Origin of the sequence: Microbispora sp. H11081 (assembly GCF_012999535.1) — a bacterium.
Classification (GTDB): Bacteria; Actinomycetota; Actinomycetes; order Streptosporangiales; family Streptosporangiaceae; genus Microbispora.
In genome coordinates, this window is sequence record NZ_JABBWV010000016.1 from 1 (window position 1) to 57,671 (window position 57,671).

Annotated in this window: 44 protein-coding genes, 1 tRNA gene and 1 pseudogene (1 of these 46 running past the window's edge); 20 read left to right on the top strand and 26 right to left on the bottom strand. The window is 71.3% G+C overall.

Translation table 11 applies throughout. The features are described from left to right. The coding region (locus HHX31_RS36050) for a Clp protease N-terminal domain-containing protein (protein WP_018793523.1) at positions 1–114 on the bottom strand (114 nt) is incomplete at its 3' end. Positions 115–222: 108 nt separating this feature from the next. On the opposite strand from HHX31_RS36050, the gene HHX31_RS28765 reads away from it, so the two are divergent. Both HHX31_RS28765 and pdhA read left to right on the top strand, forming a co-directional pair. Next, a complete protein-coding gene (locus HHX31_RS28765) occupies positions 223–834 on the top strand; it encodes a TetR/AcrR family transcriptional regulator (RefSeq protein WP_169952058.1) in 612 nt (203 codons plus the stop codon). A 166-nt stretch (positions 835–1,000) separates the two neighbouring features. Next, the gene (gene pdhA, locus HHX31_RS28770; protein ID WP_169952060.1) at positions 1,001–2,086 is read left to right on the top strand and encodes a pyruvate dehydrogenase (acetyl-transferring) E1 component subunit alpha; all 1,086 of its coding nucleotides are present in this window, start codon (positions 1,001–1,003) and stop codon (positions 2,084–2,086) included. Here pdhA and HHX31_RS28775 read toward each other — a convergent pair. After that, positions 2,053–2,889: a YqjF family protein gene (locus HHX31_RS28775; protein WP_211590471.1), complete on the bottom strand. Its 837-nt coding sequence runs from the start codon at positions 2,887–2,889 to the stop codon at positions 2,053–2,055. The two genes, pdhA and HHX31_RS28775, sit on opposite strands and share 34 nt — an antisense overlap. A 212-nt stretch (positions 2,890–3,101) precedes the next feature. Here HHX31_RS28775 and HHX31_RS35845 point away from each other — a divergent pair, with 212 nt between their 5' ends. From HHX31_RS35845 to HHX31_RS28790, 3 genes are all read left to right on the top strand, one after another. After that, complete coding sequence (locus tag HHX31_RS35845) at positions 3,102–7,847, top strand: ThuA domain-containing protein (RefSeq protein WP_169952062.1); 4,746 nt, start codon at positions 3,102–3,104, stop codon at positions 7,845–7,847. Positions 7,848–8,139: 292 nt separating this feature from the next. Continuing rightward, positions 8,140–9,297 (top strand): sensor histidine kinase, encoded by a 1,158-nt coding sequence (locus tag HHX31_RS28785; protein ID WP_169952064.1) that lies wholly within the window; start codon positions 8,140–8,142, stop codon positions 9,295–9,297. Further along, the gene (locus HHX31_RS28790) at positions 9,294–9,950 is read left to right on the top strand and encodes a response regulator transcription factor (protein ID WP_169952066.1); all 657 of its coding nucleotides are present in this window, start codon (positions 9,294–9,296) and stop codon (positions 9,948–9,950) included. The genes HHX31_RS28785 and HHX31_RS28790 overlap by 4 nt, the downstream gene beginning before the upstream one ends. A 42-nt stretch (positions 9,951–9,992) precedes the next feature. Here HHX31_RS28790 and HHX31_RS28795 read toward each other — a convergent pair whose 3' ends face one another. The 7 genes from HHX31_RS28795 to HHX31_RS28825 form a co-directional block, all read right to left on the bottom strand. Next, positions 9,993–10,922, bottom strand: a complete 930-nt coding sequence (locus HHX31_RS28795) for an MBL fold metallo-hydrolase (protein ID WP_169952068.1) — start codon at positions 10,920–10,922, stop codon at positions 9,993–9,995. A 74-nt stretch (positions 10,923–10,996) separates the two neighbouring features. After that, positions 10,997–11,887, bottom strand: a complete 891-nt coding sequence (locus HHX31_RS28800; RefSeq protein WP_169952070.1) for a MurR/RpiR family transcriptional regulator — start codon at positions 11,885–11,887, stop codon at positions 10,997–10,999. Between the two features lie 150 nt (positions 11,888–12,037). Continuing rightward, the gene (locus HHX31_RS28805) at positions 12,038–13,498 is read right to left on the bottom strand and encodes a M14 family zinc carboxypeptidase (RefSeq protein WP_169952072.1); all 1,461 of its coding nucleotides are present in this window, start codon (positions 13,496–13,498) and stop codon (positions 12,038–12,040) included. Between the two features lie 634 nt (positions 13,499–14,132). Then, positions 14,133–15,383 carry a PQQ-binding-like beta-propeller repeat protein gene (locus HHX31_RS28810; protein WP_169952074.1) on the bottom strand — a complete coding sequence of 417 codons (1,251 nt, stop codon included), beginning with the start codon at positions 15,381–15,383 and terminating at the stop codon, positions 14,133–14,135. Positions 15,384–16,095: 712 nt separating this feature from the next. After that, positions 16,096–17,439 carry a hypothetical protein gene (locus HHX31_RS28815; RefSeq protein WP_169952076.1) on the bottom strand — a complete coding sequence of 448 codons (1,344 nt, stop codon included), beginning with the start codon at positions 17,437–17,439 and terminating at the stop codon, positions 16,096–16,098. Positions 17,440–17,877: 438 nt separating this feature from the next. Beyond that, a complete protein-coding gene (locus HHX31_RS33875; RefSeq protein WP_211590472.1) occupies positions 17,878–19,482 on the bottom strand; it encodes a serine/threonine-protein kinase in 1,605 nt (534 codons plus the stop codon). Between the two features lie 307 nt (positions 19,483–19,789). Continuing rightward, positions 19,790–20,971 (bottom strand): glycosyl hydrolase, encoded by a 1,182-nt coding sequence (locus HHX31_RS28825; protein WP_169952078.1) that lies wholly within the window; start codon positions 20,969–20,971, stop codon positions 19,790–19,792. Between the two features lie 317 nt (positions 20,972–21,288). Here HHX31_RS28825 and HHX31_RS28830 point away from each other — a divergent pair, with 317 nt between their 5' ends. The 3 genes from HHX31_RS28830 (at position 21,289) to HHX31_RS35850 (ending at position 28,493) form a co-directional block, all read left to right on the top strand. Beyond that, the gene (locus HHX31_RS28830; RefSeq protein ID WP_169952080.1) at positions 21,289–23,832 is read left to right on the top strand and encodes a helix-turn-helix domain-containing protein; all 2,544 of its coding nucleotides are present in this window, start codon (positions 21,289–21,291) and stop codon (positions 23,830–23,832) included. Positions 23,833–23,973: 141 nt separating this feature from the next. Further along, positions 23,974–25,194: a glycosyltransferase 87 family protein gene (locus HHX31_RS28835; protein ID WP_169952082.1), complete on the top strand. Its 1,221-nt coding sequence runs from the start codon at positions 23,974–23,976 to the stop codon at positions 25,192–25,194. Positions 25,195–25,796: 602 nt separating this feature from the next. Continuing rightward, positions 25,797–28,493 carry a ricin-type beta-trefoil lectin domain protein gene (locus HHX31_RS35850; protein ID WP_169952085.1) on the top strand — a complete coding sequence of 899 codons (2,697 nt, stop codon included), beginning with the start codon at positions 25,797–25,799 and terminating at the stop codon, positions 28,491–28,493. Positions 28,494–28,576: 83 nt separating this feature from the next. Here HHX31_RS35850 and HHX31_RS28845 read toward each other — a convergent pair whose 3' ends face one another. Next, positions 28,577–29,203 carry an isoprenylcysteine carboxylmethyltransferase family protein gene (locus HHX31_RS28845; RefSeq protein ID WP_169952087.1) on the bottom strand — a complete coding sequence of 209 codons (627 nt, stop codon included), beginning with the start codon at positions 29,201–29,203 and terminating at the stop codon, positions 28,577–28,579. 205 nt (positions 29,204–29,408) lie between these two features. On the opposite strand from HHX31_RS28845, the gene HHX31_RS28850 reads away from it, so the two are divergent. Further along, positions 29,409–29,744: a helix-turn-helix transcriptional regulator gene (locus HHX31_RS28850; protein ID WP_169952089.1), complete on the top strand. Its 336-nt coding sequence runs from the start codon at positions 29,409–29,411 to the stop codon at positions 29,742–29,744. Positions 29,745–29,932: 188 nt separating this feature from the next. Here HHX31_RS28850 and HHX31_RS28855 read toward each other — a convergent pair whose 3' ends face one another. Continuing rightward, positions 29,933–31,453: a phosphoesterase gene (locus tag HHX31_RS28855; RefSeq protein WP_169952091.1), complete on the bottom strand. Its 1,521-nt coding sequence runs from the start codon at positions 31,451–31,453 to the stop codon at positions 29,933–29,935. A gap of 464 nt (positions 31,454–31,917) precedes the next feature. Between HHX31_RS28855 and HHX31_RS28860 the strand changes: the two genes are divergently transcribed. Next, on the top strand, positions 31,918–32,553 hold the full coding sequence (locus HHX31_RS28860; protein WP_211590473.1) for a hypothetical protein: 636 nt from the start codon (positions 31,918–31,920) through the stop codon (positions 32,551–32,553). Positions 32,554–32,596: 43 nt separating this feature from the next. Continuing rightward, positions 32,597–33,547 (top strand): hypothetical protein, encoded by a 951-nt coding sequence (locus HHX31_RS28865; RefSeq protein WP_169952095.1) that lies wholly within the window; start codon positions 32,597–32,599, stop codon positions 33,545–33,547. A gap of 17 nt (positions 33,548–33,564) precedes the next feature. Here HHX31_RS28865 and HHX31_RS28870 read toward each other — a convergent pair whose 3' ends face one another. The 4 genes from HHX31_RS28870 to HHX31_RS28885 form a co-directional block, all read right to left on the bottom strand. Further along, positions 33,565–34,017, bottom strand: coding sequence for a hypothetical protein (locus tag HHX31_RS28870; protein WP_169952097.1), 453 nt, complete (start codon positions 34,015–34,017; stop codon positions 33,565–33,567). Beyond that, positions 34,014–34,169: a hypothetical protein gene (locus HHX31_RS28875; RefSeq protein ID WP_169952099.1), complete on the bottom strand. Its 156-nt coding sequence runs from the start codon at positions 34,167–34,169 to the stop codon at positions 34,014–34,016. Before HHX31_RS28875 ends, HHX31_RS28870 begins: the two co-directional genes overlap by 4 nt. Positions 34,170–34,424: 255 nt before the next feature. Next, positions 34,425–35,807, bottom strand: coding sequence for a nitronate monooxygenase (locus HHX31_RS28880; RefSeq protein ID WP_249346911.1), 1,383 nt, complete (start codon positions 35,805–35,807; stop codon positions 34,425–34,427). Positions 35,808–36,232: 425 nt separating this feature from the next. Further along, a tRNA-Arg gene (locus HHX31_RS28885) sits at positions 36,233–36,304 on the bottom strand. A 148-nt stretch (positions 36,305–36,452) separates the two neighbouring features. Between HHX31_RS28885 and HHX31_RS28890 the strand changes: the two genes are divergently transcribed. Together HHX31_RS28890 and HHX31_RS28895 are read left to right on the top strand one after the other, a co-directional pair. Then, positions 36,453–36,821 (top strand): response regulator, encoded by a 369-nt coding sequence (locus HHX31_RS28890; RefSeq protein WP_169952263.1) that lies wholly within the window; start codon positions 36,453–36,455, stop codon positions 36,819–36,821. A gap of 73 nt (positions 36,822–36,894) precedes the next feature. Further along, positions 36,895–37,515, top strand: a complete 621-nt coding sequence (locus HHX31_RS28895; protein ID WP_169952103.1) for a LysE family translocator — start codon at positions 36,895–36,897, stop codon at positions 37,513–37,515. 14 nt (positions 37,516–37,529) lie between these two features. Here HHX31_RS28895 and HHX31_RS28900 read toward each other — a convergent pair whose 3' ends face one another. Then, the gene (locus HHX31_RS28900; protein WP_249346914.1) at positions 37,530–38,237 is read right to left on the bottom strand and encodes an alpha/beta fold hydrolase; all 708 of its coding nucleotides are present in this window, start codon (positions 38,235–38,237) and stop codon (positions 37,530–37,532) included. Between the two features lie 84 nt (positions 38,238–38,321). Here HHX31_RS28900 and HHX31_RS28905 point away from each other — a divergent pair, with 84 nt between their 5' ends. Together HHX31_RS28905 and HHX31_RS28910 are read left to right on the top strand one after the other, a co-directional pair. Continuing rightward, a complete protein-coding gene (locus HHX31_RS28905; protein WP_169952105.1) occupies positions 38,322–38,915 on the top strand; it encodes a TetR/AcrR family transcriptional regulator in 594 nt (197 codons plus the stop codon). A gap of 280 nt (positions 38,916–39,195) precedes the next feature. Continuing rightward, positions 39,196–39,774 carry a DUF5666 domain-containing protein gene (locus tag HHX31_RS28910; protein ID WP_169952107.1) on the top strand — a complete coding sequence of 193 codons (579 nt, stop codon included), beginning with the start codon at positions 39,196–39,198 and terminating at the stop codon, positions 39,772–39,774. A gap of 83 nt (positions 39,775–39,857) precedes the next feature. Here HHX31_RS28910 and HHX31_RS28915 read toward each other — a convergent pair whose 3' ends face one another. The 3 genes from HHX31_RS28915 to HHX31_RS28925 form a co-directional block, all read right to left on the bottom strand. Further along, the gene (locus HHX31_RS28915) at positions 39,858–41,252 is read right to left on the bottom strand and encodes a glycoside hydrolase family 16 protein (RefSeq protein WP_169952109.1); all 1,395 of its coding nucleotides are present in this window, start codon (positions 41,250–41,252) and stop codon (positions 39,858–39,860) included. A gap of 357 nt (positions 41,253–41,609) precedes the next feature. Beyond that, entirely contained in the window at positions 41,610–42,197 is a 588-nt protein-coding gene (locus HHX31_RS28920; RefSeq protein ID WP_249346916.1) for a hypothetical protein, read from the bottom strand. A 168-nt stretch (positions 42,198–42,365) separates the two neighbouring features. Next, positions 42,366–42,872 (bottom strand): DUF1772 domain-containing protein, encoded by a 507-nt coding sequence (locus HHX31_RS28925; RefSeq protein WP_169952111.1) that lies wholly within the window; start codon positions 42,870–42,872, stop codon positions 42,366–42,368. Between the two features lie 137 nt (positions 42,873–43,009). Between HHX31_RS28925 and HHX31_RS28930 the strand changes: the two genes are divergently transcribed. Continuing rightward, entirely contained in the window at positions 43,010–43,957 is a 948-nt protein-coding gene (locus tag HHX31_RS28930) for an AraC family transcriptional regulator (protein WP_169952113.1), read from the top strand. A gap of 65 nt (positions 43,958–44,022) precedes the next feature. Here the strand turns inward: HHX31_RS28930 and HHX31_RS36055 are convergent, their stop codons facing one another. Further along, the gene (locus HHX31_RS36055) at positions 44,023–44,436 is read right to left on the bottom strand and encodes a carbohydrate-binding protein (protein WP_396712049.1); all 414 of its coding nucleotides are present in this window, start codon (positions 44,434–44,436) and stop codon (positions 44,023–44,025) included. Here HHX31_RS36055 and HHX31_RS36060 point away from each other — a divergent pair. Continuing rightward, the gene (locus tag HHX31_RS36060; RefSeq protein ID WP_396712052.1) at positions 44,417–44,776 is read left to right on the top strand and encodes a hypothetical protein; all 360 of its coding nucleotides are present in this window, start codon (positions 44,417–44,419) and stop codon (positions 44,774–44,776) included. The genes HHX31_RS36055 and HHX31_RS36060 overlap by 20 nt on opposite strands. 35 nt (positions 44,777–44,811) lie before the next feature. On the opposite strand, the pseudogene HHX31_RS28935 reads toward HHX31_RS36060, so the two are convergent. Continuing rightward, positions 44,812–46,845, bottom strand: a pseudogene (locus tag HHX31_RS28935) (glycosyl hydrolase); the annotation flags it as partial. Between the two features lie 213 nt (positions 46,846–47,058). On the opposite strand from HHX31_RS28935, the gene HHX31_RS28940 reads away from it, so the two are divergent. Beyond that, positions 47,059–48,444: a GH1 family beta-glucosidase gene (locus HHX31_RS28940; protein ID WP_169952117.1), complete on the top strand. Its 1,386-nt coding sequence runs from the start codon at positions 47,059–47,061 to the stop codon at positions 48,442–48,444. Positions 48,445–48,467: 23 nt separating this feature from the next. After that, the gene (locus HHX31_RS28945; protein WP_169952119.1) at positions 48,468–49,463 is read left to right on the top strand and encodes a LacI family DNA-binding transcriptional regulator; all 996 of its coding nucleotides are present in this window, start codon (positions 48,468–48,470) and stop codon (positions 49,461–49,463) included. 105 nt (positions 49,464–49,568) lie between these two features. On the opposite strand, the gene HHX31_RS28950 is transcribed toward HHX31_RS28945, so the two are convergent. The 3 genes from HHX31_RS28950 to HHX31_RS28960 are packed head-to-tail and all read right to left on the bottom strand — an operon-like array spanning position 49,569 to position 52,234. After that, a complete protein-coding gene (locus HHX31_RS28950; protein ID WP_169952121.1) occupies positions 49,569–50,765 on the bottom strand; it encodes a hypothetical protein in 1,197 nt (398 codons plus the stop codon). Positions 50,766–50,767: 2 nt separating this feature from the next. After that, positions 50,768–50,923, bottom strand: coding sequence for a hypothetical protein (locus HHX31_RS28955; RefSeq protein WP_169952123.1), 156 nt, complete (start codon positions 50,921–50,923; stop codon positions 50,768–50,770). Positions 50,924–50,941: 18 nt separating this feature from the next. Next, positions 50,942–52,234: an alanine racemase gene (locus HHX31_RS28960; RefSeq protein ID WP_169952125.1), complete on the bottom strand. Its 1,293-nt coding sequence runs from the start codon at positions 52,232–52,234 to the stop codon at positions 50,942–50,944. Positions 52,235–52,562: 328 nt separating this feature from the next. Between HHX31_RS28960 and HHX31_RS28965 the strand changes: the two genes are divergently transcribed. Further along, complete coding sequence (locus HHX31_RS28965) at positions 52,563–53,435, top strand: alpha/beta fold hydrolase (protein WP_169952127.1); 873 nt, start codon at positions 52,563–52,565, stop codon at positions 53,433–53,435. Between the two features lie 198 nt (positions 53,436–53,633). On the opposite strand, the gene HHX31_RS28970 is transcribed toward HHX31_RS28965, so the two are convergent. Both HHX31_RS28970 and HHX31_RS28975 read right to left on the bottom strand, forming a co-directional pair. Further along, positions 53,634–57,338, bottom strand: a complete 3,705-nt coding sequence (locus tag HHX31_RS28970) for a DUF4153 domain-containing protein (protein WP_169952129.1) — start codon at positions 57,336–57,338, stop codon at positions 53,634–53,636. Positions 57,339–57,366: 28 nt separating this feature from the next. Next, positions 57,367–57,671 carry the 3' portion of a response regulator transcription factor gene (locus HHX31_RS28975; protein WP_169952131.1) on the bottom strand. The gene runs 385 nt beyond the window's last position, so only the last 305 of its 690 coding nucleotides appear in the window; its start codon lies beyond the right edge, outside the window; it ends in the stop codon at positions 57,367–57,369.

Sequence of the window (57,671 nt, forward strand, 5' to 3'; positions counted from 1 at the left end):
GATCAGACCAAGAAGAATGTGCTCAGTACCGATGTAGTTGTGGTTGAGCATCCTGGCCTCTTCCTGAGCCAGAACGACAACCCGCCGCGCACGGTCGGTGAACCTCTCGAACATCTCGTCGCTCCTCGCTGCGGCGTGACCCTACAATCGGAGTCTCCACTTCGGTTCTAGGCTATGAAGCGGCGAATCCGGATGTCAATCGAGGCGTGGGAGAGCCGAGGGATGCCGAACCACCAGAGCGTTCCCGGACCGGACACCTCCGCAGGACCGGTGCGAGCGCTACGCGCCGACGCCCAGCGCAACCGGGCGCGCATCCTGGAGGCCGCCGAGGCCGTGTTCGCCGCCAAGGGCCCCTCCGCCTCCACCGAGGAGATCGCGCAGAAGGCCGGGGTCGGGATCGGGACCGTCTTCCGGCACTTCCCCACCAAGGAGTCCCTGCTCAAGGCGATCATGCACGAGGTCGCCGTACGGCTGGCCGAGGAGACCCGTACGCTCGCGGCGGAAGGCGACCCCGCCACCGCGTTCTTCACCTTCTTCAGCCGCACCGTCGAGCAGGCCGCGGAACAGAAGACCGTCGTCGACCTGCTCGCCCAGGCCGGCATCCCGGTCACCGTCGCCAAGCCCGTACTCGCCCTGCGCGAGGCCGTCGAGGTGCTCGTCGGCAAGGCCCAGCAGGCCGGCGCCGTACGGTCCGACGTGCGCGTGCCGGAGGTCATGGCCCTGCTGATCGGCCTGTGCCAGGCGTCCCTGCACACCCGGTGGGGGCCCGATCTGCGCGCCCGTACGCTCGCGATCGTCTTCGCGGGCCTGCGCCCCGCCGCCTCGGCAAGCTGACCCCCGCCTCCAGACGCTCACACGAAACCGCAGGTCACCGGCGTGGCGGGCACGCGGTGTGATCTAACGGGCCGCACAGCCGCAATGATTGGCTTCCGGACGGCGCCGATGACCTCGCGGTGATGGAGGCGCCGGCACCGGTCACCGTTGTCAGAGAGGAGACGACGTGCGGCGCCAGGACGAGGCCGAAGATCTGGTCCAGTTGCTCACGCCCGAAGGCGAGCGTGTGGCGCATCCCGAGTACGACCTGGATCTGTCGAAGAGCCAGTATCGGGGGCTGTATCGCGACATGACGCTGGTGCGCCGGGTCGACCGGGAGGCCTTCGCCCTCCAGCGTCTCGGCGAACTGGGGATGTGGATCCCCAGTCTGGGGCAGGAGGCGGCCCAGATCGGTTCCGGCCGGGCGCTCGCGCCGGACGACCACGTCTTCCCCTCCTACCGGGAGCACGGCGTGGCCTGGTGCCGCGGCATCGCCCCCCTCACGCTCATGGGGATGCTGCGGGGCACGACGAACGGCGGCTGGGACCCCAGGGAGACGCGCTTCCACCTCTACACGATCGTGCTCGGCGCGCAGACGCTGCACGCCGTGGGGTACGCCATGGGGGTACGCAGGGACGGCGACGACTCGGCCGTCGTGGCCTACTTCGGCGACGGCGCGGCGAGCGAGGGGGACGTCAACGAGGCGTTCAACTTCGCGGCCGTGTTCGACGCGCCGGTGGTGTTCTTCTGCCAGAACAACCAGTGGGCCATCTCCCACCCCGCAGGGCGGCAGAGCCGGGCGCCCATCTTCGAGCGCGCGCGGGGCTTCGGCTTCCCCGGCGTACGGGTGGACGGCAACGACGTGCTGGCCTGCCTCGCCGTGACGAAGGCGGCGCTGCGGCACGCCCGCTCCGGAGGCGGGCCGTTCCTCATCGAGGCGTACACCTACCGGATGGGCCCGCACACCACCTCCGACGACCCGGGGCGCTACCGGCCCGCCGGTGAGGTGGACGCGTGGCGGGAGAAGGACCCGATCGCGCGCCTGCGGGCGTACCTGCTGCGGGAGGGCATGGCCGACGACGCGTTCTTCGCCGAGGTCGAGGAGGAGGGCGACCGGATCGCCCTCGAACTGCGCGACGGCGTCATCGCCATGCCCGATCCGCCGGTGGACGCCATGTTCGACCACGTCTACGCCGACCGGCACGCGCTCGTGGAGGAGGAGCGGGCCTGGTACGCCGCCTATCTCGACCGCTTCGAGGACCACGGCGCGTGACCTGGCGGGCCTGACGTCGCGACGGACACCCCGGTACGGCCGACCATGCGCCACATGCCGACCCGTACGGGCACGCCGGGAGACGCGTGCACGAGCGGGTCGTGGGCGGGCGCGGGCAGGCCGGCCGCTTCGAGCAGCCCCTGGTCCAGCCCGGACAGCCGGGCATGGTGCAGTGGCCAGCGCGGGTGTGCCACCTCGGCGGTCGCCAGACGGCCCGCGACCAGCGTGAAGAGCCGGTACCGCTCGACCAGGAAGTCCGCGAGGCCGTCCCGCTCGGCCTCGCCGAGCGCGGGGCCGAGGTCGACGTCGACGTCGCACCGCGCCCCGGAGGGGCCCGGCCACCGGCGCACGCAGCGGTAGCGCCGCCGCGACCCCTCGCCGGTCACCGACATGTCCGACCAGTAGTACGGCAGCCCGTACGCGGCCCGGGCGCCGAGCACCGCGGGCAGACTCCCGGCGTCCAGCGACAGGAACCACAGGCCGCGCCGCCCCTGGGCGTCCCGCGCGTAGGTGCGCACGTTGGTCTCGGGAAAGCGCGACAGCCCCGGCAGCGGCGGCACCCCCGGCGCCCGAACGCCGCGCATCAGGAACGGCGTGAGTCCTACGTACGCGGACCCCTCGAAGGTGTCGGCGGTGAGCCCGTCCGGCAGGAACGCCTCCACGATCTCGGGCGGATACCTCCAGTGGACGAAGGTGATGTCGGACCAGTGGTGGAGCATCACGGGACGCTCGACCCGTCCTGCCGTGGGGAAGACCATGCCCGGGTTGGAGACCATGCCGGGGTTGCTACCCAGGAGACCCATCGCGGCACGCGGTCCGCACCAGGCGTCGGCCGGCACAGGAACTTTCGCTATGCATGACGAAAGTTATCCAGCTTTCACTAGAACTATCTTCACAGATCGGCAAAAGGAGCTTACGTTCGGTGCGATCACCGCTTCCGAGGTGGATCTGTGAAGCGAGGTCACGCGCCCGGGATCGTGCCGGGCGTACCGCACCGACGAAGGGAACCTCCGCCATGCCCCCCAGGCGGCCGACCGATCGCCTAAGAAAACGGATCGCGCAGACCTGTGCCCTAGTCCTGGCCTTCCCTGGCCTGGCCGTGCTCACCCCGGCCGCGCCGGCCCAGGCACACACGGCGCCCGTCGACGCCGCCGACTACCAGCGCGTGGAGATGGCCAAGGGCGTCGCCGAGATGGGCGAGCCGATGACGATGAGCGTGCTGCCCGACCTGTCGGTGCTGCACACCGCGCGTGACGGAGTCCTGCGGCGCACCGACGCCCGCGGCGACACCACCGTGGTCGGCACGCTGAACGTCTACACCCACGACGAGGAGGGCCTCCAGGGGGTCGCGGCCGACCCGGGCTTCGCGACCAACCGGTTCGTCTACCTCTACTACGCCCCCCGCCTCGACACGCCCGACGGCGACGCCCCCGCCACCGCGTCCGACTTCTCGGCCTGGAAGGGTGTGAACCGGCTGTCCAGGTTCACGATCAAGCCCGACTGGACGCTGGACAAGTCCAGCGAGGTCAAGATCCTCGACGTGCCGGCCGACCGCGGCATCTGCTGCCACGTGGGCGGCGACATGGACTTCGACGCCGACGGCAACCTCTACCTGTCGACCGGCGACGACAGCAACCCCTTCGACTCGTCGGGCTACTCCCCCATCGACGAGCGGCCCGACCGCAACCCGGCGTACGACGCCCAGCGCACCTCCGGCAACACCAACGACCTGCGCGGCAAGATCCTGCGCATCAAGGTCGAGCCGGACGGCACCTACGACATCCCCGAGGGCAACCTGTTCCCGCCCGGCACCCCGGACACGCGGCCCGAGATCTACGCCATGGGCTTCCGCAACCCGTTCCGGATGAGCGTCGACAAGGCCACCGGCGTGGTCTACGTGGGCGACTACGGTCCCGACGCGGGCACCACGGACGCCAACCGCGGGCCGAGCGGCCAGGTCGAGTTCAACCGCGTCACCGGCCCAGGCAACTACGGCTGGCCGTACTGCACGGGCACCAACACCTCGGTCGAGACCTACAACAAGTTCACCTTCCCCTCCGGTCCCTCCGGAGCGAAGTACGACTGCGCCGGCGGGCCGGTCAACGCCTCCCCGCGCAACACCGGGCAGCGCACGCTGCCGCCCGCGCAGCCCGCGTGGATCAGGTACGGCGGCGACGCCGGCTCTCCGCCCGAGTTCGGCGGCGGCTCCGAGTCGCCGATGGGCGGGCCTGTCTACCGCTACGACGCCGATCTGGAGTCCGCGGTCAAGTTCCCGCAGGACCTGGACGGCCACTTCTTCGCCGGTGAGCTCGGCCGCAGGTGGATCAAGGCGATCGACGTGAAGGCCGACGGCGCACGCGGCGACATCGCGGACTTCCCCTGGACCGGCACCCAGGTGATGGACCTGGAGTTCGGCCCGGACGGCGCGTTGTACGTACTCGACTACGGCACCGGCTACTTCAACGGCGACGCCAACTCGGCGCTGTACCGCTTCGAGTACATCAAGGGCCGCGACCGTTCCCCGATCGCCGTGGCCAAGGCCGACAAGACGTCGGGCGAGACGCCTCTCACGGTCACGTTCTCCTCGGCCGGCTCCACCGACCCCGAGGGCGCCACGCTCACCTACGCCTGGGACTTCGGCGACGGCACCACCTCCACCGAGGCGAACCCGGTCAAGACGTACGACAAGGACGGCACGTACACCGCGACGCTCACCGTGCGCGACCCCGGGGGCAACAGCGGCAGCGCGAGCGTGGTCGTCACGGCGGGCAACACCGCGCCGGCCGTGACCATCGAGACGCCCGTGGCCGGCAGCCTGTTCCAGTGGGGCGATCCGGTGCCCTTCTCGATCAAGGTCACCGACCCGGAGGACGGCGAGATCGACTGCTCGAAGGTCAAGATGACCTACGTGCTCGGCCACGACAGCCACGGCCACCAGATCTCCTCGAAGACCGGCTGCTCTGGAGAGCTGACCATCCCGGTCGACGGCGAGCACGACGACGCGGCGAACATCTTCGCGGTGTTCGACGCCGAATACACCGACAAGGGCGGGTTGACCACCCACGCCCAGCACATCCTGCAGCCGCGGCACCGCCAGGCTGAGCACTACACCGCCTCCGAGGGCGTAAACCCGATCGGGAAGAGCAACGCGCACGGCGGCAAGACCGTGGGTGACATCAACGCGGGCGACTGGATCTCTTTCAAGCCCTACGAACTGAGCAAGGCCAAGGGGATCACCGCCCGAGTCTCCTCCGGCGGGAAGGGCGGCACCCTGGAGGTGCGCGCGGGGTCGCGGACCGGCACCCTGCTGGGCAAGGTGAGCGTGCCCGTCACCGGCGGCTGGGAGACGTTCACCGACGTGTCCGCGCCGCTGTCGAACGCCCCGGCCGGGACGACAGAGCTCTTCCTGGTCTTCCAGGGCCACGACGGCGCGTTGTTCGACCTGGACGACTTCACGCTGACGGCCGAGCCGCCGGCCGGCGCGAGCCCGGCACCGATCGTCGGCGCCGGCGGCCTGTGCCTCGACGTCGCGAACGCCGACCCCGCCAACGGCACCAAGGTGCAACTCTACGAGTGCAACGGGACCGGGGCGCAGGTCTGGACCGCCAGCGGCGACACCCTCCGCTCGCTCGGCAAGTGCCTCGACGTGTCCAACGGCGGCACCGCTGACGGCACGCGGGTGCAGATCTGGGACTGCGTCTCCGGCGTCGGCGCGCAGATGTGGACCGTCGGAACGGACGGCACCATCAAGAACCCCCAGTCGGGCAAGTGCCTCGACGCGACCGACCCCGCCCAGATCGTCATCAGGACGTGTGACGGCCGCGCCGCGCAGAAGTGGACGACGGCGACCCCGGGCGGCGCCGAGGGCGAGGTCCTGGTCTTCTCCCGTACGGCCGGCTTCCGGCACGACTCGATCCCGGCGGGCGTACAGGCGATCAAGGACCTGGGCTTCACGGTCACCGCGACCGAGGACCCCGCCGTCTTCACCGCCGAGAACCTGGCGAAGTATAAGGCCGTGGTGTTCCTCAGCACCACGGGCGACGTGCTGAACGACGCCCAGCAGGCGGCCTTCGAGGCGTACGTCAAGGCGGGCGGCGGCTACGCCGGCATCCACGCGGCGGCGGACACCGAGTATGACTGGCCGTTCTACGGCGGCCTGGTCGGAGCGTGGTTCGCCTCCCACCCCGCCGTACAGCAGGCGACCGTGAAGGTGGAGGACCGGGCGCACCCGGCGACCGCCCACCTCGGGCCGACGTGGACGCGTACCGACGAGTGGTACGACTACCGGACCAACGCCCGCAGCACCGCGCACGTGCTGGCCACGCTCGACGAGAAGTCGTACTCGGGCGGGAAGATGGGCGACGACCACCCGATCGCCTGGTGCAAGGAGTATCAGGGCGGCCGGTCGTTCTACACGGGCGGCGGGCACACGGCGTCCTCCTTCTCCGAGCCGGAGTTCCGGCAGCACCTGCTCGGCGGCATCAGGTACGCCATGGGCGACGTCAAGGCCGACTGCCGTCCCGAGACCGGCTACACGACGCTCTACGACGGCAGCACCACCGGCTGGGAGCAGGCCGGGCCCGGCGGATTCACCAACACCGACGGCACCCTGACCTCCCACGGCGGCCTGGGGCTGTTCTGGTACAAGGCGAAGGAGTTCCGCTCCTACTCGCTCAAGCTCGACTGGAAGATGCGCGGCGACGACAACGCGGGCGTCTTCGTCGGCTTCCCCGCCTCGGACGACCCGTGGTCGGCGGTCGACAACGGTTACGAGATCCAGATCGACGCCACGGACGCCCCGGAGAGGACGACCGGGTCGGTCTACGGCTTCCAGTCGGCGGACCTGGCGGCCCGGGACGCCGCGCTCAACCCGCCGGGGCAGTGGAACACCTACGAGATCCGCGTGGAGGGCGAGCGCCTGCAGATCTTCCTGAACGGCGTGAAGATCAACGACTTCCTCAACACCGACCCGAAGCGGTCCCTCCAGCAGGGCCACGTGGGCATCCAGAACCACGGCGACGGCGACGAGGTGGCGTTCCGGAACATCCGTATCAAGGAGCTCGGCGCGTCGGAGGGCGACGTCACCATCCAGGCCGAGAGCTGGACCGAGGCGAACGGCGTCGACACCTACCCCCACGCCCCCGCGCACGGCGGCACCGTGCTCGGCTACGTCAACCCCGGCGACTGGGCGGCGTACGACGGCGTGGACCTCACCGGCGTCACCCGCTTCACGGCCCGGGTGGCCTCCCCCGCGCCCAGCGGCGGCTTCGAGATCAGGACCGGTTCACCGACCGGCCCCGTGCTCGGCACCGTCACCGTGCCGAACACCGGCGGGTGGGAGTCGTACACGGACGTCTCGACGCCGCTCACGAACGTCCCCTCCGGGAGCGTGAAGCTCTACCTGGTGTTCACCGGGGCGGACTTCGACGTGGACGACTTCACGCTCGTCCGCGGCCGGGGCGACTCGCCGGAGGTCAAGCTGACCGTGACAGCTTCGTCCCGCTGTATCGGCACCTCGGCGTACCTCGCCGTGACGGCCGTGAACGACGGCGACGCGCCGGCCACTGTCACGCTGACCACTCCGTACGGTGCCAAGACCGTGGCCGACGTGGCTCCGGGCAAGCAGGCGTACCAGTCCTTCAACACCCGGGCCGGGCAGATCGGCGCGGGCACGGTGACCGTGAAGGGGACCGCGACGATCGACGGCAAGCAGGTCACCTCGTCCTACGAGGCGGCCTACGCCGCGGCCGGCTGCCGCTGAGCTGCCTATCCGCGGCCGGCTGCCGCCGACCGCACCGGCGGTGACCACGGTCCCCACGACGAGGACACCGCTCTAGCACAACCGGGGCCGACCGGCCGAACAGCCGGCCGGCCCCGGCGCGTTTCCGTTTCTGGCTCGCCCGCGTCAGGTCTCCGCGAAGCGCGGAATACTCCCGGCGGAGTAGCCGTACCCCGGTCGGAGGAGGACCGAGGTGCGTGCGGCCGTACGACGCGGCGCGGACGCGACCCGCCCTAGCGTTGCGGCGTCACCAGTCCCTCGTGAAAGGGCCCGCATGGCCGCATCCCTCACAGTGCCCGCGCCCGCCTCCGCTCGCCCTTCGAGCCGGGGTCGCCGGACCGGCTGGATCGCCGACGTCGCGCTCGCCGCTCTCACCGTGGTCCTCTTCGTGGCCGTCGCCCTCGCCACCGGCGTACGGCGACCATGGGACGGCGTTATCCCAGTCGCCCTTGTCCTCGGCGCGCTCCTGCTCGTCCGGCGCCGGTGGCCGATGACCGTGCTGCTGCTGTCGGTCGCCGCCGTCTTCGCCTACCACTGGGGGCATCCGTCGCCCGCCGGGTGGATCTGGCCGGTGGCGGCGGCCTACTTCACCGCGGCCGCCGCCTCCCGCACGCGCTGGGTGGTCGCCGTCGGCGTCGCCCAGCTCGTCTACTCCGCCGTCGACGCCTCGGGGATCGCCGGCCGGAACCTGACCCGCTACCTCGTCCACACCCTCGGCGAGGGGCTGCTGCTCGCGGCCCTCGTCGCGGCGGGACTCGCCTACGCCGCGTCGCTGCGGCGGCGCGACCTGCTGCGGGAGGCCGAGTATCGCGCCCGCGCCGCGGAGGAGCGCCTGAGCGTCGCCCGCGAGGTGCACGACATCGTCGCGCACACGCTGGCCGTCGTCGGCGTCCACCTCAACGTCGCCGCCGACACCCTGCGGGAGGAGCCGGCCGAGGCGGCCGCCGCGCTGGGCCTGGCCCAGGACGTCAGGAACCGGGCGATGAAGGACCTCAACGCGCTCATCGCCGTCCTGCGGGAGGACCCCGCCGGCACCGCGCCCCAGCCCGACGCGTCCTCCATCGGCGTGCTCGTCGCGGACGCCCGCGCCGCCGGGCTCGACGTCACCCTTCACGAACACGGGGACCTGTCCACGATCCCAGCGACCGCCTCCGTCGCGGTTCACCGCATCGTGCAGGAGGCCCTCGCCAACACGCTCAGGCATTCGGGGGCCACCATGGCCGAGGTGACGGTCGATCGCCGCCCGCGTTCGGTCACGGTCGAGATCGCCGACGACGGCAAGGGCGATCCATCCGGCGGCGTCACCGAGGGAAACGGCCTCACCGGCATGCGCGAGCGGGTGCGCGCCCTCGGCGGGACGCTCACCGCCGGTCCTGCGCCGACAGGCTTCGCCGTGCGGGCCGAGATCCCTGTGGCAGGCTCACCGGAGTGACGATCAGAGTGCTCCTCGCCGACGACCAGGCGCTCGTACGCGCGGGCTTCCGCAGCCTGCTGGCCCGCACGCGGGACGTGGCCGTCGTCGGGGAGGCCGCCGACGGCGCCGAGGCCGTGCGGCTGGCCGAGAGCACCCGCCCCGACGTCGTCCTCATGGACATCCGCATGCCGGGTACGGACGGCATCACGGCCACCCGGAGCATCGTCGAGGGCCAGGACTGCCGGGTCGTCATCCTCACCACCTTCGACACCGACGAGCACGTCTTCGCCGCTCTGCGGGCCGGAGCCAGCGGTTTCCTGACCAAGGACGTCGAACCGGCCGAGCTGCGCCGCGCGGTGACCGCAGTGGCCGCCGGCGACGCGCTCCTGTCCCCCGGGGTCACCCGCCGCGTCATCGAGCGGTTCGCCCGGCGGCAGGACCTCGCGCCCGACGCCGGGAAGCGGCTGGACGCCCTCACCACACGTGAGCTGGAGGTGGTGCGGCTCGTCGCGCTCGGCATGTCCAACGGCGAGATCGCCGAGCGCCTCGTCATCAGCCCTCTGACCGCCAAGACCCACGTCACCAGGGCCATAGCCAAGCTGGACGTCCGCGACCGGGTCCAGCTCGTCATCCTCGCCTACGAGAGCGGCCTGGTACGCCCCGGTGGCTAAGGCCTCGGGCCGTCGTGGTGCCGGATCCGATGCCCGCCCGCCTCACAGCGAGGTCGGCAGCGGCCCACCGTGCCAGGCCATCGCGTCGCCGAAGGCGGCGAAGAGATCGACCTCGCCGCCTTCGGCCTCGGCGTAGGCGCGGTGCAGGTTGAGCACCAGGCGCTCGGCGTCCGCCCATCCGGCGAACTCGCCCAGGTCGGCGGCCTGCGCGGCGGCCAGCGGGGTGAGCCCGTTCTCACGTCCTGCCTGGGCGGTGTCGAGGACGAAGCGGTAGTACCGCTCGTGCGCCGCCAGCACGTCCGGTAGATCCGACGCCGTTGCGAGCGGCCCATGTCCCGGCACGACGTGCTCGGGTTCGAAGGCGGCCAGCCAGTCCAGCGACCGCAACGCCCCCTCGACCGACCCCATCAGCACCATCGGGGTGAGGCCGTTGAACAGCAGATCCCCCGCGAACAGCACGCGCTCGCCGGGAAGCCACGCCACCACGTCCCCGGGGGTGTGGGCGGCGTGACCGGGATGCCGCAGTTCGACCCGGCGCTTCCCCAGATGGACGGTCAGCTCGGAGGAGAAGACCACCGTCGGTGGGCGGCGCGTCACATGTCCCCAGTCGGGCACCGGAGTCCATATCGGCGGACATCCGTCGATGAGCGGATCGGCCAGCAACGCCTCTCTCATCGCCGCGTGCCCGAAGACGACCGTGTCGTCAGGAAGCAGGCTGTTGCCGTAGCAGTGGTCCCCGTGCTGATGGGTGTTCACCGCCATCCGGACCGGGGCGCCGCCGGTCGCCGCGGCGACCGCGCCGAGGAACCGCCGGGTGCGTGCCTCGGTCGCGCAGGTGTCGACGATCAGGACCCCGTCGTCGTCCGCCACGGCTCCGGCGTTGTTCAGCCACCATGTGCCGTCCGGCTGCACCCACGCGAAGATCCCCTGCGCCACCTCGTGCAACCTGGCTTCGCCGGTCCGCTCCATCATGCTCACTCATCCCCCTCGTCCGCTGGTGACCAGGGGACCTTACCGACAGGGCCGGTGCGCGCCGTCACCACGGGTCAGCCGGTGAGGAAGACCTGGCGCTCCGCGGCTCTGTCGTCGAACGCCTCCAGGCGGGCCTGCCCCTCGTCGGCGAGGACGTCCAGCATGGTGTGCAGCAGCGCGGTGCACAAAACCACGGGACCGGCGTGGGAGTCGAACGCGAAGTCCGAGCTCACCGGGGCCGGCAGGACCTCGTCCGCCAGTTCGGCGAGCCGGCCCACCGGCTGGTCGGTGACGAGGGCGACCTTCAGCCGGACGCGCCGCGCCCAGAGGAGCCCTTCCGCCAGCTCACGCGGGTAGCGCGGCAGGCCGATGGCGAGCACCCATTCCGCGCCCGACTCCGCCGCCCTGCCCAGCCGGTCCTCCAGGACCGAGCCCGGCACGTCCAGCACGCGTACGTCAGGGAGCACCTTCTCGGCGAGGTAGCCGAACAGATGCGCGAGCGGCGCGGAGATCCGCAGTCCCATGACCAGGAGCGGGCTCGACCTGGCCAGGCTTCCTGCTACCCGCCGGAGCTGGGCGGGATCCGCGAGGCCGTCGCGCAGCCGCTCCAGGTCGCGGATCTCGGAGTTGACGAGCTCCTGGATCTCGTTGAGCCGGCCGGCCGAGGTGTCCGGCGGCTGCTCGGCGAACACGGACATGCGCAGCGCATCCCGGAACTCGGGGAACCCGCGGAACCCGAGCGCGGCGGCGAAGCGGGTGACCGACGGCTGGCTGACTCCGGCGCGCTCGGCGAGGTCCGCGCTGGTGAAGAAGACGGCCTCCTGCGCGTTGTCCAGCAGGTAGCGCGCGATCCTGCGCTGGGACGGAGAGAACCGGTGGCCGGCGAAGAGCGCCCGCAGGTTCGCGGCGATCCGGGAGGCGTCCAGCACGGCGAGCGATCGGCCTGTCTCCGGGACGTTCCTCATCGTGGAACACTTCCCTTCCTCGTGGAGTGAGGGGACCTGCCTCCTGGGCCGGCCGCCTTACTCATGAATCGTGGAGCGCCCGCCGGGTGCAACGCCGCCGGGCGGCCCCCGTGGGGACCGCCCGGCTTCGCCGCTGCTGAGTGACGTCGGTCAGCTCTTCGGGCCGTTGCCGTTGAACCTCGTCTTGCACTGCTGCAGCCGCACGTCCACCTGCTCGCCCCTGTCGACGGTCACGTGCACCGTCTCGAGCACCTCGCCCGTCGGGCGGGCGCAGGTCAGCGTCCAGCTCTCCTTGACGAAGTTGCCCGGCCCGGTGGCGACGACCCCGGTCTCGGTGTACGCCGGGACCGGTCGTACGGACGGGTTGACGTGCCACTCGAACTTGCCGTTGGTCGGCGCGACCAGCGTCGACTCCAGGTGGGTGGGAACCCGCTGCGGCGGGTCAAGGACGTTGCCCGCCTGCCTGATCGGCGCGGTCCACAGGTCGAAGTCCTTGGTGATCTTCAGGACCGCGCCCTTCGGCGCCTTGCCGGTGATGACGGAGTGCCCGGCCGGGTCGGCCGCGTACTCCAGGGCCACCATGAACGCCTCGCGGTTCGACTTGCCCTCGTAGCGACCGGTGCCCGTGTAGTCCTCGATCACCTCGGGATAGGTGTTGTTGGTCGACTGGGTCCGCATGATCTCGAAGGTGAACCCGAGGCCGCGGGTCGCGTAGTACGACCAGTCCGGGGTCTCCCCGGTCGTCTCGTAGTCGTAGCCCGACTTCATGCCGGTGTAGCCGTTCTTGGCCGCCATCGCGTCGGTCAGGGCGGCGTAGACGGCCTCGTCCGGGGCGTCGCCCGCGCGCTTCTCCAGCGGCGGACGGAGGAGGGTGTGGCCGGAGGTGTGGTTCGTGATCAGGACCGTGACCTGGTTGTTCTTGGTCAGGTCCATGATGTTCTGCACTTCGGGCTCGGAGCCGGGGCCCGGCCCGCGGTTCGTCGCGTTCGAGCCGGCGTTGCTGCCCCAGCCGAAGGGGTAGTTGCGGTTGATGTCGACGCCGCCGCTGCTCGCGCACGTCGGGGAGACACCGCAGCTCGTACGCCGGTTGATGAGGAAGCCGTCGACGTTGACGACCGGCACGAAGATGACCCGCGCCTGGTCGAGCAGGCGCGTGACCTGGGGGTCCTTGCCGTCGTTGTTGACCAGGTCGTAGGCGAACTCCAGCGTGTGCTCCCCGGAGGGCCACTCGTTGCCGTGGTGCATGCCCATCATGAACAGGACCGGCTTGCCGTCGGCGGCGTCGACGTCGTGGCTGACCTCGATGCCGTACACCTCCCGGCCCTGGCGGGTCTTGTGCGGCAGCGTGATGTGCTTGACGACGCCGGGGTGCTCGGCGCTGAGCGCGAGCATCTCGTTGTTGTAGTCGGTGATGGTCCGGTAGGTGGTCCGCCCGCTGGGCAGGCTCGGCGCCTCCTGCTGGACGACGGCCTGGCTGTCCGCCTGCGTGGCGGCGCCGGCACCCGCGGCCGGAGCGACGAGAGTCGCCAGGAAACCGGCGCCGAGCGCCAGCGCGAGTACGCGTTTCCGGGCGGCAGAGGCAGTGGAGGGGGACGTGCCTCCTGAAGACATGCTGAAACCTTTCTCAGCCACGGAAGAGCGGGAAACGCGAGAGCTTCCTTTTCTCCGAGCCGTCTTTCGGCAGCGCGCGACATCCCCCGACTGTCGCTGACTGCAAATTTTCAGTAAGTCTGCGCGTTGAATGTTCACCTGTCAACTGCTGATCGTCGGCCTTCTCCGCACATCCGGGAAACGCGCGAGTGATTTCCGCACGCTGGACGAAATCCCGAGGTGCGAGAACGTCCTGCTCTCCCCCGCGCCGCCCCACGACGCGCCGCAGGGGCGCGGGAAGCTCCAAGGCGAAGGCACTCCGAGGGCCGGGGGCGCGGCTTCGCGCTCGCGGCGGCGTCGCCCGTCCCCCTCCTGGCCGACGCGCGCCCGCTCGACGCACATCGGAAGCCACACTCGACGCGCATCGGGAAAGAGGGCTCATCCGCGCGGGCTCGGCGAAATCACCAGACCGCGCTTCACTCCATCACCGACCGTGTTGTAAATGCCTTTGTCGATGACGACCAGGCAGCTGGTTAATTTTCCGGCAGGACAGCGCACAGACGTTCGTTGACTCGGCATCTGTCATTCACCTGTCGTTTCGCCGTTTTCCGAAACGGTGAGCGGAGAGCCCCGGGCCGGCGCGGTCGCGTCGCGTTCACCTCTCCCCGGTGTCGACGTAGATCACCGCGTGCTTCACGGCCACCGGGGTCCACGGCACGATGACGACAACGCCGTTCCGTTCGAAGACCCGTGCGTCCTCTCCGTCCGTGCCGTACTCCTGCGGCAACTCCGCCACCTCCTCCGCCTTGCCGGTGGCCGCGTCCAGGCGTACGAGCCGGGGAGGAAGCACGCGCCGGTCGCCGGCCTCCAGGGCGAGCAGGCCGTGCTCGTCGGCGCGGACGGGGGTCAGCATGCCGGGCGTCGTGCCGGACGACTGCCACACCTGCCTGCCGGTCTTGATGTCGAGGGCGAGGATCGCGTTGCCGGAACGCCCCGCTCCCGGCACGTTCTCAGGGAACGTCGCGAGGTAGAGGCGGTCGCCGTGCACCGCGTAGCGGCGCTGCTCGAACATCCCGTCCACGAACGCCACCTTGTTCATGGCGAGCATGTCCACCTTGCCGGTCGTGAACTCGCTGACCTTGCGGCCTCCGTCGTCGAGGACGGTGACGGTGTTCTTGTCGCCGTTCTCCTGGTTGACGATCAGCGGGTCGGCCGACAACATCGTGCTCATCAGCCGCAGATCACCCATTTTGTACTGCCATCCGGCCTTGCCGGTCTTCGGGTCGAGCACCAGCACGACGCCGGAATCTCCTCGGACGAAGCATTCGAGGAGCAGGGCCACCCGCGCCGCCGCCGCGTTCACGTCCTTCACGTGGCAGCCGTCGGGGAACTGGAAGGTCCACCGCTTGCCGCCGTCGGACAGCCGGTAGCCGGACAGCACGCGATTCGCGTAGACCACGGCCATGTCACCCGCGCTCATGATGCGGGGCGTGATGAGCAGGTTCGCCAGCCGGGACTTCTCCGCCGGGATCTTGATCTTCCACGTGATCTTCCCCGTCGCGGTGTCGATGCCGGCCAGGTGGTCGCACAACTGCCCGCTGCCGTACGCCACGGCGCCCTTGCCGCTCGCCAGGTCCGGTGTGGCGCCGCAGAGCTGCTCGCCGGGCGAGGGCGTGCCCCAGGCGCGCTTGCCCGAGGCCAGGTCGTAGGCGAGCACCCCGTCCCGCTGCACCCGGATCACCGTCGAGTCGCCGAGCCAGCTCGCGAACGCGAGCCCCTGGGTGAAGTCCATGCTGTCGGCGTTCGCGAGCGGGACCGACCACTCCTTGCCGCCGCCGGATCCGGTGGCGGAGCCTCCGCGCGCGACGAACCAGGCGGTTCCCGCGCCCACCGCGAGCAGCACCACCAGCCCGAGCGCGACGAACAGCGGCGTGGCGCCCCTGCGCCGGGACGTAGGCGGCTGTGGCTGTAGCGTGGGTCCCTGCGCGGGATGTACGGGAGCCGCGTAGCCCTGCTGCCCCGGGTACTGCTGCCCCGGGTACCCCTGGCCCGCGTAGCCATGGCCTGGATATCCCTGACCGGCGTAACCCTGTCCCGGATAGCCCTGCCCCGGATATCCCTGACTCGGCTGACCGTACGGAGCCGGGGCCGCGGGGGCGCCCGGACCCCAGGGCGCGGCCTGACCGGGTGGGCCAGGCTGGCCGTACGTGGGAGGGGTCTGCGGGCCCGGACCGGCCTGACCGGGCGGGGACGCGCCCCACGGCCCCTGACCACCCTGCTGCCCGTGCGCCTGTTGCCCATACGCGGGCCCGGGAGGCGGTGCCTGCCCATAAGCCTGCTGCCCGTACGCGGGCCCGGGAGGCGGTGCCTGCCCATAAGCCTGCTGACCCCCGTACGCCTGCTGCCCGTACGCGGGGCCGGGAGGCGGTGCCTGCCCGTACCCCTGCTGACCCCCGTACGCCTGCTGACTTGGGGCGGTGGGACTCCATCCGCCCGCTTCACCCGGATGTCCCTGGCCGGGGTGTGGCTGCTCCTGCCCGCCGGCCTGCGGCTGTGGCGGGCCGGAGCCGATGTACGGGTCTTCTCCTGCGTGCCGATCCGTCATGGCCGTCCCCCGATCACGCGAGCCGGGCGCGGACGTAGGCCGTCCACTGCCGCTCGAAGTTCGCCTTCGTCACCCCGAGCACCTGGAACAGGGCGGCCTCGCTGTCGTCGCCCGACGCCCGGTAGGCCGCGACCACGCCCTCGACCAGCTTCCGCTCGCCGTACTTCTCGGCGATGTACCGCATGGCCAGATGCCCCATGAAGTAGTAGGTGCTCGTCATCCCCTTGTAGTCCCACTGAACGTTGTCCGGCAGCGTGCCCCCGAAGGGCATGGCGAGCCGTCCCTCCAGGTAGGCGCGGCCCTCCGGGAGCCGCCGATCGTCGGTGACCGGCCGGTCGCGGCCGGCCATGTACTCGGCGAAGCCCTCGGTGATCCACTTCGCCCTGCCGAGGAAGCTGAAGCCGGCGCTGTCGAGCCCGGCGATCAGGGAGTGCGCCAGCTCGTGCTCGGAGATATCGGCGATTCCCTGGGTGTTATCGAAGAACTCGGTGGTCGTGTCCATCACGATGCGGGTGCCGCCGACCTTCACCGTGTCGTCTCCGACCTGCCAGCTCGGCATCGGGATGGAGACGCCGGCCTCCTCCGCCTTGGCGGTGCGGAACAGCTTGCCGAGCTGGGCCTGTCCCTCGACCAGTGCCACTACGAACCCGGACGGCACGGCGGCGTTCTGATCGCCGTTCTTGCGCCAGAAAGCGAAGTTCCTCGTGGCGGCGGCCGAGACGATCGGCGCGACGCGCCGGGCCAGGGCGGCGTCCTGCGGCCTGGCGAGGACGAGGCTGCTGCCCGCCTTGACCACCTCGATGTCCGGCCAGATGTCCCATGGTCCGGGGTAGTAGACCGTCTTCGACGCCTCGCCGCTGATCGGCGGCGGCGCGCCCGCCACCTTCGTCACGACGAGCGGCGCGTTCGGCGACGCCTTCTCGATGGTCCAGCGGTACCACTCGGCGACGGGGCGCAGGTCGATGCCGTCGAATCGGTGGACGAACGCGACGTCCTGCGTGAACTTCACGCCCCGCCCGAAACTGTCCTCGGCCCGGCCCTGGCGGCCCAGCTTCTGGTAGGACTTCTCGGCCAGCGGCATCTTGCGCAGGTTGGCGAAGACCCTCGCCTGACCGCGTACGAGGGCGGCGTTCTCCTGGTCGAAGATCGAGGTGAACGCCTTGGCGTCGCCGGAGGCCAGCGCCCTACTGTGCCCCTCGATCAGTTTGGCGATCTCCTCGTCCTTCACGACGACCGTGTTCGGGTCGGTGACGCCGTCATCCGTGACATCGCCACCGGAGCCTCCGCCCCGCAGGACCAGGCCCACCCCTGCGCCCACCGCGACGACGAGCACGAGGGACACGATGCCGAGAGTCACCCACAGCCCGGTCCTGCGTCCGGGAGCAGGAGGAGGAGGCGGCGGCGGAGGCTGCCACTGCCCTGGTGGCGGTCCGTACCCCCATTGCGGCGGAGGGGGCTGCGGTGCCGACTGCCACTGCGGCGGCTGAGGCGGATACTGCTGCTGATAATCGGGCCCCGTCGTCACTTCCGCCCCGTAATAATCAGAGTTACCGAAAGGTGTAAAGGGTATCAGCGGCCCATAAGCGCCCACTGGAACTTTTCCCACCACACTGCGTATTACTTCCGGATATGGCCTCTGACCAGGGATTACGTGCCGTGAGGGCGGATTACCCCGGACGTTCGCGAGCGCTCCGCACCGGTGCCGGCCATTCGCTCAACCAGCGATTCCGCGACGAGAGCCGAATGGAACGATCCACTTTCCGGAGTGCGGAAAGAAAACGCACCGGTCTGCTCGTCAGTCCCTGACCAGCAGACCCTCAAAGGTGACGTCGCCTTCGTGGCCGTCCCCTCGGTAGGCGAGCCCTTCCCCGGTCTGGATCAGGGTGATCCTGCCCGGGGTGCACGCGTCCAGCCTGAAGACGAGCGCCGTGGCCGAACTGCGGGTCAGCGTCAGGGTTCCCCGGCACGAGGTGTTGGTGTCCGTCCAGCTTCCGGAGCGCTTACCCGGCTGCAGCACGATCAGGACGTCGGTCTCGCTGGTTCCCACGAGCTCGTCGGGCTCCAGATGGCCTCCCCAGGTGCCGGCGAACGCGGCGGGAACCGTCCCGCCCGGCGTGGTCGAGGGCACTGGCGAGCCCTTCTGCGTCGCCGTGGGGTCCCCGCCGGCGTCCTCCGTGGTCCCGGTGTCGTCCTGGGTCGCGCCGTCGTCGTACGGGGTCGCGTCGTCGTACGGGGTCGCGCCGTCGTCCGTGACGGTTTCCCCCGGCGTGGTGTCGGCGGGCGGCGGTTGTGGTGAGCCGCCGCCCGGCGAGACGCTCGTCATGACGCCCTGCGTCGAGGAGGATGCCGTGCCGTCGGACAGCAGGCGCGGCCCCAGCACCGCCGCCGTGACCGCCACCGCGGCCACGGCGGCCACCACCCCGGCCACGATCCCGGCGCGGGAAGCCCTCCGGCCGCCCGTGGCGGTGGTCGCCACCTTGGTGTCCGGGGCCGACGGGCTCGTCCCGGCCGGACCGGCAGGCGGGAAGGCAGGGAGAATCGCGGTCGTCCCAGGTACGGCTTCCGGCCTGGTGGTCGCCGCGGCCGCGCCCGCCTGAAGCGGGTCTGGGGCGTGGCCGACGAGCTCCAGGAGCAGGTCGCGGGAGGCCGGCCGGCGGGCGGGATCCTTGGCGAGGCAGCGTTCGACCACCCCGCGCAGTGAGCGGGGCAGTGCCGAGGCGTCGGGCTCCGCGGTCAGGATCCGATGCATGACGGCGGGCACGGTGGCCGCGCCGAAGGCCGTACGCCCCGTGGCGGCGAAGACCATCGTGGCTCCCCACGCGAACACGTCGCAGGCGGGCGTGGCCGGGTCCCCGGCGATCTGCTCGGGAGCCAGGTAGGCCGGGGTGCCGATCGGCCCCGCCGTGATCGTGTCACTCGCGCCGTGCCTGGCGATGCCGAAGTCCACCACCCGGGGGCCGTCCGGCCCGAGCAGCACGTTGGCCGGTTTGAAGTCCCTGTGCACGATCCCGGCCGCGTGGATGGCCGCCAGCGCCGTCGCCGTGCCGACCGCGAGGCGTTCCAGCTCGCCGTCCCGCAGCGGACCGCCGGAGTCGACCCGCTGCTGCAGGGACGGCCCGTCGATGAACTCGCTCACGACGTACGGCGTCCGCCCGTCGACGACCGCGGTCAGCACCCGGGCGGTGCAGAAGGGCGCGACTCCGCGCATCGCGTCGAGCTCCCGGACCAGCCGTTCCCGCACCGACGAGTCGAGCCCCGACTTGAGCACCTTCACCGCGACCTGTTCCCCGCGTGGCGACCGGCCGAGGAACACCACCCCCTGGCCGCCCTCGCCGAGCCGTCCCCCGAGCGTGAACTCACCCAGTGCGCGCGGGTCGCCGGGCTCCAAAGGGGTGACCATGACACCGAACCCTAGTGCGCTGTCCACCGACATTCACCGGGCTTGAGGGAGCGGAGCGGAAGGGAGCGAGGACCGCAGCGAAGGCCCAGCGGAGCGGGCTTCGCGAGGACCGGAGGTTCCTTCCGGCGCAGTGACCGACCCGGCCAAGGGTGCGTGACGGGCCACTAGCGACGCGGTACGCCTCACGGCGACGGGTCCGAGGCGCCGCCGGAACCGCTCACGCCGGACCATGCGGGTAACCCCCGAACCGTGGGTCCGGGGGTTGTCCGCCTCGTGAGCCCTTACTGCGAGAGACCGGAGACAGCCGTCACCCGGAGGCGGTGGTCAGGTCGACGATGTTGCTCTTGTAGAGCGTCGTTCCGCCCGTCTGGGCGTCCCACCACTTGAGCCGGGCCTGGTACGCCGTCCTCGGCTGCAGGCCGCTCCTCGTGCACGTGATCGTCCGGGGGTTGCCGGCGACGTACTGCCGGGGGCCTTCCGAGAACTGCCCTTCCGTGGCCGTGGCCCACGACGCGCAGGAGACCCAGCCGCTCTGCTGCGCCGGGTCGACCCGGGTCGTCCACTCGATCGTGGTCGCCGTCGGCGCCGCCGGTCCTGCGGACGTGGTCATCACCGGAGTGCCGGCGAACAGCGCGCCGCTCACCGCCCCGGCCCATGCCTGGATGCTCGCGTTGTCACCGACCAGGTCATACTGCGGCCACAGGGCGGAGTCGTAGTAGGTGACGAAGCGCGCGTCGGCCGTGTTCCGCATCCACTTCGCGATGTCCCGCAGCATCGCCGGACGGTTGGCGTGGTCCCGCACCCCGAGTTCCGCCACGGCGTACGGCTTGTTCTGCGACCGGGCGATCTCCAGGGCAGGACGGCTCGCGTTGTGCGCGGCCATGGTCTCGGCGCTCGCCTCGTCGAAGCCGTACACGTCCCACGCCATGACGTCGACGTACGCGGAGCCGGGATAGTAGTCCTCCCACTGCCTGCCGCTGGCCTTGGTGAGCGTGTAGTCCATCAGGATGGTGGTGGCGAACAGCCGTGCGTTCCCCGCTTCGTCGGCGAGGCTGTCGATGCGCCGCCACGCCGACTTGTACTCCTCGGCGGTGAAGTGCCCGTCGCGGATGTCGTCCTCCGGCTCGTGGTAGAAGCACCAGAAGATGTCCCGGTCCCGGGGCGCGCTCGCGAACCACGAACGCAGGTACGCGTCGTACTTCCCCGCCAGCACGTCCTTCGGTTTGTACTTGAACGACACGACGGTCGTCCGGCCAGGGGTGTTCAGCCTCACGTCGGTCCACGCCGCCGGACCGTCGGTGAAGAAGACGCGCAGGGCCGGGAGCTTCCCGTACCGCGCGTCGGCGGCCGCCAGCGCCTGGGCGAACGTCTGCCCCGACGGTTGGTTGACGGAGGCGCCGAAGGCCGTCGGTGTGTCCGCGTTCGCCGGCGCCTGCGGACCGAACAGCACGGCCGTTACGGCGACGACCGCCGCGACTATTCGCCTCAAAGTTGTTCCTTTCCCGGCCGGGGACCCCGGCCTCCGCATCGCCCGCCTCGGCGGCGACATGAGCCACAGCCCTCCGATGCCGGCCAGGACGGCGACCACACGAGCGCCCCTCCGGACCTGGGGATCGACCGTCGGCCGCTCCCCAGGTCCGGCTTGCCCCCCGCGTGCCGGCACGTCCGTTACGGAAACCGGCTCCGCTCATCAAACCCGGCGCCCGACCGGCGCACCATGACGTTCAGCCTGACGTTGAGCCTGACGTTGAGCCGGAAGTTGATCGCGGCATAGGGTGTGGACACGTGATCACGGGAGGCTGAGGCGTGGGAGACGCGTTCGGTGCGCTGCTCCGGTCTCACCGGCTCAGGCTCCGCCTCACCCAGGAGGCGCTCGCCGAGCGGGCGGGCATCAGCTCCCGGTCGATCGCCGAGCTCGAACGGGGACGCGGCCGAGGTCCCCGGCCCCGTTCGCTGGAACAACTGGCCACCGCGCTGGACCTGGACGGCCAGGAACGGGAGAGGTTCTTCGCCGCCGGCGACGCCCTGTTTTGGGCCAGCCGCGCCGGCCGGCCCCACCGGACCCCGCCGGTGGAAGACGCCCCCGCCGCCGCTCCCACGTGGAGGCAGCTGCCCCCTGACCTTCCCGACTTCGTCGGACGCGACGAGGAACTCGCGCTGCTCGCCGCGGTCCTCGACCCCCTCAACGACAACGCGAGGCTCGCGGTGCTCTCCGGGCCGCCGGGCGTCGGGAAGACGGCCCTGGCCGTACACGCCGGCCACCGGTTCTCGTCGTGGTTCCCCGACGGGCACCTGTACGCGGCGTTGCGCGGCGCCACCGCCGATCCCGCCGACATCGCCGAGGTGCTCGCCCAGTGGCTGCGGGCCCTGGGCGTGCACGGCTCGGCCCTGCCCGCCGGCGCCGACGCGCGTGCCGCGCTGCTGCGGGACAGGCTGGCAGCGCGGCAGGTGCTTCTCGTCGCTGACGACGCGGGCGGATACCGCCAGGTGGAGCAACTGCTGCCGGCCAAGGGCGTCGCCGTGGTGGTCACCAGCCGGTTGCCGCTGACCGGCCTTCCCGGCGTGACCTCTGTCGACCTGCGACCGCTGCCCGGCCCGACGGCTGTCAGGCTTCTGAGCCGGGTGGCCGGTGAGGATCGCGTACGGGCCGAGCCCGCGGCGGCGAACGAACTGGTCTCCGCGTGCGGCGGGCTGCCCCTGGCCGTACGGATCGCCGGGGCGCGCCTGGCCGCCCGCCCGCACTGGACGGTCGAGTCCTTCAACGAGCGGCTGGCCGACGAACGCCGCCGGCTCGACGAGCTGCGCCACGGCGACCTGGCCGTACGTCCGGGGCTCGGTCTCGCCCTGCGAGGACTCACGCCCGCCGCCGCCCGCGCGTTCGCGCTGCTCGGCGAGCTGGGGGTGCCGTCCTTTCCCGAGTGGTGCGTGGCCGCCCTGCTGGGAGCCGATCCGGCCGTGGGAGCCACCGTCCTCGAAGAACTGCTCGACGCGCGGCTCGTGGAGGCGGTCAGCCCCGATCAGGCCGGGCAGCCGCGATATCGGTTCCACGACATCACCCGGATCTACGCGCGCGAGCGACGGGAAGCCGAGATCGACCAGGCTGAGTGGACGGCCGCGCTGGCCCGCGTCGCCGCCGGCTGGCTGGCCCTCGCCCGGCAGGCGCATGACCGCCTCGACTGCCTGCGCCTCCACCTCGACGACAGGGACCACGCGGCGGACGTCACCGATCAGCGGGCTCGTGCCGTCGCCGCCGAGCGGCCCGTCGAGTGGTTCGAAGCCGAGCGGGAGGCGCTGGCCGTGCTGGTGCCGGCCTGCGCGGAGGCGGGTCTGACCGCGACTGCGCGCTGCCTGGCCGGCTGCGGCGCCGACTTCTACGAGCTGCGGGGATACTACGACGACTGGCAGCGGGCCGTGAGCGTGGCGCGGGCCGCCTGCCGGCAGGCCGGTGATCGCCCCGGCGAGGCGACGATGCTGCGCGGGCTCGGCAGTTGCCTGATCGAGCTGGATGATCCCGACGCCGCCCTTGCGGCTCTGCGCCAGGCACAGGCGCTGGCGGAGGAGATCGGCGACCCGGCCTGCGCCGCCCTGGCCGGCAAGGAGATCGGCTTCACGCTGGGCATCACCGGTCGCCTGCAGGAGGCGGAGGCCGAGCTGCGTACGGCCGTCGAAGGGCTCGGACAGGCCGACCTTCCTCTCGCCATGGCCATCGCGCTGACGAGCCTCGGATTCGTGCTGAGAGAACGGGGCGAGACGGCCGCCGCCGTCGAGGTCGTCGACTCCGCGCTGACCGTCGCCCGCTCATGTGGCGCACGGTTCACGGAGGCGTACGCCCTGCGGGGTCTCGCCGGCGCCCTGCGGGCCTGTCATCGGATCGAGGAGGCGGAGCGCGCCGCCCGCGCGGCCGCCACACTCTTCGAGCAGGTCGGCGACCTGATCGGCGCCGCCCAGAGCCTGCGGGTGCTGGGCGAGACGCTGGCGCACGAACCCCACCGTGTGGACGAGGCGGAACAGGCGCTGGCCGCCGCGGCCGCTCTCTTCCGCGACCAGGGACACCGCTGGGGACTGGCACTCACCGAGCTGAGCCTCGGCGAGATCGAGGCCCGCCATGGTGACCCCCGGGCCGCAGAGCGCCTCCGCCGGTCCCTGCGGTACTGGACCGACGAGCAGGTCCCGGCGCTGCAGGCTCGTACGCTCGTCGCCCTCGCGACCACCGCGGAACAGCGGGACGATCCCGCCGCACGCGAACTGCTGGGGCGGGCGTACGAGCTCTACCGGGCCCTGGAAGCGCCCGCAGCGGCCCAGCTCGCGACACGGCTAGGGATATTCGAAGGCACCGCGTCACCGGCCTGAGCGGCTGAGACCGCACGGACGCGCACGGACGCGCACGACAAGCTTTGGACAAGCCCGCGTGGCTAGCGTGCTCCGCAGCCACTCAAGCGGGGAGTTGCCATGGCTACTTCGGCGCCCATCCGTCCGCGAGTTCGTCCGAGCATGAGAGACAGCGGCTCTTTCCAGGCGGCATGCGGCGCATTGATCGCGTTGGGTGGCGCGCTGACGGCCCTGGTCTTCTACGTGACCTATGCGGAGGGCTGGGTCGACCTGGAGGTCTACCGGGAAGGCGGGGCGGCGGTCCTGCGGGGCGATTCCGTCTACGACCTGGTGGTCGGCAAGTATTCGCTCCAGTTCACCTACACGCCGTTCGGGGCGATGCTGTTCACGCCTCTCGCCCTGGTCGGCATGGAGGCCGCCATCACCCTCTGGGTGCTGGTCTCCATACTCGCCTTCGAGGCGGTGATATGGATCCTCGTCGGCCGCACCGCGGGGCGGAGCCGTCGCCGCCGGGCGACCCACACGTTGCTGGTCGTCATCGCGACGCTCCCCCTGTATCCGGTGATGCTGACGCTGTGGAACGGGCAGATCGGCCTCATCCTGCTGCTGGTGATACTCGCGGATCTGACGCACGGCAATGCGAAATGGCACGGCATAGCAACGGGCATCGCCGCCGGCGTCAAACTCACCGCACTGATCTTCATTCCCTATCTTCTCGTCACGCGTCGCTTCCGGGCCGCCCTGACGGCCGGCGTGAGTTTCCTCTGCACGGTGGCCCTGGGAGCCCTGCTGCTGCCGGCCGATTCGCGGGACTACTGGGGTGGTGCGTTCATGGACACGCACCGGGTGGACGGTCAGGGCACGAACTTCTTCAACCAGTCGCTTCGCGGCGTGCTCGGGTTCCTGCCCGGCTCCTGGCCCACGACGCCTGTCTGGCTGGCCATGTGCGCGGTGGTCGGCGCGGGTGGGCTGCTGATCGCCGCACGGACCGCCAAGAAGGCGGGCGAGCCTGCCGGCATCACCTTGTGCGCCATCGTGGGTCTGCTCGTCTCACCCGTCTCCTGGCCGCACCACTGGGTCTGGTGCGTACCGCTGCTGGTGCTCTGGGCACAGCGTGCTCAGCGCGTCGACGCCCCGCTCGAGAAGGTGGGCGTGGGGGTCACGTGGTTCGTCTTCCTCCTGCCCGGATATGTCACCCTGGCGACGCTCTTCCTGTATCCGGCCCGGGCCGGAATGTGGCTCATGCCGCTGATGAACAGCTATGTAGTCATCGGACTGTCGGCACTGCTGGCGCTCGCGGTCCTTTCCGGCCGGAGCGATCGGCTGCGGCGAGGGCGCACGCCAGGCGACGACGAGCCGCTCTCTGTCGTTCCCGGATACTGATGCGGCGGGAATGGTTTCCGCGCGGCGCCCACCGTTGTAGCTGAAAGTTTCATCGGCACACGGCATTCGCCGCTGCCGAGATAAGCGGTCTCCCCTGAGACCCTCCTGCCCGGAATGCCCTGATCCGACCGGCATCCGCGAGCGCCCCTTGGCGGATCGCGCCGGGTCGCGGTACGCATGACCGGCGGCGACCCGCCGCTGCCCCGACAGCGCACTATGTCGCCGGACGCTCGGCGGCCCTCGCGGCGCCAGGGTGGACGAAGAAGCGCCTCAGGCGCTGCCGCGCGGCGCCCCTCTCGGAGCCTGCCTGTTCCTAGACATCAGTCGGCATACGTCATACGTTTCGTCCGAAATGGCAGCGTCACGTCTGCCACAGGCTCTTTAGGACGTGTTATGGGGCGACCTCGCGCCCCGGCGGCGCGACCGTTGTCAGCGCGGGGCCGGGGTGGACGGCCGGGACTTCCACCACACCGGCAGGCTCGTCCTTCACGTACCGGAGGGCTCGTCGCCATGTCCGCGCGATGGCACACCCCGGCGAGTTCTGCTGAGGCGGGGCGACTTCGCGGCGGAGATCCGCTCGGAACCAGCGAAAGGAACAGAGCGTGAAGTCAGCCCTGTCCACCACTGGAAAGGCGTTAGCAGCGCTCGCGGTGTTCGCCGCCGCGGTGTTGCTGGCGACCTTCACAGGGAGTACCGCGGCCTCGGCAGCCACCCAGGCGACCTACTACGTCGGCCCCGATGGCAACGACTCCAACCCTGGAACGATCACCTCACCGTTCAGAACCCTGCAGCGCGCGAGGGACGTCGTCCGTACGGTGAACGCCAACATGACCGGCGACATCTACGTGTATCTCCGCGGGGGCACCTACTCGGTCGGCAGCACCATCGACTTCACGACGGCCGACTCCGGCACGAACGGATTCCGGGTCGTCTACTCCGCGTACCAGAACGAGACGCCGGTCCTCACCGGAGGCGTCCAGGTGACCGGATGGACGCAGCACAGCGGCAACATCTGGAAAGCCCCGCTGAACCGCGCCAACAAACTCCGTGCGCTCTATGTCAACGACAAGCGCGCGTACATGGCTTCGAAAACGATGAGCTCACAGGGGTGCTACGGCACCTACACCGTCACGGCGGGGCAGGCGTCCTGGGCGTGGGAGTCGGGCTCGCAATGCGCGGGAGCGAAGTACGGCCTGAACGACTTTCCCGCCGTCGCCGCCAACCAGGACGACATCGAAATTGAGACCTCGACGACCTGGACCACGGCCATCGTGGGTGTCCGGCAGGTGACCACTGAGGGCTCGAACCGCATCGCCCTGTTCCAGCAGCCGGGAGCGGCCATCGCGCAGGGCGCCTTCAACGGCAACGCCCAGATCGGCGGCACCCACAAGGTCATGAACGCCTACGAGTTCCTGGACGCGCCGGGCGAGTTCTTCTTCGACAAGACGAGCCGGACCTTGTACTACTACAAGGCGAGTTCGGAGAACATGACGACCGCGGCGGTCTGGGCGCCCAACAACGTGTCCACCCTTCTCAAGGTCGCCGGCGCCTCCACGAGCAACCGTGTCCGGAACATCACGTTCTCCGGCCTCACGGTGCAGCACTCCGACTGGAACCTGTTCAACGTGGCGGGCTCGGTGCTCAAGCAGGCCCAGCAGGGCAACCTCGGCGCGCTCGCCTACGCCAAGCAGAACTTCCACGCCTACTACTACCGCAACGTCGACCTGGCGCCCGGCATGATCCAGATCGAGAACGCCGACGGGCTCGTCCTGCAGAGCAACCGGATACAGCACACCGGCGTCGACGGAATCACCATGGCCAACGACGTGGTGAACACGCGGCTGATCGGCAACTACACCAACGACATCGCCGGATCCGCCATCTCCGTGGGCCATCCGCAGCATGTCTACATCGGCGACTACACCACGTCCAACCGGGAGAAGTACTCCGTCCAGGTCGAAGGCGCGCCCAAGAACATCGAGATAAAGAACAACTACATCTACGACAGCGCCGTGTTGTTCAACGGGCACAGCCCCATCTCGGCGTACTTCGCCGACGGCCTGACCATCCAGCACAATCTCATCGAGAAAACCCCGTGGTCCGGTATAACACTCGGCTGGGGGTGGTGGAACTTCGACGGATCGTCAGGCTCGATCGCGCCCAACCGGCCGACCACCACGGCGAAGAACAACACCATCAGCGACAACCACATCATCGACACGGTGCAGCGCCTCAGCGACACCGCTCCCATTTACACGCTGGGCAGCCAGCCGGGCACCACGATCACGAACAACTACCTGCAGGGCGTCCCGTCCGGTCACAAGTACGGACTCCACCCGGACGAGGGTTCCGCGTACATCACTTTCCGCGACAACGTCCTGAGCGTGGACAAGAACGTCACGTGGCTCATCAACTCCGACGACTGGGGGCGTAAGCACGATCTGAGCATCACGCAGACGTACGGCCCCATCAACAAGGTCTCCAACAAGAACCTGCCGAACAGCACGGTCCAGGACATCATCGTGTCCTCCGACTACGTCTGGCCGTCGCAGGCCTACGGCATCGCCGTGAACTCCGGACTCGAGGACGCGTACCGGAACGTCATCCCCCAGAGCAATCTCTCGCTGCCGGACTACGTCCTGCCCGCCAGCACGTACGTCGGCTCCGGCGTGACATCGATTCCCATCCGGAGCGCCGGCGACGCGAGCAAGACGGTGTGGCTGGCCCCCTCGGGCACGACGTCCTTCGCCGTCGGCAACACGATGACCAGGGCGGGCGGAACCGCGACCTCCATCGCGGTTCCGACGTCGAACGGTGATTATCGGCTCTACGTCGTGGACGCCCAGGGGAACCGTTCCGCCGAGTCGAAGTCGCTCGTCAGGCAGGGGAACGGCGGCGGAAGCGGCCAGCAGAGCGGCTCGATCGTCGGCGGCCAGTCCGGCCGTTGTGTGGACGTCACCGGCGCCTCGGCGACCAACGGCGTCCAGGTCCAGCTGTGGGACTGCAACGGCCAGACCAACCAGCGGTGGACGTACACGTCCGGCAAGCAACTGCAGGTGTTCGGCAACAAGTGCCTGGACGCGTACAACCAGGGCACCTCTAACGGCACCCAGGTGATCATCTGGGACTGCAACGGACAGACGAACCAGCAGTGGAACCTCAACTCCAACGGCACCTTCACCGGTGTGCAGTCCGGGTTGTGCCTGGACGCCAACGGCGCGGGCACCGCCAACGGCACGAAGCTCATTCTGTGGTCGTGCAACGGCGGCTCCAACCAGCAGTGGAGCCTGCGCAGCTGATGTGAGGTCCTACCGGGCCGCGGACGGTCGCACCAGCACCGTCCGCGGCCCGCCCTTCCGGCGACCGGGACCTCCACCGCGGGTCAGGAGTGCTCGGCCCGCAGCCTGCCCAGGGCAGGCACGAAGCGGCCCGTCCGAGACGCGTAGGCCAGGTAGCGCGGGCCGTGCGCACGGATCAGGTAGGGCTCCTCGACGACCCGGACCTGCAGTTGCACCGCCACGACCAGGGTGACGAGCGCGAGCAGGGCCGGCCATGAGGGCATCAGCAGGCCCCAGCCGATCGACGCCGTGGCCATCGCGGTGAAGATCGGATTGCGGGCCACCTGGAACGGGCCGGTGGTCACCAGGGCGGTGGTCTCACGCTCGTCCACTCCGACGCGCCAGGACGCCCCCATGACCGACTGCGAGAACAAGGTGCCTGCGCCGCCCAGAAGAACGAGGGCCGCGCCGGCGATCTGTATCGGGGCGGCGACGAGAGCCGCGACCGGCTCACCGACGCCGGTCAGCGCGAGGATCGGCGTGAGCAGGCCCAGGGCGATCGCGACCGCGAAGAGCGTTCCGGCCCACCACTCGGCCGAGAACACCCGTCCGCGGAAGCCGTTCATGCCCGTACGGCCGGTACGGGCCCGATGGATCCACGCGCGGGCTCCGAAGGCCAGGAACATCAGAACCAGGTAGCTGAGCAGGGAAGCCCAGGCCGCGACGAGCATCCGCATCCTCCTTTCCAGGCAGGCGTCCCGCGCCGAGCGGTCGCCGCGTCGTCGAGTGGTCGACTGGACGGCGAAAGTACAAGCTTTTATGAATTCAGCGCAAGCTGTACTCTCGGCGTACGCCAGTCACCCAGAGCCCCGAGCCCGCGTCTCACTTCGGAGTACATGCATGACTGAATTCATGGGCCGATGTAACGTTTTGGGGGTGTTCACTGTCGCCCCCGACATCGAAGTGCTCGCCCGCTTCGGCCGCGCCCTGGCCGACCCCATTCGCTGCCGGATCCTGATCGCGCTTCGCGAGGCGCCGGCTTACCCCGCCGACCTGGCCGACCTTCTCGGCGTCTCCCGCACCCGGCTGAGCAACCACCTGGCCTGCCTGCGCGACTGCGGCCTGGTAGTCGCCCTGCCCGACGGCCGGAGGACCCGCTACGAACTGGCCGACGAGAGGCTCGGCCACGCACTGGACGACCTGCGGACCGCCGTGATCGCCGTGGCCGCCGACCGGACCTGCGTGGACACGGACCAGAAGGGATGCTGCTGACCTCCTCGATCTCGCTCGGCCTCGCCCCGGCCCACCGCGAGCGGCTGCGGCGGCTGGGCGTGCTGGCGCACCTCGGGCCAGTGGAGCCGGAGCGTCCGCGCCTCAGGACGCGGACGCACCCGCCGGCGGAGTCGTACGTCTCCTGCCATCCGCCGACGGGTGCCTGTCGCGCGCTTCGCGGCGCCGGTTCAGCGGTCGATGAACACCGGGTTGGAGTAGAACCACAGGTCCGACCAGGGGTCGGAGCCACGCGGGTCGGGCTGAGGCTCGAGCTCGTCGGTGTTGGTGCCGCGCACCCGGACGTACATCGGGCCGTCGATGTCGCGCAGCGTGTGCCGGACGACGATCTCGTCCCCTTCACGGCTCCACTGACCCGGGCCGTACCTGCCGGCGACGGCGGTGGTCGGGTTGGTGTCGGAGGAACGATCCGCGGCCGGTCCGGTGACCCGGCCGGTGATGATGTCGATGCGGTTGACGTGCGGGCGCTGCCCCGAGGCGTTGGGCGTGCGGGGTTCGCGGACGCGGACCTCGATCTCGGCGTCGCGGTCACGGCCGCGCAGCGTGAGGGTCTCGCCGACGGTGGCCGACGACCCGTTCGCCTCGGCGTGTTGGGGGGCCTTGCCGGCACGACGGACCGTCAGATCGAGCTGGTCGATCAGGTCGCCGAGGGTCACGAAGATCCGCCCGTTGCGCAGCGCGTCGAGGATGTCCGCGTAGTCCCATCCGGCGTAGACGTACGTCTTGGAGTACTCGCCCGGCCAGAAGTCGCTGCCGCCGTCGTGGTAGTGCACGTGCGAGTCGGAGGTGGAGGTGATCCACCAGCGGCGTCCCTCGCCGAGCAGGGAGTCCCACAGGCCGCCGAGGCGGGCGGTCATCTGGTCGAATCCACCCATCGTCGGGTAGTTGCCGTAGCCGCCGCGACTGCCGTTGGGGTTGATCGTGCCGTCGCGGTTGAGCGTGCCGGCCTGGTGCCCGGGGGCGCCCTCGAAGCCGTGGGCGATGTCGGGTGCGGTGTCGTTCCAATTGCGGAACTCGGCGGGGGTGTCCTGGCCGTACACGCCCAGCCCGGAGGCCGAACGGGCGGGGTGGTTGGCGAAGAGCAGCGGCTTCTGCGGGAGCTGGCTCATGACGCGCAGCGCCTCGAGCATCTTCTGCTCGGTGTTGAAGGCCGGGTCGGCGGGGAAGGGGTCGCGGCTGGAGAATCGGCTCTCCAGGTCGAACAGGATGTCCCGCTCGGCGGCGACCTTGGGGATGATCAGACTGGAGTGGTCGGCCGCCGGGGTGTCCAGCTCCATGCCGTAGAACTGCAGCACGCCGGGCACCTTGCGACGCGCCTCCAGCAGGCTGGGATAACGCTTCTCGGCGTCCAGCTTCGAGTGCTGCGGCCCGCCATGGTCGGTCGAGACGATCCACGCGAGCCCGAACTTCTCAGCGTTGGCCGCGTTGACCGCCAACGGATAGATGGCGTCGCCGGCGATGATCGGGGTGGGCGGGGTCGTGGAGTTGTCGTACCCGACGCTGAACTCGCTGTGCACGTGGTGGTCACCGGCCAGCCACTGGCGGCGGCCACGGGGAAGCCCGGCGCCGGCCCAGGCCGGACCGGCCAGGCCGCTGACGGCGACCGCGCCGACGAGGCCGCCGGTGACGGCGAGCAGCCTGCGTCGCGTCAGAAGGGCGGGGGCCTGTCGCTGATCGTCAGAACCAGGCATTGAGCAGATCCTTTCAGAGTGGTGCTGATCCGCGATCAAGACCATCTGTTGATCATGTAGCTCGCTTGAATGCCTGTTGACCTTGATGGAAACAATGGCCGGCCGATCAGAGGCCGGCCGCGAGCACCGCGACCGGCGCACACGCGGGCGGCAGCGCGCAGGGCATCGGCGTGGATGTGGTGGAAACGCATCCGACAGGACGGGCCGGCGACGCCTGGGATGTCGGCGAGAGGGCCATCCGCCGAATCGAGCCGGCAGCAGGCGGGTCAGTCGTCGAACTCGAAACCGTCCGCCTCGGCGGCTACGACGAGCCGCCGCATTGCGGTCCTGAGCGCCCTGGTCGTGCGGCTGAATCGATGCGCACAAAACCGCTCGTCAAGCCGACGGTCCGCTCTTAGCATGCTTTCTCGGACGAGACACGAGACGGGGTGAGAGTGCGCCTTTCAGAACAGACATGGCCAACATTGATCAGCGAGGTTCGCCTTGACCGCGGCGAGTACCGCGTGGTCCGGCCGGCCCAAGCCGTGAAGCACGCGATGCTGTACGACGGCCGGCTCGGCACGGAGCTCAGCGTGGACAAGCAGGCGGCCATAGCACTCGCGATGGCCTGGGGGCTGGCCGCCCGCTCCCCGCACAGCCTGATCTACCTGCCGCTCCGCACGGCCCGCCCGGCTGACTCGGCGAACCAGGAACGGCTGCTGGATCTGGTCCTGTTGCATCACCGCCTGGCGTTCCCGGTCTCCCGCTGGAAACAGGTCCGCGACCGATTGGGAGCGGGCAGGCCGCATGGCGTGAAACTGCCCCCTCAGGAGTTTCGCCGGCGCCCCGATGCCGATCAGTGGCGGTGGACTCATCAGGGCTTCCGTGATCATCTCCGTTGGGACATCGCCGCGGACACCCTCTTCCTGATCGGCAGCCGCGAAGCCTTCGAGCTGGAGGCAGATCAGGTGCGTGCCCTGGCGGAGGATTGTCCGGAGCATTTCGCGGAGAGTCCCGACGCGCACTGCTGCGCTGAGATCAACCTGGGCCGGATGGGGTACCCGGACCGCCGCCGCCCGTGGGCGGAACTACACGTCGAGTACTGTCAGCACCACCGATAGCGGCGATACCCGTCCTCATCTGCCGGATGTCATGATCGATGCGATGAGCAGCGATGAGGGCTCCGACCCCCTTCTGAACGAGGTTCGCCGACACCACCTGGAGCGGGTGAACGGTGTGCTTCGTCGCCCTGGCATGTACGGCAGGGATGAGATGGCGGAACGGCTTCTGCTGGAGGCGATGGCCGCCGTGGACGGGAGCCTGACGCGGTGGTGGGCGGAGTGCGATCGACTCAGCGAGCGCGACGCGTTCAACGCGCTGGGCGTGGAAGGCGCCTACAGCGACATCCTTCCCGCCGACGCCCTGCGTGAGGCCACGGCCTCCGTCTACGCCGAGATCGCTCATCGTCTCGGCTGGCTGGAGCTGGATCGGGCGCTGTCAGCGGCTGAGCATCAGCGGTTGAGCGCCGACATCGGCGGATGGGTGACGCAGAACCGGACGCTGTCCGAGGTCATCGAGACGTTCGGCCCTCCGTCGCTGTGGATCGGCGGAACCAACCCGTTCTTCCCCAAGACCCTGGGCTACGTCACCGCCAGTCGCGACGACGACCTTATGTGCTTTCACCTGTGGAATGCCTTCGCGGACACCGCGCCCGAGACCGGTCTGCGGGGCGTCCACCCCGAACCGGTGGTGCTCGCCGTACGCCATCGGCCGGGGCCATTTCCCGGCGCGTTCTCGTTCACGCCGGAGGGCCTGCGCCGCAGGCCCAGCGCCGACCAGAGCGATCCGCTCAGGCCGGCCGTCTGGATCTTCCACGGTGACCACGCCCGACACGCCTCCGGCGTGTTCGACACGCTGGATGCAGGACTCGCCTGGGCAGCCGAGCACCAGGTGACCGGGATCCTGGCCGAGTACCCTTACGGCGGCGCCTACGACGTCGCAGTCAGCGAAGGCCGCTTCACGCCCTCGAAGCCTCATCACGGCACCCCCGATCACGTCGCCGCCTTCAGCCCGGGGTTATGTCATATCCACCTGATCGACGGCCGTACGGACTAATGGACGTCAGCACGGCATCACCCGACGCGGGTGGAGTCCATGGTCCAGTTGGTCTCCCAGGTCTGCCCGCCGTCGTAGGAGAATGCCTGCTCCCAGTGGCACGAGTCGGGCGTGATGCCCGACCAGATGAACCGGACGCGGATCGGGCGGCCGTCGTCGGTGTCGTCGGCGTAGAAGGTGCCGACCCCGTCGACGAAACGGCCGACAACCGGGACCGGATCCAGACCGCGCCTGCTGTTGACCCAGTAGATGGACCACTCGTCCCGCTCGGCGTCGTACGTCCGGACCGTCGCGCCGTCGAAGTCCTTGGTGGGCAGCGTGAGCGTGTCGAAGCTGCCCGCGCCGTCGAAGAAGCCGTACGCGACGCAGCGGCCGGGGAACTCCTCCCACTCGTCGCTGCCGACGCCCCGCTTCAGCAGCCTCCGGTTGGCCACGTCCCACCTGCCGACGAGGAAGTCGAAGTTGTTCACAGTCCCGCCCCTTCCGACCGGATGCCGGCCAGGTGGTCGCGGTCCGGGGATTCGCCCCTCGGCTCGAACACCGGCCCGGGCGGGTCGTTGTGATGCCGGTCGTCGACCGCGATCGGGTCGAGCGGCTGTGTGATCTTCTGGATGAACGCCATATCCGGGACAGTACGGCCCATCCACTGACACGTACCGTCAGTGGATGGCGCGCGTCCCGGCTGCTGTCAATCCTTCCGCTGCTCCAGTCGCGGGGGCGCCTTACGGCCCGCCAGCTCGCCGAAGATCTGGGGTGAGTGTCGGCACAATCCGAAGACGTCCTGCCGGTCGGCGGTGGCCGCGTCGAGACGTCGGGCCGCTCGTGGCGATCGCCGTCGGGCGACACGAGGGCGGTGCCGACGCGGCCCGTGCCCCGGTCACCGTGCGCTCGTCCCATGCAGAATGCGGTCCACCACCTCGGCTGCTGAGTAGTCGTCCGGCAGCCCGTCGAGGAAGCCGGTGTCCTGGCCGAGGGTGAGCAGCGGGGGCTCCAGATACCCGTCCGGGCGGCGCTGCCCGAGGCCGATCGCGGCGAGCAGGCCGTTGCACAGGCACCGGCGCTCGGTGGCCTCCTCCATGCGACCGCCCTTGCGGACGTAGGTTTCCACCGGTTCCGCGGGGCAGCGGTAGCCGACCCCGCCGTCCGGCTTCTGATAGGGCGTGCGCAGGTAGCCCAGGTCGCACAACCGGGTCCGCTGCGCGTAGACGCCGGCTTCGGACAGCGTGCCGGGGACCTGGGCGACCTTGAAGGGGAACCCCGCAGGGGAGGCGTGCGGATCGTTGCGGACCTCAAGCGTGCCGTCGGCGGCGCCGCGCAGCAGTCGCCGTCTGAGCTCGTCGTCCAGGCCGGACTCCCGGCAGAGCGCGAATGCCGACCCCACCTGGATCCCGGTAGCCCCCATCTCCAGCGCTCTGGCGAGCCCGTCGGGCGTGCCGTGCCCGCCCGCGAGCCAGAACGGCAGGCCGAGCGCCGCGACCTTGCCGGTGTCCACCTCGTCGCGCGGGCCGTACACAGGTTCACCCGCCTCGTCCAGACGCAGCCGGCCGCGCGGCGGCGCGCTGTGCCCGCCCGCCGACGGCGACTCGATCACGAACCCGTCCGGCCTGGTGCCGGGCGAGCGCGCGAGGTAGGCGGCCAGGACGTGCGAGGAGACGATCGCCATCAGCCGGGGCCGTGCCAGAGGCGGGAGCGACCGGCCGAGCAGCGCCACCGGGTCGAGGCCGACCGTGTACGGCGTCTCGCCGCCGGCCACGGTCACCGAGATCGCCGCCGCCCGGTGCGCCGCGAGATCGTCGAGCAGCCGCGGAATCTCGGCCGGTATACCCGCGCCCATGAGCACGTAGTCGACCCCGGCGAGCATCGCCCCGTAGACCGCGGCCGGCGTGGCCATCTGGATCTTCTCCAGATAATTGACCCCGATCAGGCCGTGGTGCCCTTCCTTTGCGAGCAGGACCTCGGCGAAGTTGGCGACCACGGCCAACTCGTCCGCGGCCTGGTTGTGCCGCAGCCCCAGGCGCGGCACCGGCCGGTACGGCCTGCCGCTGCCGGCCTCGCCAGAACAGAAGTAGCGGGTCAGGACCCGCTCGGCGATCTCGGGCACCGGGAAATGGGCCAGCGCCCGGCGCAGATGCCCTCCCGGATCTCCCTGCTGCAGCCGGCGGGCCAGGGTGACGTCGAGCGCCGTGCCCGACACCACACCGAGCTGACCGGTGCTCGCCACCGCGCGTGCCAGCCGCCAGCCGGACACTCCCACTCCCATCCCGCCCTGTATCAGGACGGGCGGCGCCACCCCTGCGGGCCCGGTCCGCGCTACCGGGAAGGCTTCCATAAGGCAATCGGCGTCGGACAACCCGCACCCCCGAATCTCAGGTCCTCTTATGCGGCCCGCCGGCATTCAGGACGGGCAGGGCCGATCAGGAGTCCACCACGCCCCGCGAGGGGGCTGTAGTGACAAAGGTCCCCGCCGGGGAGACGGTGGTCCTCCTGTCGACCTTTCCGAGAGGCCAGCGCGGCACAGGTGGCGACCAGCGTGGTGCCTGTGTCGGCAGCGCACCGAGGCAGATGACCAGTGACACGAGTTCCCATGCCTGATGGGCGTTCCGCAGTGAGGCACGCAGCATGTGGCCGCCCGAAAAGCGAAAAGCGGGACAAGTAACTACTTGTCCCGCTTCAACGCACTATGGGTGCCCCCTGCAGGATTCGAACCTGCGCACCCGGCTCCGGAGGCCGGTGCTCTATCCCCTGAGCTAAGGGGGCTCAACCGCTGATAAGGCTACCAGCACTTGAAGGCCGTTCGTCACATCAATACGGCCGCCCGGGAGCGGCGGCCCGTAGATCAGCGAAAACCGCGCGCTCACCCCGTCTCGTTGCTAACTTTGCCGCCGTGAGCGAGCTTCTGGGACGCGTGCTGGTCGTGGATGACGACGAGATCATCCGGCAGCTCATAGCGGTCAACCTGACCTTGGAGGGGTTCGAGGTCGAGACGGCCTACGACGGGCAGGACTGCTTGGACCGCGTCCACGACGTGGATCCCGACGTCATCACTCTCGACGTCATGATGCCGCGTCTGGACGGATGGGAGACGGCCACCCGGCTGCGGGAGGACCCGAGCACCCGGCACATCAAGGTCATGCTCATCACGGCCCGGGCCCAGGAGGACGACCGCAGGCGGGGCTACGACATCGGCGTCGACGCCTATCTCACCAAGCCGTTCGACCCTGCCGAGCTGATCCAGATCGTACGGGACCTCGCGGAGGGCCCCGGCTCGGTCTGAGCGGATTGGTCCACGCGCACAGCGGCCGATTGGCCCGGGAACCCGGGCCGGAACGCTTCTAACCTCGGCAAGCGTGATCGATGCCTCGACGTTCCTGGTTTTCGCGGCGACCTCGGCGGCTCTGGTGGCCGTGCCGGGGCCCAACCATCTCTACATCGCCGCCCGGGGGGTCACCCAGGGCCGCCGCGCGGGGGTCGCCTCGGCGCTGGGCGTGGAGACGGGCACGCTGGTCCACATCGCCGCCGCGGCGGCCGGGCTCTCCTATCTGCTCGCGCGGTCCGCGGGGCTGTTCGCCGCGGTGAAGTGGGCCGGTGTCGCCTATCTGGTCTATCTCGGCGTCCGCGCCCTGACCCGCAAGGGCTCGGACGACGACGAGCCGAGGCCGCAGCCGCTGCGCCGGGTCTTCCTCGAAGGCGTCGTCGTCAACGTGCTGAACCCGAAGACCGTGCTGTTCTTCCTGGCGTTCCTGCCCCAGTTCGTGGATCCCTCGGGCGACGTGCCGGGGCAGATCCTCCTTCTCGGGCTGGTCATCGCCGTCATCGGGCTGGCCGCCGATCTCGCGTACGCGCTCACGGCGGGGTCGCTGGGCGGGCGGCTGCGCGCGGGCACGCTCAGGTACGCCTCGGGGCTGGTCTACCTGGCGCTCGCCTTCGTCGCCGCGTTCAGCGGAGCCGGACGTACGGCACGGGGTTGATCAGGCCGGGGTGATCAGGCCCGGCAGGCAGTGACCGTCTCGGCGGCGTCGTCGACGAAGCGGGCGATCCAGGCGGGATCGGCGAGCACGGTCAGATGGCCCCGGCGGGGCACGTGGGTGAGACTGCCGTTGGCGCAGGCCCGCAGGAACGCCTGCTCGTCGGCCCGGAACGGGTCGCGCCTGCCGTTCACGAGCCAGACCCGCCCCTGGTAGCCCGCGAGGTCGGCGAGGGGGTCCTCCGCCGTGACCGCCGTAACGACGGGCGTCACGACCTCGCTGCTGAGCCCGCCCGCGACCGCGGCCTCGCCGACGGCGCCCGGCAGCATCCGGCGCAGCGCGAAGCGGCTCATCCGGTCGGCCCGCTCCGGGTCGCGGGAGGCCAGATGCCCCATGAGCCGGTAGGCGCGTGCGATGGGCCGGTCCGGCCGCGCCGTGCATCCCATCGCCACCAGGCCCGCGACGAGGCCGGGATGCCGTGCGGCGGTGGCGATGCCGACATAGCCCCCGAGGGACATCCCCACGACGAGAGCCCTGCCCCCCAACTCCTCGATCGCCTCCGCGACGACGCGGCAGGCCGCCTCCGTGTCGTACGGCTCGCCGCGCCGGTGACCGTGTCCGGGCAGGTCGGGCGCGGCGGACGGGGCCCGCAGCAACTCCCGGACCGGGGACCACATCGTGCCGCTCATCCGGATCCCGTGGACGAAGACCACCGGCATGCTCATGAAATCCTCCATACGCAATGCAACGCACCGTTGCGTTGCATTTTACTAATAAAACACAACGGTGCGTTGCAGTAGGCTCCCGGCATGGCCCCACGCAAGAAGGACGACATCTTCGACGCCACGCTCACGCTGCTGGCCGAGAAGGGCTACGAGGGCCTGACCATCGAGGGCGTGGCCGAGCGGTCAGGGGTCAACAAGACGACGATCTACCGGTGGTGGCCGTCGAAGGCCGCCCTGCTCGGCACGGCGCTGACCGAGGCGCGGGCGTTCGATTTCGACGCGCCCGACACCGGCAGCCTCCGTGGCGACCTCCGCGCGCTGCTTGACGGCCTGGCGTGGATGCTCACCACTCCCCCGGCTGCGGACATCGCCGTCGCCGCGCTGGGGGCCGCCGCCAACAACCCGGAACTGGCCGCGGCGGCCAAGGGGTTCTTCGCCGACCGGTTCACCCGGGAAGGCCCGATCTTCGAGCGGGCCCGGGAACGCGGCGAGATCGACGACCACGCCGACCCGATGACGATCATGGATCTGCTCGCCGGCGCGGTCTGGCTGCGGGTGGTATTCCGGCAACTGCCTCTGGACGATGGCTTTACCGAGCGGGCGGTGAACGCCGTACTCGATGGGGTAGGGCGGCCAGGGGATCCGGAGGCAGGCCGACCGGCGCCGACCGGCGGCTGACCGACGGACCAGGCCTACCAGAAGGACCGGACCTGCCAGACGGCCTGTCACCGGGCCGGCCAAGCGGGCCGGTGGCGTGCCCCTCGGCTCGTTCGCCGGCGCCGCGCGCTCCACGCGCGGCCATGCGCGGCCGGGCGCGCCCGGCCCATCATTCCCGCGGACGTCCCACGACCTTCGCACGCCCGCTCACGTCGTTCGCGCACAGTCCCAGCCGCGCCGGCCGCGTCAGGCCGCACCGCGTCATGCCGTGCCCCGGCGCGGGACTGGAGGGAGCACACCGATGACCACTTCCAGCAAGCCGCAGAGACATCATGGCAAGCGGCCCCGGCTCCTCCTCGGCGTCGCCGTGGCGGTCACGCTCGCCACCGGCGCCGGCCTCGCCGCGGCCGGCGCCCCTGGCCAGGAGGTCCAGTCGCGGTACGACCGGGCGGGACAGCTCGCGCCGGGCCCGGAGCGGTTCGGCATGACCGAGCTCGCCCTGCTCCAGCTCGGACCGGTCAGGGCGCAGGCACAGCCCAGCCCGTCCGGCGACTACCAGACCTTCACGAGCCAGACGGGCGCGGTGGACTCGGTGCAGAACGGCACGCTCACGGTCGGCGGCCGCACCTACACGGTCAACGAGTCGACGCGGATCGTCGCCGACTACAAGGGCCTGCAGGGGATCCAGCCGGGCGACCAGGTGTGGGTCGTGGGCACGACGGGCGACAAGCCGACGGCGCTCATCGTCGCGGACGCGAGCCGGCCGGCGCTCCCGGGTCACGGCGGCGGCGGGGCGCCGTCGGAGGCGCCGCAGACTCCGCCCGCGCCGGTCACGCCCAGCGGGCCGGCGTCACCGGAGACCGTTCCGCCCACGGAGTGACGTCAACGGAGTGACGTCAACGGAGTGACGTCGCTCGTGGTCCACGGGCGGGGGACCGTCGCGGCCCCCCGCCCGTGCGAGCCTCACGACGTGGCGAACGTGAACCAGTTGAGGTTGACGAAGTCGGCCGGCTGGCCGCTGCTGAACGTCAGATAGACGGTGTGGGTGCCGGTCGTCGGCGCGATGTTCGCCGGGATGGTCGTCCAGCTCTGCCAGCCGCCGGTGTTGCCGACGGCGAAGTCGCCGATCGGAGTGGCGGTGGGGCTGTCGAGCCGCACCTGTACGAGACCGCTCACGCCGCCCGCCGCGCCGGAGGCGACCCTGGCCTTGAACTGCCGTGCCGCCGTCGACCCGAAGTTGACGTTGTCGTAGCGCAGCCAGTCGCCGTTGGAGATGTAGGCGACGTTCTGCCCGCCGCCCGCGTCCTGGGTCGTCTCCGTCTGCGTGCCGCTCTGCGCCTGATAGCTCTCCGCCTGGATGGTCGAGCGGGCGTCCACGCCACCGGGCGGGGGCGAGCTGGGCGATGGCGACGGGCTGCTGGTCGCGCCGCTCTGCCAGACGGCCACGTAGTCGACCACCATCGGGCGTCCGGACACGGTGGCGGAGGTCGGCGTGGAGAATCCGGCGACGCCGTTGGGGAAGCCGCCGCCCATGGCGACGTTGAGCAGGATGAAGTATCCGGCGTGCGAGGTCATGTTCGACCAGGTTGTGGCGTCGAGCTGGTTCTGGCTGACGCTGTGGTACTGCTGGCCGTCGACGTACCACCTGAGCTGGTTGGGGGTGACGCCGCGGTCCCACTCGAACCGGTAGGTGTGGAAGGCCGACTGGCAGGTCGAGCCGGGGCAGGCCCGGCTGTTGCCCAGGCCGTTGGTCTCGTTGCACGCTCCCCCGGGGTTCACCCCGCAGTGCAGCACGCCCCAGGCCGAGTTGATGCCGTTGACGTTCTCCATGATGTCGAACTCGCCGATGGCCGGCCAGTTCTGGTAGTTGCCGCGGTACGGCGAGCCCAGCGCCCAGAAGGCCGGCCAGTAGCCGAGGGCGGCGTCGCCGGTGACGTTCGGCATCTGGATGCGGCCCTCGATGCGCAGGGTCCGCCCGGCCTCGGGCTTGAAGTCCGTACGGCGGGTCTCGATGCGGGCGGAGGTCCAGTTCTGCCCGCTGCCGATCGGGGTGATGCGCAGGTTGCCCGAGCCGTCCAGGCTGACGTTGGCGGGGTTGGCCGTGTAGTTCTGGATCTCACCGGTGCCCCAGTTGGACGGGCCGCCCGGGTAGGAGTGACCGGTGTCGATGATCCAGTTGGTGGACGAGGGGAGCGATCCTGCCGAGCCGTTGAAGTCGTCCGCCCAGACGAGCGACCAGCCGGACGGCGTCCCGGGCACGGACGCGTCTGCGGGCCGTACGGCGAGGGCGGTGACCGCGGCGGCCGCGGCGAGCAGCGCCAGCAGTGAGCGCCGCCATGGGGAGTTGAGCACGCGCATGAGCACCTCTCTCCTCGGTCCGGCCGTCGCGGCGGGGGGATGGGGGTACGGGTGGCCTCACGCGGCGAAGACGGCGGACGTCTTCAGGGCCGGACGGCGGCGTCCGGAGGGGTCGTGAGGGCCCGCGCACCGCGATCGCGGACCGCTTGAGCGCCACTGTTCCCTCCGGTATCACCGAAGTCAAGAGAGTCTGTGAAAATCGAAGAGAGCGTTCTCTCCGACAAAGCGCCTGTGGACGGCACGGACAGAGAGCGCTCTCCCCAGCGCAGGTACCCAGTGCGGGGGCCCCGTGCAGGGCCCCCGGACATGCCGGTGCCCACCCCCAGGAGCCTGGGGGTGGGCACCGGAGTCGCGGGTCTACCTGAGGATCGGGAGGCGGCGGACCAGCGGGGTGGCGGCCCATGCCTTGCCGAGTCCGAGGGTGTCGCCGGCGTTGGCGAGGGCCAGTCCGATCAGGACGATGGCGTAGACGATGTGGTCGTCCATGAACGGGTTGGTGGTCAGGGGCAGTTCGGCCGCCCACATCAGGACCAGGAGCAGTCCGCCGGTGGCGGCGGCGATGCGCATTCCGATGCCCAGGATGAGCGCGGTGCCGATGCCGGCCAGACCGATCATGAACAGCCAGTCGACCCAGGCCTGTCCGGCCAGCGCGTTGAACATGCCGCCCAGAGCGTTGTCGGCGGTCCCCTTCAGGAAGCCGGTGGTCGGGCTGCCGCCGTTGATCCAGGCCTTGGCGGCCGGGGTGGCGAAGCCGAAGCCGAACGTCTTGTCCAGGAAGGCCCACAGGAACACCCAGCCGATGGCGATGCGGGCGGCGGCCCAGGCGAACCGGGCGGGGCCCTGGGTGGTGGTCTGGGGCTCGGTGGCGCCGGTCGTGCCGGCAGCCGCGGCGGGAGCGGTGCGACGGAGGCGGTGCCTCCTGTTGCGCCCTTCGATGGTGGCCATGACCGGCCCCTTTCAGCGTTCACATCTCTCTTCGACACCTCTAGCAAACCGCGCCCACCACCCCCGCCGCTGGTGCCGTACGGCACGCCGGGGTCGTCCCGAGGTCCCGCCCTCATAGGACTTTCGTCAGATCGCGGACAGATCGCCGGCACCTCGCCAGCGGCGTGGTCAGGAGCCCACGCCCCAGCGGTAGGCGCCGTACGCCGTCAGCAGCAGGCTCACCGCGCCGCCCACGGCCCGCCAGGTGTTCCACGTGCTCCACCGGGAGGAGTAGTCCGACCAGATCCGGGCGGCGGCCTCGCCCGGGTCGCCGTGAGCCCCCGCGGCGGCCAGGGCGTCGTTCATCGGCACGTTCACCGCGGCGGTGATCAGCACCACGCCCACGACGTACACGGCGGCCGCCGCGAGGAACGGCCAGGCCGCGCCGGAGTGAGGGGTGGCCAGCAGGAGCGCGCCCGCCCCGGCGGCGGCGACCGGGGCGAGGACGAACGCCCCCAGGAACACCGGGTTCTGGATCTTCACGTTGACGGCGTTCATCGCGTCGATCGCCGAGGAGGCCGGCGCCGCGTTCAGCCCCGGCATGACGCCCACCGAGAACCCGAAGAACGTGCCCGCCATCCCGGCGGTCATGAGCATGGACAGAGCCGCGGCGACGGCGGCCAGGAGAGACGTCATGCCTCCTCCACCGCGCCGCGGCCGCCGAGGTCGACCGGTATTCGCGCTTTCTTCATGGTCACCACTCAACCGGCGGGCCGCTCCCGGGGACATCGCCGAGACGCTCGACCGCATATCCGGCCGTCTACGATCTGGGCATGGACGCGCTGGCCGATCTCCTGGACGGCCCCCGGGCGCGAGGGGCCTTCCTGCTGCGGGCGACGCTGAGCCCGCCCTGGTCGGTGCGGATCCAGGACGAGGCGCCGCTGTGCCTGATCGCGATGGTGCGCGACGAGGCGTGGATCGTCCCGGACGGCGACCGGGCCGTACGGCTGGGGCCAGGTGACGTGGCGGTCGTGCGCGGGCCCAGCCACTACACGGTCGCCGACGACCCCGCGACCACGCCCCGGGTCGTGATCCACCCCGGGCAGGTCTGCACCACGCCGGACGGCCGCGTCGTCTCCGCGGAGATGGCCCTGGGCACGCGCGGCTGGGGCAACGACCCCGGCGGCTCGGCCGTGATGCTCGTCGGCGCCTACCCGATGCGCGGCGCGGTCACCGGCCGCCTGCTGGCGGCGCTGCCTGCGCTGCTCCTGCTGCGCGGCGACTCCTGGGACGGCTCCCTGGTCACGCTGCTCGGCCGGGAGATCGTCAAGGACGAGCCGGGCCAGGAGGTGGTGCTCGACCGCCTGCTCGACCTGCTGCTGATCGCCGTGCTGCGGGCCTGGTTCTCCCGCCCGGACGCGCGGGCCCCCGGCTGGTACCGGGCGCACGGCGACCCGGTGGTCGGGCAGGCGCTGCGTACGCTGCACGCCGACCCCGCCCACCCCTGGACGGTCGCCGAACTGGCGCGACGGGCGGGGGTCTCCCGCGCGGCGCTGGCGCAGCGGTTCGCGCGGCTCGTCGGCGAGCCGCCGATGGCCTACCTGACCGGGCTGCGGCTGGCGCGGGCGGCCGACCTGCTGCGGGAGACGGACGCGACGCTGGAGGCGGTGGCCCGGCAGGTGGGGTACGGCACCGCCTTCGCGCTCAGCTCGGCCTTCAAGCGGGAGCACGGAGTGAGCCCACAGCGGTACCGCGAGGGCCGGAGGGACCCGGACGCCTGAAAGCCGCAGGGGCGGCACGCCGGTCACGTGCCGCCCGCCGCGGGCCGTTCGCCGCGGGCCGTTCGTCAGGACGTGGCGAACGTGAACCAGTTGAGGTTGACGAAGTCGGCCGGTTGACCGCTGCTGAACGTCAGATAGACGGTGTGCCTGCCGGTGACGCCCGTGACGTTCGCGGGGATCGTCGTCCAGCTCTGCCAGCCGCCGGTGTTGCCCACGGCGAAGTCGCCGATCGGGGCCGCCGTCGGGCTGTCGAGCCGCACCTGTACGAGACCGCTCACGCCGCCCGCCGCGCCGGAGGCGACCCTGGCCTTGAACTGCCGCGCCGCCGTCGACCCGAAGTCGACGTTGTCGTAGCGCAGCCAGTCGCCGTTGGAGATGTAGGCGACGTTCTGCCCGCCGCCCGCGTCCTGGGTCGTCTCCGTCTGGGTGCCGCTCTGCGCCTGGTAGGCCTCGGCCTGGATGGTCGAGCGCGCGTCCACCCCGCCGGGGACGGGCGACGGGGATGCCGAAGGCGACGGCGAGGGGGACCTGGACGGGGAGGGCGAGGGCGACGGTGACGGCGAGGGTGACCGGGACGGGGAGGGCGACGGCGACGGGGAGGGCGACGGCGACGGGGAGGAGGTGGCTCCGCCCGCGCTGGTCGCCGTGGACCTGGCCGGCACGGTCAGGGTCCTGCCGTCGGAGAACCGCACCGTCCTGGCCGACGTGCCGAAGTTGTGCGCGACGTACGTCCGGGTGGAGCCGCTGACGAAGACGGCGGCGGTCGCGCTGTCCGCGGTCACGCCGGGGTCGACCGTGCCCATCCTGGCCAGGTTGTAGATCCAATGATAGGTGTGCGCGAGCGACTCCCCCGTCTCGGGCGTCAGCGTCGTGTATCCGGCGTCCCACGCGCTCTTCGCCGCGGCCGGGTCGGCGAGCGCCCTGAACTGCCAGACGACGTCCTTCCACTCGACCGCCGGGCCGCCGTTGTTCGCCTCCATCTCCGACAGGTTCTGCCGCACGTCGGCCTGGTAGAGCCCGTGGTAGAGCGACCCGCCGGTGACCGGCAGCATGTTGATCCCGTGGATCTCCTCGGGGTTGGCCGTCCACCAGGTCGAGTACGCCGCGCCGGAGCCCCAGATCATGCCCGCCGTGTCGTGCCCGAACGCCGCGGGGAAGACCGCGCCGTCCTTGTCGAACCAGTACTGCGCGATGGCCGCCGTCTGGGTCGTGTAGAGGTAGACGCCGAGGTCGCGCAGGGCGGTGTCACCCGTCGCCGCACCGAGGAGTATCGCCCCTGTCGCGAAGTTCATCGCCTCGGACGACGACTCCTCGTTGTTGCCCGCGGCGAACCCCTGGTGCCCCGACGCCCAGCCGTGGCCGGCGTACGCGTCGAAGTTGCGCAGGAACGGGAACCGGGTCTCCGACCTGTCCCAGTTGTTCGCGTCCGCGGCCAGCAGCCTGGCCATCGGCGCCCAGCTCGCCGCCCAGGACGTGTCGTACCTCGCCACGGTCGCGGCGGCCATCAGGTAGTAGCCGTAGTGGAAGTGGTGGTCGTTGACCTCGGTGTCGCTGCCGTACGAGGCGGGGTAGCCGGTGAGCACCCCCCACGTGGAGTCGTAGCGGAACTGCTCGGCTCCCCCGGCCGTGAACCAGCTCTCCAGCTCGCTCTTCAGCAGGCCGAGCAGCCTGTCGCGTGAGGTGGTGTCGCCGAGCTGGTCGGCGATCGGCACGAGCTGGGCGAGGCGTCCTAGCGCCTTGCCGGTCCAGTAGGTGTCGGTCGCGCCCTTCCACGGGTCGGCCGCGTTCGCCTCCTGCCTGACGTAGTCGCCGAGCCTGGTCCTGTCGTACGCGCCGAGGTCGGGCAGCGAGGGCAGCACGCCGTGGAACGTCTCGACGGTGCTGAACGACGTGCCCTCGCGCAGCTTCATCGTGCCGCGCGGCGAGACGTAGGTGTACGACGTCAGCGGGCTGCTCGTGGCCAGCCACTGGTGCCGGTAGAGCGCGAGCAGCGTGCCGGTCTGCGTGCCCTCCCTGGCCGAGGTGGTCGCCGTGTAGGTGGTGGTGAGCCGCGCGGACGCCTCGTCGTACGACCAGGTCACCCTCGTGCCGGTGACGAAGCTGAAGGCGTACTTCGCGAACAGGTCGAGCGTCGAGGCGGACGCGTCGGGCAGCGCGGCGACGGAGAAGTAGTTCTTCCCGCCGAGCGCGTCGGTCGCGACCGTGCCGCTGAGGTTCCAGTCGGTGCCGGACGGCCCGAAGATCCCGTAGTGGTGGCCGTTGACGGTGACGCCGAGGACGTTGCCCCGGTCGGCCCAGACCGCGGGCGTCGCCACGAACGCGACCCTGGCGTCGCCGCCGCTCGGCGAGGCGTAGACGTACGGCAGGCCGTGCCCGATGGTCGCCTTCAGCGAGCGCGCGCCGTCCGACCAGTACGGCGTGACGGTCCAGTCGGACCAGTCGTCCACCTTGGTGTCGGGCGAGTTGAGCCCGGTCACGCCCAGGGTGAGATCGCGGGCGTGCGCGAACTCGTACTGCCGGCCGTCCGAGCTGATCAACGGCGTCCCCGGGTAGCTGACCTCCAGCCCGCCGGACACCGCGCGGAAGGCCAGCGGGTGGCCGTACATGTTCTCCGAGTACGGGTTGCCCGCGTACCGCTGGAAGGCGAGCGACGACCACCAGTCGTTGGTGGGTACCTTGCGGGTGACGTTCGAGGTGACCTTGGGCGTGACAGGCGCGCCGGCCGAGTTGGCGGGGCCGCTGGCTCCGGCGGGCAGGTCGGTGGTGTAGCCGCCCGCGCCGACCGGGACCGTGGCGGCGCCGGCGGGCGTGGCAGGCAGGACGGGCAGTGACAGGGTGAGGGCGGTCAGGACGGCGAGGCCGAGGGTTCTGAGGGGACGAAATGGCATGGGCGACCTCCGCTGGGGGGTTCAACGGCTGCGGGAGGCAGGGCACCGGGCGGTTCCCGGATTCGGCGGCGTCATCCGGCAGCCTGCTGGAAGCGCTCTCAGCGTCGTTGACGCTAAGCGTGCTGAAATAGGCTGTCAACACGCAAGGAAAGTTTCACGACGAGCGCGAGAGCGCTCTCACATTGGAGACATCGTGCAGGGAGCCGTGAAGGGTTGACCGAGCAGACCATCACCACCACAGGGGAGGCCGCTGCGCCGCGGGCGGTCTTCCCCGACGGCTTCGTCTGGGGAGCCGCCACCGCCTCCTACCAGATCGAGGGCGCCGCCACAGAGGACGGCAGGGGTCCCTCGATCTGGGACACGTTCTCGAAGACGCCGGGCAAGGTCGCCGACGGACACACCGGCGACGTCGCCTGCGACCACTATCACCGCTACGCCGACGACGTCCGGCTGATGGCGGACCTGGGCCTCGCGGCCTACCGCTTCTCCGTGGCCTGGCCGCGGGTCGTGCCCGGCGGGACGGGCGCGGTCAACGCCGCAGGGCTGGACTTCTACGACCGCCTGGTCGACGAGTTGCTCGCCCACGGCGTCACGCCGTACGTGACGCTGTATCACTGGGACCTGCCGCAGCCGCTGGAGGACGCCGGCGGCTGGGCCGCGCGGGACACCGCCCGGCACTTCGCCGACTACGCCGCCGTCGTGCACGAACGGCTCGGCGACCGCGTCCGCACCTGGACGACGCTGAACGAGCCGTGGGTCGCGGCCTTCCTCGGCTACTGCTCGGGCGAGCACGCGCCGGGCAGGCGCGACCCGGCCGCCGCGTTCCGCGCCGCCCACCACCTGCTGCTCGGCCACGGGCTCGCGGCCCAGTCGCTGCGCGCGGCCGGCGCCGCGGAGGTCGCGCTCACCCTCAACCTCTCGCCCGTGGTCCAGACGGACGGCGGCGAGGACGCGGCGAGGCTCGTGGACGGGCTGCTGAACCGGCAGTTCCTCGACCCGGCCCTGCGGGGGCGCTACCCGGAGGACCTGCTGGAGATCGTCGCCCGCCACGGCGGCCTCGGCCACATCAAGGACGGCGACCTGGACGTCATCCACCAGCCGCTCGACCTGCTCGGCATCAACTACTACAACCCGACCCACGTGTCGGCGGCGCCCGGGCAGCCCGCGGCCCCGCCCTTCCCCGGCACCGAGGACATCCGGTTCGACCCCCCGGCAGGACCGACGACCGCGATGGGCTGGCCCATCGACCCGTCCGGCCTGGAGTCCCTGCTCGTACGGCTGTCGCGCGACTATCCCGAGGTCGGGCTGCTCGTCACGGAGAACGGCGCGGCGTTCGACGACCGGCCAGACGGCGACCGGGTGCGCGACGACGACCGCGTCGCCTTCCTCGACGGCCACCTGCGGGCGGCGCACGCCGCGATCGCCGCGGGAGCGGACCTCAGGGGTTATCTCGTATGGTCGCTGCTGGACAATTTCGAGTGGGCCTTCGGCTACCACAAGAGGTTCGGCATCGTGTACATCGACTTCGAGACCCAGCGGCGCGTTCCCAAGGACAGCGCGCTGTGGTATCGCGAAGTCGTCAGGCGCAACGGTCTGTAGGGACGCATGAAACAGGGGAACGCATGAAACGACCCACGCTGGAGGCGGTCGCGGCGCGGGCGGGAGTGTCCCGCGCGACCGTCTCCCGGGTCGTCAACGGGCAGCTGACGGTGACCCCGCAGATCAGGGATGCCGTCATGCGCGCCGTCGACGAGCTGGGATACGTCCCCAACTCGGCGGCGCGCAGCCTCGTCACCCAGCGGACGGACTCGGTCGCGCTGGTCGTGTCGGAGCCCCCGACCAGGGTCTTCTCCGAGGACCCGATGTTCTCCACGGTCATCCGCTCGGCCAGCCTGGAGCTGGAGGCCGCCGACAAACAGGTCGTGCTGATGCTCGCCGGCTCCCAGAAGAGCCACGCGAGGATCGAGCGCTACGTCGCGGGCGGCCACGTCGACGGGGTCATGCTGATCTCGATGCACGGCGCCGACCCGCTGCCCGCCGCCGTCGCGCGGATGGGCGTCCCCGCCGTCTCGTACGGCAGGCCCGCCGTCCCCGTACCCCTGCCGTACGTGGACAACGACAACGTGGGCGGCGCGGTGAAGGCGGTGCGCCACCTGCTCGACCGCGGCAGGCGGCGCATCGCCACGATCGCCGGGCCGCAGGACATGATCGGCGGCCAGGACCGGCTCGCGGGCTACCGCGACGCGCTGCGCGACTCCGACCGCCGCTCGATCGTCGCGGTCGGCGACTTCACCCGGCAGTCCGGCGCCGCCGCCATGCGCCACCTGCTCCAGGACGACCCGCAACTGGACGCCGTGTTCGTGGCCAACGACCTCATGGCGATCGGGGCGCTGCAGGCCCTGCGCCAGGCGGGCCGCCGGGTGCCCGACGACGTGGCCGTCGTCGGCTTCGACGACATCGAGGCGGCCCGCTTCACCGAGCCGCCGCTCACCACGATCAGGCACCCGGTCAGCGAGCAGGCCGCCGCGATGGTCCAGTTGCTGCTCGGCCTGCTCAGGGGCGGCCCCGCCGTGCCCGTGGTCCTCCCCACCGAGCTCGTCGTCCGCGACTCCGCCTGAGCCCGCGAGACGCCTGAGCCCGCGAGACGCCTGAGCCCGCGAGACGCCGGGGGAACGTGGCATTCCGGCGGCCGCTCGCATGACCGCGGGCGGCGCCCGGACCGTTCAGGCGAGCGCCTCGGTGATGCGGGCCAGCGCGTCGAAGGGCGCCAGGCCGTACGCGGAGAAGTCGACTGCCCCCGCCCCCGCCGTACGGGCGGCCCGGACCTTGGCGGCCAGCCGGTCCGCGGAGTCGGTGTCCGGCGCGCCGGGGCGCAGCACGACCCTCAGCTCGGGGTTCTTGCCCACCGACCTGCGGTAGGCCGCGACGTCGTCGGCCACCCTGGCGGGGTCCCTGGCGTACCCGAGCACGGCGAACGACGGGACCAGGTCGCCGAGCGCCAGCAGGTCGATCCCGAGCTGCCAGGAGTCGTGCGCGGCCAGACCGGCCGGGGGCAGCCCGTGTGCCTGGCCCTTGACCGCGCCCGTCGCGTCCGCGAACGTCAGCCGCGCGCCCTCGGCGCCCACGGCCGCCGCGACCTCGCCGACCAGCGTCGTGACGCTCTCCGAGCGGGCCCGCGCGTACGCCACCGCCTCCGGGCCCGCGTACGCCGTCAGCGCCGCCCGGGTGACCTCGCCCTCCGCGGGGGGATCGCCGTCCAGCACGCCTCCGACGATCCTGGCGCACTCCTGCCTGGCCACCTCGGCGTTCACCCCGAGGTCCGCCGCCGTGTCCATGCAGTGGGCGCAGAAGCACAGGCCGAACAGGAAGGCGTCCATCGGGCCGAGCGCCACCAGGCACCGGTCGTACGCGAAGGGCCCGAAGTGCAGCGACTCCGCCACGACCGTGTCCACCCCCTGCCGCGCCACTGCCCTCGCCAGCGCCACCGCGTACGCCCGCACGTCGGGGTGCGAGGGGCACAGGTCGGCCGGGGATCCGCGGTCGCCGAAGCAGTTCTCCACGGTCACGTCAGGGCAGGCCAGGCCGATCGTGGCGTTGCGCAGGAACACCGTCCAGCCGTGCAGCCGCATCCCCCGGTCGGCGCAGGCCAGGCGCAGCTCGTCGAGGGGCCCGTCCTCCGCCCCCGGCTGCACCGGCGGGGTCAGGCGCAGCCCCCCGAACAGGTCGTCAGGCGGGAGGAAGTGGACGCCGTCGCGGCGCAGCGTCAGCCGCGACGCGCCGTGCGGGGTCACGTCCCTGCCCTGGTGGAAGGCCGCGGCCACGGCCAGGCCTCGCACGCCGTACGCCGAGGCCCGGTCGAGCAGCCCCCGCACACCCTCCGCGCGCAGGTCCTCGACGTAGACGTACAGGGCGCTGTCCATCGTCAGCGGCCCGCGTACGCCGCGAAGAGCTCGCCGGCCCGGGGGCCGGGCGCGCCCGGCCCCGAGGTGCGCGGGACGCCGCCGGCCACCACGGCCCGCGAGTGGGGCCCGATCGGCGGGGCGTCCTCGGCCGTACGGGTCTCCTGCTTGCCAGCCATCGTCACCGCTCCGGAAGATCAGAAATACGTATTGATCAAATCAATCACGACGTCGTCGTCGTCCACCACGGGGATGACGCGCCACTTGTCGAAAGCCGTGCACGGATGGGAGAGCCCGAACGACACCAGGTCTCCCGGGCGCAGCCCTGCGTCGCCGCTGAGATAGGCGTGCTGGTCCCACAGCTTGACGACCGTCACCCCGGTCAGCGGCTCGGCCGGCTCGCCGCCACGCCGCACGGCCTTCGGGGACGGCAGGTGCAGGTCGTACGGCACGTCGCGCTTGCCCATCCCCACCAGCACGATGCCGGGCTCCGGCACGGACAGGACCTGGGCCCAGACCTCCAGCGCCGGCCGCAGCTCGCCCGCCAGCCGGTTGTACGGCGTGGTCTCGCGGTAGAAGCCGTCGTCGTGGGCGATGTAGGCGCCGCTGCGCAGCACCACGGTCGCGCCGAGCTCCTCGGTCAGCGGCGCGAGCTCCTCCGCCACCAGGTCGAACCACGAGCTTCCCCCGGCGGAGACCACCAGGGGACCCGTCACCCACGGCGCCACCGCCCGCGCCGCGCGCGCCAGGTCGCGCAGGTACGCCCGGACCTCTTCGGCCGTCCCAAGGGTGCCCTCGTAGCCGGCGACCCCGGCCGGCTCGGTCCCCGGAGCATCGCGCAGCGCCCTGGCGACCTCAAGCAGCTCGTCCTGATTCCGGCAGCCGGTCCTGCCGCCCGGGTGGCCGAGCTCGACCAGCACCCGGAACGGCGTCTCGCCGGCCGTCTCGTCGAGCGCGCGCACGCCCTCGGCCGAGTCGGCGTAGCAGAGGAAGTCGAAGTGGCCGATCTCGGCGGCCAGCCGGCGCAGCGCGCCCCGGTCGAGGATCTCGTTGGCCAGCAGCACCCGGGGCACGCCGAAGGAGCGGTGCACGAGCACCTGGCCCGCCGTGGCGGCGGTGACCCCCCACGCCCCGGCGTCGAGCTGCGCCTGGACGAGCTGGGGCGACATCGTGGTCTTGGCGTGCGGCGCCAAGGCGAGCCCGTGCCGGTCGGCGAACGCCGCGAGCGTCGCGATGTTGTGGTCGATAGCCGAACGCCTCGCCGTCATGACCGGCCAGGTGAACATGCCGTCGAACAGGGAGTGCCGGGCCGCGGCGAACTCCCGCCCGCCGACCGGCTCGCCCTGCCACAGGAAACCGCGCGTACGCGCGTCGACGACGATCTCGGGGAGTTCCCCGGTCCGGCCCGTTTCGCGCGCCGGGGCCCGGTCCTGGGTCTGGCCCGAACTCTGGTGCCAGGTCTGGTCCTGGGGGCCGTCCGCGAAACTCACGCCGCCCCCTCGCTGTCCCGGTTCAGACCACCTCGTGGATCGTACTGGACCGCGCCTGCGGTGGCGGACTCCGCGCCTTCGTGACCGGCGGCGCGCGAGCGGAACGCGGGAAATCGTCGTAGGGGCTCGCTACAGTGCGTCAGCAGTGGGCACGAGTTCCGCGACGATCACCCGATGGGACCGGTACGAGCGACAGAGCCCCGCGAGGCGGTCTCCGTTCGATCACATGTTCGATATAGGGTGTGGTGATCCTCGCAGGGAGCCCGTCCCCGCGCCAGCGGGTTCACGTGTGCGTGGGCAGACCACGCGTATCGAACAGGAGCCACCCATGACCGAACCGAAGACCCTCACCCTCGATGTGCCGGGCTGCGTTCTGCACTACGACGTGCGCGAGGCAGAGGACACCACGGAACCGGTTCTGCTGCTGATCGGATCGCCGATGGACGCGGCCGGATTCGGCGCCCTCGCACGGCACTTCCCCGACCGTACGGTCGTCACCTACGACCCGCGCGGGAGCGGGCGCAGCAGGCGGACCGACGGCTCGGTGGAGTCGACGCCCGAACTGCACGCCGACGACCTGCACCGGCTGATCGGCGCGATCGGAGGCGGGCCGGTGGACATCTTCGCCAGCAGCGGAGGCGCGGTCAACGCGCTCGCCCTGGTCGCCGCGCATCCGGAGGACGTGCGCACGCTCGTGGCGCACGAGCCCCCGGCCGTCGAGGTGCTGCCCGACCGGGAGCGGGCGCTGGCCGCCGTGGCCGACATCCGGAGCACCTACGACCGGGAGGGTTTCGGCCCCGCGATGGTGAAGTTCTCCGCGATCGTGAGCCACCAGGGCGAGATCCCGGCTGACTTCGCCGACCAGCCGCTGCCGAGCCCGGCCGACTTCGGGCTGCCCGCGGAGGACGACGGTTCGCGGGACGACGTGCTGTTCGCGCAGAACCTGGTCACCTGCACGGGTTACCGGCCCGACTTCGAGGCGCTGCGCGCGGCCCCGACCCGCGTCGTCCTCGCCGTCGGCGTCGAGTCGGAGGGCCAGCTGGCCTGCCGCGCGGGCACGGCGATCGCCGAGCGGCTCGGCGGCGAGCCCGTCGTCTTCCCCAGCAACCACGGCGGTTTCCTCGACGACACCTACGGCATGCCGGGGGACCCGGACGGCTTCGCCGTCGCCCTGCGCAAGGTCCTCGCCGAGCAGGCATAACCGCGCGGCGGGTCCTCGCGGAGCGGACGCGGGCAAACCGGGCGACCTCCACCAACCCCACCGGCGCCCGGTAGGCGCGGATGCGGGTCACTTACGGCAGGCCGCCCCGGCCCGCGCTCGCCCAGACGGGCGCGGGACGCGGGGTTCGTCCACGAGCAGGCCGCCGCCGGTCAGCGCGGCGACAAGGTCGCGATCGGATCAGTCGGACGGTCCCGGCACGCGCGACGAGCCGGCGCAGTCGACCGGCCGCAGGAGGGGTTTGCGCTCCAGCAGTTCGCGGGCGCGGGCGCGGGCGAGGTTCCAGCCGTTCCAGGGGTCCGGCTCGTAGAGGCCGTTGACCGCGACCACCTCGCGCAGCACGCAACTGCGGTCCGGCTCCGGCAGGCGGTCCAGGATCGGCACGGCCTCCGCCCCCAGTTCGCTGAGGTAGCCGTGGTCGAGCCGTTCCACGCCCCGCACCGTGAGCTGGGTCTCCGCGACCCGCGCGTCGGGGTCCCACACCGCGAACACCAGCAGCGAGACGCCCGTGAGCAGCACGATCCCCCGGGAGAACCAGGCCGTGACGCCGCCGAACAGCCGCATCGCTCCCGCCACCAGGACCAGCACGAACACCGCGCCGAGCCACCAGATCGTCGCCTCCACCGACGCCCGCAGCCGCGACAGGCCGTACGCGTCGGTGTAGAGGCCGAGCCGGTGCAGCGCCGAGGCGAGGACGACCAGCGTGAACGCGCACAGCAGGCCGAGCAGGACGGCGAGCAGCCAGCGGTCGGCCCGGCCGCGCGGGCGCACCAGGGCGACGGCGGCGGCCACGATGGCGAGCACGAAGACGCTGACCGTGACGAGTTCGAAGAACCCCGACCGCGCGTACTCCGCATAGGTGAGCCTCGCCGTCGACAGCACCCTGCGGCTTCCGCCGGACAGCACCGAGACCTGGACGGTCACGAACGCCGCGAACAGCAGGTTCAGCCCGGCCAGCGGGATCACCCACACCTGGCGGCCGAGGGGCATCCGCAGGTCGGGTGTGGCGGGCGCGGGCGCCGGGCGCATGCCCACCAGCACCGCCGCCGCCGCCAGCACCGCGAACACGCAGAACACGAAGGCCCGGTACGGCAGGCTCCGCGCCCATTCCGGCGTCTCCAGCAGGTCGCTGAGGAAGGCCGAGAAGACGGCGTCGGCGGAGGAGAACAGCAGGCCGAAGACGGCCAGCAGCACGACGGTCACGGCGGCGCCGACCAGCGTGGGCAGCATCCGCCGCCGTCGCCGCACCAGGGCGCGCAGCGGCCCGGCGAGGAACCACGGCGTCGGCAGCACCGCGAACGCGACCGAGACCGCTCCCCTGATCATGGCGAGCCAGCCCCTGCCGCCGCCCGACAACGCCAGAGACCCCATGCCGAACGCGGCCAGCAGCACCGGCACCACCAGCCATTCGGCGTCACGGAAGATCGCCACGGAGACCAGGGCGTACCCAAGGACGCCGAAGGCCAGCGTCCACGGGTTGACCCGGCCGCGCCGGAGCGGCAGCACCGAGGGGAACACCACCGCGCCCATCGCCACCGCCGTCAGCACGAGGCCCAGCCCCGCCGACGCGTACGGCAGGGTGAGGGCGGCGACCAGCCCTGCCGCGGCGGCGGCGGGCAGCAGCCGGCGGGGCGGCTCGGGCAGGTCAGGCTGCGGGAACAGCGGCGGCGGCACATAGGCGGGCGGCGGAGTGGCCGATTGGTCGGTGGAGCCGTGCTGCGCGGCCCGCGTGCGCTGAATGTCCAGTGCTCGGGTGTCCAGTGCTCGCGCGTCCAGGGCTCGCGCGTCCGGTGTGCGCTGGGCGTCGAGGACTCGCGTGTCCGGGGATCGCGTGCCCGGCGGGCCTGGCGTGGGCGTAGCTGCGCTCGACGGTGGCGAGGACGCGCTCGCGGACCGCCGGACCGTCGAGGAGCCACGGGTCGCCCCCGCGACGGCGCCGACGGCGGTGAACAGCACCAGGGGCAGGATGCCCATACTCCGCACGCCGAGGAAGATCGGCGCGATCAGCCCGGCGGTGAATCCGGCGAACATGCCGACGCCCGCCCCGAGGGCCGCCCGCGCCAGGTGCCGGGCGGAGTCGTCGGCCGCGCCGGGCTGTGACGCGAACCTCTGTCCGGCTGCCACCTGACCGGGCGCCATCTGACCGGCCGCTACCTGGCCGGCGCCGCCCGCCGCCTGATCCGGCCGGCCCGCCCCGGAGTGGACGAGGCCCGGCCGCCCGGAGCCCTCCCGGTGGTCGTCGCCGCCCTCGCCGCCGTCCGGGAGGACGCCCGGGTTCACGCTCCCGGCGTGCGCGGGCTCCGCGGCCCCGCGAGGCGGAGCCGGGGACTCGTGGGAGGACCCCGGGCTCTCCGTCTGACGGTCCCCTGGTCGATCGCCACCACCGGAGGGCAGGGGCGCGGGCGGCCACGCGTCCTCGCCCCGCGCGCCGGGAGCGGGCCGTTCCGCGCCGGAACCCGGCGCGGCGAGCACGGGCGGCGAAGCCGCGACCTGCGCAGCGGTGATCCGCGCGCTGACCTGCACAATGGCCTGCGCGGCGGCGGAACCCGGCGCGGCAGCGTGTGCTGCGGCGGAACGGGACGCGGCCACCTGCCCGGTGGCGGAACCCGGCGCGGCAGAACCCGACCCGGTGACGTCTGCGGCGGTGGAGTGCGAAGCGGCCGTGTCACCGGCGTTCTCCGGCCCGTCGGCCGCCCTGGCGCCGCTCACCGCCGGATCGCCGCCGTCCCCGGGTGAGCCCTCCCCGCCGGGGCTGCCAATGAGCCGGCCCGCGCCCGCCCGCCGGATTTCCAGCTCATGCCTTCGCTCGCCGGCGCGGACGGGGCCCTCCACGCTCTCCTCCGCCGTCTGCTCCCTGTGCCGCGGCAGCGCGACGACCATCCGGCATCCCGGGGCCGTCCCCCGGTCTCGCTCCGAAGGCCGTCCCACGGCCGGGAGCGGGTCCGCCACCGAGATCGACCCGCCGTGCAACTCGACGATCTCCTTGGCGATGGCGAGGCCGAGCCCGGCCCCGCCCGCGTCGGCGGCGCGCCCGGCGTCGAGCCGCGAGAAGCGCTCGAAGACCCGGGCCCGCTCCGCCTGCGGGATGCCCGGCCCCTGATCGGTGACGGATATCTCCAGGTTGGGACCGGCGCTCCGCGCCTCCACCCGGACCATGCCGCCGGGCGGGCTGTGCCGTACGGCGTTGTCGAGCAGGTTGGCCAGCACCTGGGCGAGGAGGGCTCCGTCCGCGGGCAGCGCCGTCCCCGGCGTGACGGCGTTCACCACCGTCACGTCGTCGCGCGCGATAGCCGCCTCCGAGACGGCCTGGCGGCACAGCGACGCCAGGTCAAGCTCCTCCGGCTCGATCAGCCGCGCCCCCGAGTCAAGCCGCGACAGGTCGAGGAGCTGGGCCACCAGGCGGCCGAGCCGCTGCGTCTGGGCGAGCGCCGTGCCCAGGGTGTCGAGGTCGGGCGGTGTGACGCCGTCCACGACGTTCTCCAGCACGGCCTGCAGGCCGGTGATGGGCGTGCGCAGTTCGTGGCTGACGTTGGCGACGAGCTCGCGCCGTTGCCGGTCGACCTCTGCGAGGTCGGCCGCCATGGCGTTGAACGCCCGCGCCAGCTCCCCCACCTCGTCGCGGGACGTGGCGGTCACGCGCAGGCCGTACCGGCCCTTGGCGATCGTCTGCGCGGCGGCGGCCATCTCGCGCAGCGGCCGGGTCATGCCGCGGGCGAGGAGCTGCACCATGATCAGCGCGAGCACGACGGCGATCGCGATCCTGAGATCCCGGGACAGGCTCGCGTTGATGCCGACCTCGTTGACGACGAACGCCACCACCACGGCGAGGACGATCACGATGCCGAGCTTGACCTTGATCCGGCCGAGGAAGTCGAGCGGCCTCATCGTCTGGCTTTCTCCGTTGCGGTGCGCGTCACGGACGGACGAGCGCGTATCCCACGCCGTGGACTGTGCGGACGACGTCCGGGCCGAGCTTGCGGCGCAGCGCGCGGACGTGGCTGTCCACGGTCCGGGTCGCGGCGGCCTCGGAGAAGCCCCAGATGTCCGACAGCAGCCGTTCCCGCTCGAAGACGTGGCCTGGCCGCTCGGCGAGACGCCGCAGCAGGTCGAACTCGGTCCGGGTGAGCTGGGCCTCGGTCCCCTGGACGAACACGCGGCGCTCGGCCGTGTTGATCTCGACGTCGCCGATCCTGATCACCCTGTCGTCGTGGGCCAGCA

Excerpts from the sequence above, each read along its gene's own strand:
- HHX31_RS28880 (WP_249346911.1), bottom strand. The coding sequence starts at position 35,807 with ATGGGAGTGGGAGTGTCCGGCTGGCGGCTGGCACGCGCGGTGGCGAGC.
- HHX31_RS28915 (WP_169952109.1), bottom strand. The coding sequence starts at position 41,252 with ATGCGCGTGCTCAACTCCCCATGGCGGCGCTCACTGCTGGCGCTGCTC.
- HHX31_RS28795 (WP_169952068.1), bottom strand. The coding sequence starts at position 10,922 with ATGATGGAGCGGACCGGCGAAGCCAGGTTGCACGAGGTGGCGCAGGGG.
- HHX31_RS28800 (WP_169952070.1), bottom strand. The coding sequence starts at position 11,887 with ATGAGGAACGTCCCGGAGACAGGCCGATCGCTCGCCGTGCTGGACGCC.
- HHX31_RS28920 (WP_249346916.1), bottom strand. The coding sequence starts at position 42,197 with ATGGCCACCATCGAAGGGCGCAACAGGAGGCACCGCCTCCGTCGCACC.
- HHX31_RS28910 (WP_169952107.1), top strand. The coding sequence starts at position 39,196 with ATGACCACTTCCAGCAAGCCGCAGAGACATCATGGCAAGCGGCCCCGG.
- HHX31_RS28900 (WP_249346914.1), bottom strand. The coding sequence starts at position 38,237 with ATGAGCATGCCGGTGGTCTTCGTCCACGGGATCCGGATGAGCGGCACG.
- HHX31_RS28925 (WP_169952111.1), bottom strand. The coding sequence starts at position 42,872 with ATGACGTCTCTCCTGGCCGCCGTCGCCGCGGCTCTGTCCATGCTCATG.
- HHX31_RS35845 (WP_169952062.1), top strand. The coding sequence starts at position 3,102 with ATGCCCCCCAGGCGGCCGACCGATCGCCTAAGAAAACGGATCGCGCAG.
- HHX31_RS28775 (WP_211590471.1), bottom strand. The coding sequence starts at position 2,889 with ATGGGTCTCCTGGGTAGCAACCCCGGCATGGTCTCCAACCCGGGCATG.
- HHX31_RS28785 (WP_169952064.1), top strand. The coding sequence starts at position 8,140 with ATGGCCGCATCCCTCACAGTGCCCGCGCCCGCCTCCGCTCGCCCTTCG.
- HHX31_RS28855 (WP_169952091.1), bottom strand. The coding sequence starts at position 31,453 with ATGCCTGGTTCTGACGATCAGCGACAGGCCCCCGCCCTTCTGACGCGA.
- HHX31_RS28955 (WP_169952123.1), bottom strand. The coding sequence starts at position 50,923 with ATGGCTGGCAAGCAGGAGACCCGTACGGCCGAGGACGCCCCGCCGATC.
- HHX31_RS28875 (WP_169952099.1), bottom strand. The coding sequence starts at position 34,169 with ATGGCGTTCATCCAGAAGATCACACAGCCGCTCGACCCGATCGCGGTC.
- HHX31_RS28845 (WP_169952087.1), bottom strand. The coding sequence starts at position 29,203 with ATGCTCGTCGCGGCCTGGGCTTCCCTGCTCAGCTACCTGGTTCTGATG.
- HHX31_RS28950 (WP_169952121.1), bottom strand. The coding sequence starts at position 50,765 with ATGGACAGCGCCCTGTACGTCTACGTCGAGGACCTGCGCGCGGAGGGT.
- HHX31_RS28835 (WP_169952082.1), top strand. The coding sequence starts at position 23,974 with ATGAGAGACAGCGGCTCTTTCCAGGCGGCATGCGGCGCATTGATCGCG.
- HHX31_RS28930 (WP_169952113.1), top strand. The coding sequence starts at position 43,010 with ATGGACGCGCTGGCCGATCTCCTGGACGGCCCCCGGGCGCGAGGGGCC.
- HHX31_RS28865 (WP_169952095.1), top strand. The coding sequence starts at position 32,597 with ATGAGCAGCGATGAGGGCTCCGACCCCCTTCTGAACGAGGTTCGCCGA.
- HHX31_RS36060 (WP_396712052.1), top strand. The coding sequence starts at position 44,417 with ATGGTCGAGCGCGCGTCCACCCCGCCGGGGACGGGCGACGGGGATGCC.
- HHX31_RS28945 (WP_169952119.1), top strand. The coding sequence starts at position 48,468 with ATGAAACGACCCACGCTGGAGGCGGTCGCGGCGCGGGCGGGAGTGTCC.
- HHX31_RS28765 (WP_169952058.1), top strand. The coding sequence starts at position 223 with ATGCCGAACCACCAGAGCGTTCCCGGACCGGACACCTCCGCAGGACCG.
- HHX31_RS33875 (WP_211590472.1), bottom strand. The coding sequence starts at position 19,482 with ATGGTCACCCCTTTGGAGCCCGGCGACCCGCGCGCACTGGGTGAGTTC.
- HHX31_RS28905 (WP_169952105.1), top strand. The coding sequence starts at position 38,322 with ATGGCCCCACGCAAGAAGGACGACATCTTCGACGCCACGCTCACGCTG.
- HHX31_RS28805 (WP_169952072.1), bottom strand. The coding sequence starts at position 13,498 with ATGTCTTCAGGAGGCACGTCCCCCTCCACTGCCTCTGCCGCCCGGAAA.
- HHX31_RS28970 (WP_169952129.1), bottom strand. The coding sequence starts at position 57,338 with ATGAGGCCGCTCGACTTCCTCGGCCGGATCAAGGTCAAGCTCGGCATC.
- HHX31_RS28965 (WP_169952127.1), top strand. The coding sequence starts at position 52,563 with ATGACCGAACCGAAGACCCTCACCCTCGATGTGCCGGGCTGCGTTCTG.